A 57,671-nucleotide genomic window follows, 5' to 3' on the forward strand; every position below is an offset into this window, starting at 1 on the left:
TGAAATGCTTACACCAAAATATGCTTCAGCGCATTTACCTAAATTAAAATCTGCCCAGAAGAGGACGGCATAGACCTACATACCACATTATTTGCTAGGTAAATAGGTGGGTTCATGGAGCGCTTACATAGCAATGTCACCTTACCAACATTGAGTGATTGGGTTGATCCAAATATTGGTACGATGCCAAACGTTGGTGATATTCCAAAAGTAATTGCAGGTGTGACGCAACCACAAACATAGATGTTAAAAAAGATGCGGCAGGCCTTTAAAAGATGGTGATAGCATTACGGTGATTAAAGATTTGAAAGTGAAAGGCTCATCGCTAGTTGTTAAAGTTGGCACTAAAGTCAAAAATATTCGCCTAGTTGATGGTGATCATGATATCGATTGCAAGATTGATGGCATTGGCGCGATGAAGCTGAAATCAGAGTTTGTCAAAAAAGTCTAAAATATCAATTTTCTGCTTTAAGTGATCGGGTTAATAATGCATGAGCTGTTGTGCGCATATCTTGATTTTCGTGGAGAATGCTATAAACCGCTTCAACGATTGGCATTGACATATTGTGCTTTTGTGCCAATTTATAGATAGCATTCGCTGAAGCAATTCCTTCAACCACTTGTTTGACTTCGTTGCAAGCCTCATCAATAGTTTTGCCTTGACCAACAAGTACGCCAAAACGGCGATTACGCGATTGATTGTCAGTACAGGTTAATAACAGATCACCAAGCCCACTTAAGCCGTAAAAGGTTTCAAGTTTTCCCCCTAAGGTTAGACCTAACTGGGTCAGTTCATTAAGTCCACGCGTAATTAAGCCCGCACGCGCGTTAGCGCCAAAGCCAAGACCATCTGAGATACCACAAGCAATGGCAAGTGCGTTTTTAACAGCCCCACCGATTTCAGCACCGGTGACATCTGTTGAGGTATAACAGCGAAAATTATCGCTATTAAAAAGCAGTTGAATATGTTTGGCATAATCATTGTTCTTCGAAGCAGCCAAAATAGCAGTAGGTAAGCCTTTGGCAACTTCTTTGGCAAAACTAGGTCCTGTGATTAAACCAAAAGGATTGTCTTTTAGGATAGCTTCAGCCATTTGGTCTAATAGTTGATAACTATGATGGCAAAAACCTTTTGTTGCTGAAATCACGCCTTGTGTGCTTTTTAAATGTGGTTTAACTGCTTCGAGTGTTTTGACAAAACCAATGCTTGGTGTTGCCATTAAGATGTCATCACATTGATGGATAACACTTTGCCAATCATTGATGGCAATTAAATTTGTTGGGAAATCAACATTAGGCAAGTAGCTGTAATTATGTTTATCACGAATCATTTGTGTGTTGTGTGTGTCTTTCCATGAGTGGATATAAACCATGTGTCCAACGCGCGCTAGTTGTAACGCAAGCGCTGTGCCCCATGAACCGGCACCCATGACAAGAATTGTATTATTCATAAAAATAGTAACTCCAGTTGTTTATGCTAATGGTTTGATGCCAAGCAAGCGATCACTTTCTTGATAAGCTTTATCAGCAAATTCGCCCATCCATTGTTTCACATCATTAAATTGCTGACTAAATTCAAGTTTGCCATTGGCTGATTTAAGTTGTTCAACTTGCTTTAAAATCAATTGAGCATAATCATGAATGCTATTTAGACGCTCATGATCAGAGGCAATAATATTGGCATATAAGTCGGCATCCTGACTAAATAGGCGTCCAATAATGTTAAGCTCCATTTTGTAAACAGGGCTTGAGATTGCCATTAATTCTTCCAAGTGGATATTATGTTGTTTTAAGAACATTCCCATACAAAATACCGAGAAATGTTCAATACCTTGGATAAATGTCATTGCTTGGTCATGAGCGCTTGCGGTCATTTTTTTAAGGGTAAACCCTAAGGTGATCAGATCGCTGATAAACCATTGATAATGTTTAGCGTCGCGCCCATCACAGTAAACAATCACCTGTTTATTGCTGCTGGTGACGGTTGGTCCAAAAATCGGGTGAAGTCCAACAACAGCACCACGATGTGCGCTGAGCATTTTGGTCATTGGTGCTGATTTAATACTTGTTAAGTCCGCGAGTATAGTGTCAGAGCTAATATACTCGGAAGCTTTTGCAATGATTTCATCAGTAAGTGCAATCGGTGTACTGATAATCACCATATCTTGATTCTTAAGAAGTGTTTGTGCCTCTTGCCAATCATCTTCACCAAAAAGGGTGATATCATAATGCGCAAGTTGCTTAAGAAAAAAAGCTAAGCATTGCCCCATAGCACCATGACCACCAATAATGCATAGACGACGTGTTGGCTCTTTTGTTATTTCTTTTATTTCTGTCATGATTTTATACCTTTAGCCATAATGTAATGGGTCCATCATTGGTGAGTGATACTTGCATATTGGCGCCAAATTTCCCTTGTTGAATGCGTGCATATTTTTGCGTGATGTCGGCGTAAAACTCAGCAAATTTTGCTTTGGCAATCTGTGGTGGGCATGCTCCAGAAAAGCTTGGGCGTAAGCCGCGATCAGTATCAGCAGCCAATGTGAATTGCGGCACAAGTAACAACGCACCATTGATATCAATAAGGCTCTTGTTAAGCTTGCCATGATCATTTTCAAAAATGCGTTGATTTAAAAGCTTGTGTGCCATCTTGTCATATTCTTTCTGTCCATCTTTCTCTTCGATACAGATAAGCGCCATAATACCTTGGGTAATATGAGCAATTTGATTATTATCAACGGTAACAGAAGCGTGAGTAACACGCTGTATAAGGCTTAGCATATTGCTCTGTATGTTCAATTTCAAAGTGCCATTAGCATATACCACCCGCAAACCATTTTACAGTCTTTCTGCGTTGTAATTTGTGAGGATACAGTGATTTTATGATGGGTCATTATGCTTACGCATCAAGAAAATAGGTTAGCACAAAGAAGCGTGCTAATGGGAGATGACTTTAATTAAATTAACCCAGCTTCTTTGACGATATCACGCTCATGACGAAGCTCATCAAGTGTATTATTAAAAGCCTTTTGACCAAATGCGTCCTGTGTAATGCCTTCGACAACTTTGATCTCACCATTTTTAACAACACAAGGCATAGCAAAGATAAGTCCTTTATCAACACCATATTCACCATTTGATACTTTTGCGATTGAGACTGTTTCACCTGCTGGTGTGTCAAAAATAATCCCTCTGACACTTGTGATAACAGCATTTGCTGCAGAAGCTGCGGAAGATGCGCCACGCGCTTTAATCACAGCAGCACCACGTTGCTGAACCATTGGAATAAAGTCTTCTTCTAACCATTTGCGATCAGTAATGACATCAGTTGCAGGTTTGCCAGCAATCTCAGCATGGGAAAAATCAGGGAACTGTGTTGCTGAATGGTTGCCCCAAATGGTCATTTTTTTGACTTCAGTAACATCAACACCGGCTTTAATTGCAAGTTGCTTACGCGCACGATTCTCATCAAGTGAAATCATGGCAAAGAAGCGATCATTAGGGATATTTGCAGCATTCATCATGGTGATTAATGCATTTGTGTTACAAGGGTTACCAACGGCTAAAACGCGAACATCTTTAGCGGCATGCTTGCTAATAGCTTCACCCATAGGTTTGAAGATCTTACCGTTAACACCTAATAAATCAGAGCGCTCCATACCTGCTTTACGAGGAACCGCACCAATCATCAATACCCAGTTGGCATCTTTAACGGCTTCATTAACATCTGCTGTGCAAGTAACACTTTTTAATAATGGGAATGCGCAATCATCAAGCTCCATTTTAACACCTTGTAGTGTAGGTAATGTTTGCTCTAATTCCAATAAGTTAAGATGTACATCAACATCTTTACCAAACATCTCACCTGACGCGATTCTGAAGATGACAGCATAACCAATATTGCCAGCTGCCCCTGTTACGGTAACGCGTACACTTTTATTTGAACCATTTGACATGAATTATTTCTCCTTATGATTTAGCAAGTAGATATCGTCGTATTTTCACCCGCAAGATAATAACAATTTTGCCTGCGAACGAATAGAGGCACTAGCATTATTTGTGGTATAAATTAAATTTATTTACGCTCTCTACTTTGTTTGTAAAATTCATACACGCGAACGCCAGTTGTCCATAATACTAAAAGTGTGAAAACAATACCGATGATCAGAGCAAATTGGTTAAAGATAATCATCGCAATAAAAAAGATAAAAGCCTCGGCACGCTCCATAAGACCAGGGCTATAATAAAAGCTTTTCTCCGATTGTTTTTCTGAAAAAATGCCAACCAATAGGAAACTGCTGACACAAACAAGCATCGACATCATCATCAATAAACACACAAAAGCCAAAGTTGGATCACGAATAAAAAGGGCGATTACAATAAATGATTCAACCAATCGATCACTGAGAATATCAAGAACGGTACCAAAGTGTGTGCTGTTGTTTTGTAGGCGCGCAACCGAGCCATCAAGGATATCGAGATAACCTGAAATAAGTAGCCACAAAATAGCCATGAAGTTAAACTCAGCGCTTAAAAAACATGCGCTAATAAAGCCTGTAATTAAAGAGGTAATGGTAATCGCATTAGCAGGTAGATGACGTGCGCCGATATGCATAAGTGGCTGAATAAAAATTCTTTGAAACAATGGGCGCAGACTTGATTCGATCATCGTTATTGCTCCTTGTGTGGGTTGGCTTTTAGTCGGCTGCTATTTTTAAGTTTCTTATAAATAATAGGTACTAAAGATAATAATGCCAAAGCACAAATAGGCAATAATATTTGCGGTGAAAAAATAACTTTAAGATTAAGTGTGTGTCCTTGTTCAAGGGCAAAGCCTAAGCCACTTCCTACCCAAGCATAAATAAAGGTGCCAGGGATGATGCCAAGGAGTGTGCCTAGAAAAAAATGGCGTAAGCTTACGCCTAAGACACCCGCGGCAATGTTAATAATAAAAAAGGGGAAGACGGGTAAGAGTCTTAAGAACAATAAATAATTAAACTCATTTTGTTGAAAGCCATCACGCATCTTAGCAATACTGCCTGATGCCTTTTTTTTCAAGCTTTGAGCAAACGCCATACGTACTGCTAAGTAGGTAATTGTCGCACCAATAGTCGCCGCAAGAATTGTCCAAATACCACCAAAGAAAACACCAAAAAGAAATCCGCCTAATAGCGTCATAATCGTCGCTCCTGGGATTGAGAAGGCAACGATAATGATATAGCTGAGCATAAAAATGAGCACACTTAGAAAATAGTATTGTTGGGTAAACGCTTGTAAGTTTTGATAATGCATCGCTAAGGTCTCAAGGGACAGATAACGCTCGCCACCTAACACAAAAAAGAGGATTAAACCAATAATTAAAAGGATAATAGGAAACAAACGTTTTAACGACATCTGCAATCACTTTCCATGTTATTGTCTAAACATGTGTAAAGGATAACAGATAAAGCGTCTATAAAATACTGGAGTTAGTATATGTTTAAGCGTTTAGATTTTCTTAAACACAAGCGTGCCATTGGTGCCGCCAAAGCCAAATGAATTAGACATGGCAATGTCAATTTTCATTGGTTTTGCTTGGTGTGCTGCATAATCTAAGTTACAGCCTTCATCAATATTATCAAGGTTGATTGTCGGTGGTGCGACCTGATCGCGAATAGCGAGTAATGAGAAGATGGCTTCAATTGCACCAGCTGCGCCTAGCATATGTCCGGTCATTGACTTGGTTGAGCTCATGACGATGTTTTTGGCATGATCACCCATAAGCTTTTCAGCTGCTTGACTTTCTTTAACATCACCAGCTGGCGTTGATGTGCCATGCGCATTGATATATTGCACTTGATCAGCATTAACACCTGCATCTTCAAGGGCTAACTGCATACATTCATAGCCACCTTCGCCACTTGGGCTTGTGATGTGAAATGCATCAGCATTCATAGCGTAACCAATAAGCTCACCATAGATCTTGGCACCACGCTTTTTAGCGTGCTCATATTCTTCTAATACAACAGCAGCTGCACCATTAGATAAGACAAAGCCATCGCGGTCTTTATCCCACGGGCGTGATGCACCTTTTGGATCATGATTGCGTTCAGATAACGCGCGTGCTGCCGCAAATCCGCCAATGCCAATAGCAGTATTGGCTTTATCAGCACCACCGGCAATCATCACATCAGCATCACCATAAGCAATCATGCGTGCTGCCATACCGATATTGTGCGCACCCGTTGTGCAAGCAGTGACGACTGCGGTATTGGGGCCTCTTAGATTGTGTTTAATCGAGAAGTTGCCAGAGATGAGATTGATGATTGTGGCAGGAATACAAAAAGGGGATATGCGCCTAGGGCCTTTGTTATCAATAATAACACGCGTGGCCTCAAGCTCACCAAGTCCACCAATACCTGAAGACATCGATACACCGATGCGGCGGCAATTCTCATCAGTTACCGTGATGCCAGCGTCTTGCCATGCTTCTTCAGCAGCCACAAGACCGTATTGCATAAAAGGATCGTATTTTTTGATTTCTTTTTTATCGAAATGCTGTAAGGAGTCGAAGTTTTTAATGGTGCCACCAATAGTGACTTTAAACTCAGAAATAGAAGGTCCGTGCACAAGATCAAACTCAGGTAGTTGTTCAATGCCGCTTTGACCTTTTAAAATCGCATCCCATGTGCTTTTGACATCATTACCAAGCGGGCTTAATGCACCAAGTCCAGTAATGACAACGCGTCTTGCTGATTTCATGATTTCATTATCCAAATGTTTATACCGTTCGCAAACCATTCAAAAGTATCAAAAACTTCTTTCGGATATTAAACACCGCAAAATGATTTACGATCGGCATAGTTATACAAACAAAAAATCAGCATTAACCTTGCGACTAATGCTGATTTTTCATAAATTCATCAGTTACTTTAAAAGCAATGAATGATTAGCTGTTGTGTGCTTCGATGTAAGTGTAAACGTCTTGCACAGTCTTGATTTTTTCAGCTTCTTCATCTGGAATCTCAGTGTCAAACTCTTCTTCTAAAGCCATCACCAATTCAACAGTGTCAAGAGAGTCAGCGCCTAAATCATCGATAAAAGATGCTTCTGCTTTTACATCTTCAGGCTTAACACCTAGTTGCTCAACGATGATAGCGTTTACTTTTTCTTGAATTGCGCTCATTTTGTTTCCTTAAGTTTTTACTTATTAATTAATTATAAAACTGTCTTTAAATCTATGGCATCTGCCAACCGAGTAGACATTGTAGTGAAATGTGCCTTATTTGCAATAAACTTACAACAAAATTCTGCTAAAACTGGCGGTTCTTACTATTTATTGGGCAGATATCTGTGTGAGTCATCGCCTTAATTATTATGTTTACAGTTGTAAGAGTAAGTATTTAAACAATAGTGGCTATGACCATATTCCTGAGCACTTTGATTGTGTAAGCGTTGACTGAGCGTAAGTCGAAGCCTCTATGAAGTGTGATTTTTCCCAAGATTACCACACTTCGGCTGATGCTCAGTGCATCGCTTCGACTTACGCTCAGGGTACGGTGAGCACTTGTGGGTGAATATTTAGTCTTGGTCACAATAGTTTATTGTTAATAATGATTTCTGCGGCACAGCACAAAAAAATCAACCTATAAAGTCTGCTATTTATAATTGAATCAGTATATTGTTGGTCTATACTTTCCTTATCAAGGAAATAATAACAATGGATCTCAAATGCGATGTTGGATGTAAACGAAATATTGATCAGTAACGAGGTCAAGTAACGGGGTCAGGACTAAATTTCATCACCATCTATTGCACTGTTTCTAGAAGAGCACTTATTTGTTACACTTAGCAGCAATGATATTTTGACTTAACATTGTGGTGCATATGAAAAACTTGCCAATTGGTTATTCGAGCCTGTCTGAGATGATAAATGGCAATACTTTTTATGTTGATAAAACCCGTCATATCCATGAGATTGCAGCGAAAGGTAAGTATTACTTCTTATCACGTCCACGGCGTTTTGGCAAAAGCTTAACTATTGATACGTTAAAGCAATTATTCCTAGGTAAGAAAGTACTTTTTAAAGGTTTGTATATCGAAGATAAATGGGACTTTGATAAGACACATCCTGTGATTCATTTTAGCTTTGGGCGCTCTAAGTCGGTGTTTTCTGAAGAGTCTTTGCTGCAATGGATTTTGCGCGAGTTATCAGATACTGCCAAACACTATGGGCTTGAGTTAGACACCAGTAAGCATTATGACCTGCAGTTTGATCAGCTGATTAAATCGTTATTTGAAAAAACAAACAAGCGCGTCGTGCTTTTGGTGGATGAGTATGATAAGCCGATTTTGGATGTGATTACTCAATCAGAGGAAGCGTTACGCAATCGTGAGATTTTAAAAGGACTTTACAGTGTTATCAAAGATAATGATACATATTTGCGCTTTGTGTTTTTAACGGGTGTATCTAAGTTTTCCAAGGTGAGCTTATTTAGTGGTTTAAATAACTTAAAAGATATCTCCTTTCATCATCGTTATGCTGATCTGTGTGGTTATACGCAAGATGAGCTAGAGAGTACATTTACAGAATGCTTAGAGGGTGTTGACCTTGTTAAACTCAAAACATGGTACAACGGTTATAATTTCGGTGGGACTGAAGCACAAAAAGTTTATAATCCGTTTGATATTTTGCTATTTTTTGATAACGCTAATAACTATCAAAGCTATTGGTTTGAAACTGGCACACCGAGTTTTTTGTTAAAAGTGATTGAGCATCAACGTGCAATTATTCCTGATTTAGAAAACTATGAGGCCAACCTAAATATTATCAACAGTATCGATGTCGATAATATTCCGATTGCTGGTCTTATGTTACAAACTGGGTATTTGACGATTAAAGATACTATTGATTATGGTGGTTTACTTTGGTATCGCTTAGGTTATCCAAATCTTGAAGTCAGAACGAGTATCAATCAACATTTCACCAAGTTGGGCACAACAACAGAGCATGCTAATGCTAACCAGTTAGCGATTAATCAGGCGCTGTTAACAGATAACTGGCAACAATTTGAAAAAGCGATAGCGAGTTTTTATAGTAGTATTCCCTATGATTATTATGTCAATACACCATTAAATCGCTATGAAGGTTATTATTGCGCGATTATTTATAGTTATTTTGCTGCACTTGGCTATGACGTTAAACTCGAAGATCACACCTCTGAAGGTCGTATTGATATGTCGATTGTTATTCCTCATAAGAAAGTGATTATTTTTGAGTTTAAGGTCAGTCACGGCGAGAACTTAGCAGCCAAGGCAGTAGAACAAATTGTTAGCAAAAATTATGCATCAAAGTTTACTCATCTGGAGTTGCCGATTTATCAAGTAGGTATTTCATTTGATCACAATAAGCGCACCATTAATGGCTTTGAAGTGCTTGAGCGGTAAAGGGATATAACGTGTAACTCCAAATCACTTGCGATTGATTTAGCTCTGTCTATACTTTTCTTATCAAGGAAATAACAATTATGGATTTCAAGTGCAATGCTGGATGTAAACGAAATATTGATTGTTGATGATGAGCCGATTATTTGTGAGCTGATTGAAAGTATTTTGCAGTCTAAGGGTTATATGACTCATAGTGCATACAATGGTAAAGCGATGCTTGAGTATTTGACTCAGAAAATTCCGAGCTTAATTATTCTGGATTATCAATTGCCTGATCTAACAGGGCACAGCTTATGTCAGAAAGTGCGCCAACAATCGCAAGTCCCGATCTTGATGGTAACAGCACATGATAGCCAAGCTAATCTTATTCGTGGATTTGAGCTTGGAATAGATGACTTTTTAGCAAAGCCATTTGACCCCAAAGAGCTGTTATTGCGTATAGAGGCAATTTTGCGTCGCAGTCGCAAGACACAAATGGCATTGTCTCAATCAACACAAGAAGATCAAATAAACTATCAATTTGATCGTTGGCATTTTGAACCGTCAGCGCTTAATCTGGTCGATAAAAATAATATGAGCAAAAAACTCAATTTGACTGAATATGAAGTGAAGCTATTAAGTCTTTTTTGTGCGAATGCCGAGCGGATCATCACACGTGAGCAAATTCACAAAGCACTGGAGAGTCATGCCGATGATGCGTCATTACAAGCGATTAATGTTTATGTTTATCGCTTACGCAATAAGATCGGTAAAGATCTAATTCAATCCATTCGTTACAAAGGATATAAGTTTTTGGCGGATGTTCAGGTGATTGCCTCGTAAGCTGATCTACCCTAATAACCGTATAGGAATCAGATATTCTTTATAAATCTACTTAACACCAAGTTCAATCAGACGTTCATCCAAGAAAGCATCAGCAGTTTTATATTTTTCAGATAAATAAACATCGGCTTTAGCATGCATAAAGCAAGGTGTTGACATGCGATCAACGCCTTGTGCTTCACCTTCAGGTTTAACGACGCGATGCTTAGTAGCAATATATTCAAAGTTGGTCATCTCTTGCAGCATATCACCAATGTTGATGATGATAGATTGTGGCTTACAAGGCACTTCATACCACTTATCTTCTTTGTGTGAGTACACCTCTAAGCCAGGTGAAGAGGCAACCGGTAAAAGGGTAATTAAATTGATATCCTCATGTGCTGCAGCACGGATGGCACCTGGTTCCTCATCACCTTTGATCGCAGGATAATGCAATATGCGAAATAACGTGCGATCAAATGACAAAGCTTCGACTAATGGCATATGTAGTTTCTTGGATGTTTCTGGATCCATATGATCATCAATCCATTGCAGTAATGTTTTACCTAGTTCAAAAAGTTGATCAAAAAGCTTGCGTGCTTTGTTAGAGACTTCTTGAGGGTAGCGGCCATTTGGAAAATATAAATGGAAATAATGTTTGATATCACGAGCGGTTTCGCCCTTGGCGGTTTCTGAGATATCCATCGGAAAGTAGCCATCTTGGGTTCTCTTATCGTAATAATAATTGTGGGCAGCTTCTGAGTTAATGAACTTGCGCCACTCACTATAAACATCTTCGATAAGCTGCCAGTCAATAGGGTGTGTCTCTAATACCCCAAAGCCTGTTTGCTTCAAAGAATCAGTAAAACGTTTTGGCGCGTTATCTGCATAATAATCAACACTTAAAATTTCCATAAAAACACCTGATTTATTGATTTAAATGACGTTGGCATGCTAAATACTAAAGACATGCCTGTCAAGGTTGAAATGATGGGTATGGATGGGTAATTTAACTGTTTGTTCATTTGTTCATTGGCGATAAAAGCAGTACACTGGCGACTTGAAAAAATTGATCAATTGAAAACAAAGGTAAAAAAGGATAAAAAATGATTCCAACACCTCATATTGAAGCAAAAAACAAAGATGATTTTGCCAAGACCGTCATTATGCCAGGAGACCCATTGCGCGCTAAGCTGATTGCCGAGACATATCTTAAGGATATTAAGCAGGTCAATAGTGTGCGTAATATGTTGGGTTTCACGGGGACTTATAAAGGCAAAAAATTAACGATTATGGCGCATGGTATGGGCATTCCAAGTGCGGGAATATATACGGCAGAACTATTTAATAATTATGATGTTGATCAAATTATTCGTATTGGTTCATGTGGTTCGTATGTGCCTGAGATTAAGGTATATGATGTGCTATTAGTTACCGAAAGCTATTGTGAGTCGGATTATATCGAGATTGTGACTGGTGAGAAAACAAGAGAAGCAACGCCAGATGTGAATTTAACAGCACATATAGCAAAAACAGCAGAGAGCTTGAACTTGCCTGTGACACAAGCAAAAGTACATTGTACCGACGTGTTTTATCGCAAAAACTTTGATGATTATATCAAGATCCATAGTGAGCATGGTTGCAAAGCAGTGGAGATGGAAACTGTCGCGATTTTTGCTAATGCTAAAGCCTATGGTAAAAAAGCAGCCTGTCTTTTAACCGTTTCTGATTCATTGGTGACAAAGGAAGTAACAAGTAGTCAAGAGCGCCAAAATTCATTTACTAAAATGATTGAAATCGCTTTGGCGAGTGCCTAATTCCAGTGATTTACACATAAATTTTCTTTCTCGCATTTTCTAAAAAAATAACTATTCTTACTTGTGCAGGTTCGCATATATGAAAACAAGGAGAATAGTAATGAAGTGTTGTAAGCAATCAGGATCTATTATTGGTTGTCTAGTCATAGGCATTATATTAGTTATCTTAAGTATAGTGTTGATCATTGGTGCCTTTAGTTGGTTTCCTCCGGCGCATAGCCTTTATGATCTTAGTGAATCCGTTATCACAGGTATGTTGGGCTGTGCCAGTTTGATTATTGGTGCCATCTTTATTGTCGTAGGAATCGTCTTAAATAAGTTAGAAAAGGGTGCGATAAATTAAGCACATTTTTACCAAGATCGGGTTAGAAAGAATACGTAAATGAAATCGCTGATGTTAATACATAGCTTTGACCAACCATTGGGCTATCTTGAACAGTACTTGCGAGTTGATTTAAGCGAAAAACGCTGGTGATGCCCCAACGTTTGTTATAACGATACATTAGTGATAATGATAAATAAGGTGAAAAAGCGCTACCTGGGGAATATTCTTGTAATCCAGATAGTGCTGATTCGCTTGCAGAAATACCATAAAAGTAATCCAATATTTTATTTTGTGTCCACTGCACGCCACCGCCTGGTGAAATAATCAATTGATGTTTATCGGACTGTAAAATAAAAGGTTTCGTATATTGCATGTTTGCCATTAACCCATGCGTGCCTGCCGTAAGATCAAGATTCAAACCCAATTGCAATGAGCCATAAGCGCTGTTGAAACGACTTGAGAACCCTCCCATAAACATATAGTTGCGGTCATTTAACTTCTGTAACTGTGGATCAGTTGATTTGCTGGCATCAAATTTTTGTGGATATAAGAAGCCATCAACAGAAAAACTAAACATGCGATTGCCGATTAAGCGATAAGCAATGTATGGTCCAAGGATCGTTAAATCTTCACCTTTATAGGCGATCATCGGAAATGCCAAAATGTTATCATCAGTTGCTTTGTATGGATTGGGCGTGAAGATACTCGCAACCCCAATACTCCAAGGATGTTGAATATTAAAGTGCTTTTGCTTTTGCTTTTGCTTTTGCTTTTGCTCTTTTTGCTCTTTTTGTATTTTACTTGTGTCCTTGCTTAGTAAATCTTTTTGCGTTTCACCATAGTTGCTATTAGCAGAGTTATTAGGGCTATTGGTTAGCAGGGTATCTTTAGCGGCTTGTTGTTCTTGTGTAAAAGCAAACATAGGTAGCAACATTATGCTAAGCGGCATCATTAGAAAGTTATATTTACAAGCCATTTATTGTTCCTCAAGCTATCGTTATTGTTACGATGATTAAGTGTAGTTATATCTTGTGTGGATATGTAGTAGTTTCAACAAAGAATATAATAATAAATAATAATGCATTTATACGTAGTTGATATTTTTTGTGATTCTTCCTTATAGAAGATATTGGCAAAAGAAATGCTATCCTATCGCTGAGTTGTAAATCAGTGACTATTGGGGGAGTATCAATTGAAAAATTGGGGGTGAAAAACTGGGGTAATTCTCAAGTTTCTAACTTGCAGAAACTAATGGGAGTGAGTGTTACTAAAACAATATGATACGAGTTCTTGATATCTATCATTCTTTCACGACTAATTGTGGGGGTTGTGGGTTAGATATTGATGCTTGTGTTATCGCTTTAGTGATGCTCTGGATTAACGTAATTTTATCTAAATTTAATGGGGAAACTAATGAAGTTTAAAAAAATAAATTTTGTAACAGCTGCAGTTATTGGTGTGTCATTGTTTGAAGTCAATGCGCTTTATGCACATGGAGCGCCATCGTATCCGCCATCTCGCCAGTTCCTGTGTGGCGCTGATTCTGGTAGTGGAGTATGTCAAAATACAGGCATAAGCCCAAATATTGGCTATGATTGGCAATCAATGGGGATCGGATCAGCAGGCGGTTATCTAGAGCGTGAAGATTATAAAGAAACGCCATTGGCGGCTCACATTGAAGCAATGCAAGGCGGAATGAATGCAGAGATTTGTTCTGGCAATGGAGTGGCTAACTATGAGTTCTTTAAAGATCTTTCAGACCCTAAATATTTTCATATTTGGGAGGAGAATAAGACTGAGCTTGATGTTGGTATGAATGAGTTTACCTTTCATGCAACAGCGCCTCATATGACAGGCTTTAGCCCGGCAGGACATACTGGTTATATTGATATTTATGTAACCAAAGAAGGGTGGGATAAATCAAAGGCAATTACGTTTAATGATATCACTCAGCAACCTATTTGCCATTATGTGCCTGAAACCGCGGGTGTGGTTGGAAATTACCATAAATATAGTTGTGATATTCCTAATGAATATGCTGGTAAAGATGCCGTATTGTTCACAGTATGGCAAAGATCTGACAGTGCTGAAGCATTTTATGCTTGCTCTAATGTTAATTTTAAAGAAGTAGAAAACTATAGTTGGGATACTTTAAAAAGTGTTTCAGGTCCTGCCTTCTTGCCTAAATATAATGACTTGGAAGTGGGTGATTCTATTGTTTTCACAGGTATTAGTAATAATGGTAATAGCCATACAACGATAAAAATCAATACTCAAAATGATATTAACGATTGGCAATATAATCTAGCACAAAAATATAACCAATTAAGCTACGACACCAAAATAGGTGTCTTATCCGAGGATGGTTTACAAGTAGAAACACCTCGTCAAGAGAGTGGATATCGTGTGTATATCAAAGATACGTTAGATGCTTCAAACTATTCATGGAAAATTGAGCGCAAGCAAGCTGAAGTGCCAGAGATTCCAAAATCTAAGTATTTATTGCCGATTACCAATCTAAGTCAAGAGTATATAATTGCTAATCAGCGTTATGATTTCAAGCAAGGTTATACGCTGAAGTTTAGATTATTTGAAGATAATGGTCATAATAATAATGAGATTATTGCTGAGTTTGAGATTGTTGACAGTAATTTGGCCGTGGTTTCACAGGAAATTGATCGTTTAATAAGTGATCAGGTTGATTATGATTTTGCGATTGGTCAGTTAAATAGTGATGGCAAAAATGCAAGTGCCCATGACGCATTAAACTTTGTCTACCTTGATAGTAAGCGTATCGCTAATACAAATTATAATTATAGTTGGGTCATAGATATTATTCCGCCATCAGAGCCAGAACCTGAGCCATCTCCTGAGCCAGAAGCAACTTATATTTATATGCATGATGATGAATATGGTCCTGAATTATTTGTCGCTGGAGTTGATGTTGTTTCACGCGTGAAAGATGAGGCAACAGGATTATACAAAGTCTATCAGTGTAAAGACGCCACAGTACAAGGTTGGTGTCAACAGTCAGAGACTTCAACGTATCACTATGAACCAGGTAATGGGATTGCATCTGCTGATGCTTGGATTGATACTGGGAAGTTAGCTGAGCGTCCGAGCGTTGATGCTGAATATATACAATGGCCAGAAAATATTGGTAGTTATCAGATGGGGACAACCGTTTCAAGATCAGGTGTCTTATATCAGTGTACGGGGCATCAAGACTGGTGTAACCAAGAAACTTATGATCCGGTTGGTATATATGGATCTAGTACTTGGACGGCTATATAGGTTAGTCTGATATATTGTTTATCATAAGTAATGGGTGCTTATGAAATTAAAATATAATAAATGGCAAGTAATATTGCATTGGTTTTCTGCTGTTATTATTATTTGGGCATTAATAACCGGTTTTTATGTTGCATTATTTGACGTCAGCCAAGAGGTTAAAGCAGCGATCGGTTTTTTTAATGTCTCAATAACAACAGTGCTAATTCCATTTTTCATTTTGCGTGTGATTGTCATGTTATGCTCAAGAAAGGTAGAAGATAGTAACCTTAGCAATCATAACCATAAATTAGCAAAAGCTATGCATTTCTCTTTGTATGTGGTGATAGCTATAGTGTTGCTATCTGGTGTGTTAATGATGGATCGTCAAATCAATGTTTTTGGGGTCTTATTTTTCCCACAACTTATTCATAGTCCTATTGCTTTGAATATATGGTTTGATCTACATAAATATTCATGTATAGCATTATCAATATTAGTACTTTTGCATATCTTGGCAGTTATTAAACACTATGTAAATGGTCATAAAATCTTAAAAAAAATGGTTTAAAAAAACGGTTACTAGCATGAGATCGTTTGTGGTAGTTATCAATATTATTGGGGGATTTATTAAAATGAAATATATTATGGTTTTATGCGCAAGTTTTGGCTTGAGTAATTTAACTTATGCTGCATGTAGCGCACATAATACTGCGCCACAGCAAGTAGAAACACAAGCGAAAGTAGATGCAGAGTAGCCATGCTTATGAGTGTGAAAAGACTTAGGCTAACGCTGTTACTTTCGGCGTGTTTTGGTTTGTTGTCACCGGCTTATTCAAATACACAAAATCACAATATGGCTCATCATACACAGTCAACTGATGCGTTACATCACCATCATCAGGATGCTAATGATGGTATGTGGATGTTTGATATTATGACAATGTATATGAATATGGATGGCTTCCAAAGCGGTGATAGTGGTGCTTCTGAACCAGATGGCATGATGGTGCCTAAACAAATGCATATGTATATGACGATGTTTATGGCAATGTATATGACGCATGACTGGGATATTATGGTGATGAGTTCATACAATGTTAAAACCATGGATATGGATATGCATATGATGGGTGTTGTTGAAGGCTCAACAATGAAATCAGAAGGTTTTGGTGATACAGAAGTTACAGGCGGATATAATCTCATAAATAATGTAATGCAAAAATTGCAAATACGTGGCGGAATAAGCTTACCAACTGGGCGAATTAATTATCAAAGTGGTATGCCTATGATGGATACAACATTATTTGGTTACAATATGCAAATGGGTTCCGGTACGTTTGATCCAATTTTCGGTGTGAATTATGCTCATTATCTACAAAGCTTAACGTTGGGTAGTGAGTTTAATGCAGTATTGCGCCTTTATGACAATTATCGTGATTATCAATTAGGCGATGTTTACAGTGCCAATATCTATGCTAATTATCAATTATCATCAATGCTTGAAGTGGGCTCTAAATTAGAATATCTAATGACGACTAAAACCAGTGGGGTAGCTAATGGTACAAAAGCAAGTTGGGGCATCAGTTATGATCCTGAAAGTACAGGTGGTGAAACCATCAACTTATCAATGATGGCAAAGCTTAAAGGTTATGGTTTGCTGCAAGATAGCGCATTGACTTTAGAGGTGGGTTATCCAGTTTATCAAAACTTAAATGGCACACAGATGAAACAGGCTTGGCAGGCGAGTCTACATTTTAGTTTTAATATTTAATTAGAGAAAGATAAAGTGAAATATATACCCATCACAAAACATTTTACAGCATTTCTGCTATTGAATTTCCTGCGATTTTGAGTGATTGAATTTTGCTAATAGTCCTAGCTATTACCTGCTCTCCAATCACTCAAAATCACCAAAAGCTTCTTCAGCATTAAGTACCGCAAAATGATTTGTGATGGGTATATTATGACGAGAAATTTTATTATTTTTGGTTATATTTCGTTATTTCCCATCCCGCAATCGTATGTTTATAATTTACTCATCAAGCGATTGACTAATGGGCTGTCAATGCAAGTGAAACTATTGATTTGGGGCAACTTATTTATGATAAATTTTGTAAAGTATGTATTTGTTTTATGTTTGGGCTTAACTACGCTTTCTCATGCGAGTCTCGATCCAGGGGTGATGTTGCTAAAGTGGGACAATGATGATCAGGAGATCACGCGGACAATAAAAAACACAGGGAGCACAACTCAATATGTAAAGATAGAGGCTTTTAAAATTATTGATCCATTTGGAGAGGGTAAAGAGATAAAGCTTGAGCTTAAAGATATGGTAAGTGATCTTTTGGTTTCACCATTAAAGATGGTTATTCCACCTAATTATGAAAAGCTGCTTCGGATGAGTTTACCTAAAGGTAGAGATTCTATTACCGCGGATCAATATTACCGCATTCGTATTATTCCTGTTGAGCCGTCGTTAGATAATGGATTTTTCAATGTGCAAGAAGGTGAGGTGAAAACTGGTGTTACTTTGTCTATTGCCTATGGAACCTTGCTAATTGTCACACCGCTGCAGAAAAATATTCGCTATAACACAGTGCATGATGTAAGTGACGATGTTTTAAAGATAGAAAATAAAGGCAATAGCTTTGTTAAAGTTAAAATTCAAGGGACTTGTCGCGATGAGACGATTGAGCATTGTGAAAATGGGAACAAAGTAGAGAACCATATTGTGTACGCTAAACAAAGTAAAAATTTTAGTTTAACTGATTATAACCATAAGGAGACAGAGTATGTGATTACTGAGGGCAATGAGAGAGAATTATATGAAATTTAACAAACAAATAAATGAATTTAATATCAAACTATGTAAATAAATATATTTAGGAGAAATACAATGAAAACAATCACAAAAACACTAGCAGCAAGCGTTTTATTAACAGCATCTATTATTGGTGGGGTAAATGCAGCTTCTACTCAAGGAGAAAGCTTATCGATTCACTTATCTGCGAATGTTCCAGATACTGATGCGGCTTACTACACCGTGAATGTAGCAAACTCTCAATTTCAATTTTCTTATGATTTAGTTGCAGATGATTTCACTGGTGATTCAACGCCAGTTACGATAAATGTAGGCAATGGTGAAATAACTGCGCTTAACGTCAGTGCAGCTGCGCCGCTAGAGATTACGCATAGTACTGATCCAACAAAGAAAATTGGCTATGCGGTCAAACTTGGGACTCAGGCGATTACAACAACAGCGGCAAATATTTTTACTCAACTTGGTAACCCAGATGGTACCTCTATCGTGGATCTGACGATTGATCCTGAAACATATGACGATTCTAAACACGTAGAAGGAAACTATAGTGGTAACTTAAATCTTCTTTTTGATGGAACTTTAAGCTAAGACGTTTGGGTTAATTTGGGTTAATAAGCTATAAGAGGCATAATCGATGATTTATTTGAAATTTATTTGTTTGGGTGGAGTGCTGAGTTTTTGTTTATTAGCTAAGGCTCATGCAAATAAACATATACCAAAAGAATTTATTGATTTTGCCTCACAGCAAGGGGTTGATGTGAATGTTCAAGTTTCAGGTGTTCAGCTTGGGTACCATACAGCATATATGCAAGATAGTAAACTTGAAGGAATTGATCTTAATGAGATTTTCTCTTCTGTAAAGTTAAAAGATACAGCTAAAGCAGTTATTTTAGATCAATGGCGTTCAGGGATTCCTTTTGAAGATGCCATTTACTGTAGCACTGAATATGAAGCTCAAGGCATCTGTAAAGCGGGATCTATTTTAGCAAGAAGTCATTTTTCGACCAAGACATCCCAGTTGGATATTACAATTAATAAGAGCGCGGTATCGTATCAAAATCATCAAGATCAGGGCTATCTTAATCTACATGAAAACACACGTTATGGCAGTATTTTTAACTATGATCTTTACTTTGATGTTTCAAATGAGACATCAAGCTATAACTTAAATTTAGAGAATATCAGTAGTGTTAATAATACTTCTATTCACAGCGGCATCATCGCCTCAGGCAATGAAAATAGCTCAAGTGAAACACTAACGCAGCTTTATGTGCAGCAGGAGTTTCAAGACAATCTGTTAATTGCAGGTTTTATGGGCAGCTATGAGGCGCCTTTTAATGCCGTGACGCAAATGGATTATATCCCATCAGTGGATAGCTTACTTATTGGGCTGTCAAGCTCAAATAATATGAAGAAAAACAAAAATGCGAGCTCTCAAGTGCCGATTTTAATTTATGCACAGAGTAATACCAAAGTAAAAATTTATAAAGAAAACAACCTTTTAAGTGTGCAAAGTTTTGCCGCAGGGACACATGAGGTTGACACCTCCTCTTTTCCTTATGGTATTTATTCAGTGAGAGTTGAGATTTATCAAGGAAACACCTTGATTGAAACCAGAATAAGCACAGTTGTCAAACCAACTTCAGCAGCAGACTTTGGTGACAGGAGCTCACATTACAGACTTTGGCTCGGGATGGCAAAAGAGACAAACTATCAAGAGCAGTTTTTTCCTGATCGCTTTAATAAAGTCTATCTAGGTGGGGCTTATGCATTTATGCCGTTAACCAATACAGTGACAAACCTTTCAGCTTATGTGCTGGGTAGTACGGTAACAGGGGAGGCTGGTGTTGATTATTTGTTCTCAGAGAGTCTCTCATTTAATGCTTCAGGCGCGATTGATAACTATCATGGTTATGGATTTAATATCAATGCACAAATGCAGCCATTTAGTTTGCTTTCGATGAGTTTGTGGTATCAAAATGAAGATAATCAAAGAAATAACTATCAAAATGAGCAAGTTTTTAGTGCCTTTGCAAAAGATTATAATAGCATTGGCATAAGCACTAGCATTCATCTAAATGATATTGGACTTGGTTCTTTATCAGGAAGCTATATGTATAATTTAAAAACAAATGGTTTTCAATCCAACGTGTCACATTATAAAACATGGGTTAGTGCCAGGGACTATCAAATTTATTCAACGATTAACTATGGTTATAGTAAGTACACAGGTGGTCAATATAAAGACTTTTCCATTATGCTCAACTTTAGCTACTTCTTTGATAATGGTTCGAGCATTAACAGTTCTCTTGGGCATCAAAGCTATAATAATACAAATAGTGGCACACTTGGCTATTCACCAAACTTTGACAGTAATTATATTGATGATGTGTCACTTGAGATAGATTATGGTGATGTTAGTGAGTCGCAAGGTATTTCAGTTAACTTGGGCTCTGATAATATCAGTGGCTTTATTGATGCAGCTCATCAATCAACTAACGGAGAATCAACTTCATCAATATATGGCTCACTCTCAGGCAGTTTTGCTTTGGTTGATTTTATCCCTTCTTTCAGTGCGGATCAGTATAATCAGGCGGGTGTTATGATTGATATGGATATGCCAGAGGACGCAAGTGTTGATGCTGAGATTGATGGCAGACGCTATAGTTTAAGTGCAGGGCAGAATCTTATTATGCTGCCGGCGTACCAAGAATACACGCTTCAGCTTTTAGAGGATAGAAATGACAGATCGAATCTCCAATACTCTGAGAAAGAAAAAAGCTTCACTCTCATGCCGGGCAATATTGTTCAGATTGATGAATCTGCGATTGCGACAATACATGTATTAGGTCGTGCATTGGTTGATGGTAAGCCTAAGAAAAATGTGATGGTCAAAAATCACATTAACCAAACAGTAACCGATGAGAAAGGCTATTTTATGGTGTATATAGATAAAAGAAATCCAACCTTGCAAATTAACGGTAGTTGTAAATATGAGTTTCAAGATCCTCAAGTTTTGCAATCAGGACAGTGGATAGGAGTGATTGAATGTTAAAAAAAATGATACTTTCCTTAGGCGTTATTTTTAGCCAATATTCTCTATCTATGGCTGAGGTTGTAATGATAGATGACTACGACACCATCTATAGTAGTTCTTTGATGAATGGTGGAGATTGTCTGAGTAATGGTTCTTGGTGTAGTTATTTTGGAGTAGTAGGTGAAGAGCTAAGTGTTGTTTCTTCAGAGATAAAGGATCCGTTAGGAGTACGTAGATATCATTCTAAATTCAACAATCCTTCATGGACTCATGACAGAGTTATGGAATTTATTGTGGAATTAAAAGACCAAAATACAGGTGTTGTATCAGAATTTACAGTTTTGACCAGGCGTGAAGGGTGGGGGAAAACTGATAGTGGAGTTTCAGGAAGGGTATGGTTTTATACAAATGCAGCAACTTCATATTATAAAGACATTCCACAATCTGGTGATGCGCAATTTGAGTTTTATATACCTAGACCAGCGATGATGCCTCAAGCAGGAACATATAAAGGCAATGCCATTATGAAAACTTGGGAGACTTGGCCTTCTGAGGATAGTAATCCTAACATAGGTAACCCAGGACCATCTATATTGGTGAGATTTGAGATGGTGATACCATTGTCCTTTAATTTTGAAGCGATGTTAACACATCTGCAATTAAAGCCAGAGAGCTCAAAACTAGAGACCTTTGCCACAAATAGCTACATCAAGCATACATCAAACGCACCTGTTCCAGTAGATTATAATGTTACCTTGGCATGTAATAGTCCTTCAAGTGATGATGGCAATGGCAACTGTCAATTAGAGAACACAGATACGAAAAGTCATTGGGCTTATGAGGTTTATATCAATAATGAAAAGATTATCACTAATGCAACAAACACAACAGCACTGCAGCAGCTTCCGAGTAACTATAGTATTCCACTTAATATTATAGCTAAGAGCCCGCCTGACTCTGGGCAGTATGAAGGTCAAATGACATTAAATTTTGATGCTGTATGGTAATAACCTTGGTTTGGTGTCAATGGCCAACAGAAGTGTACCAGAATCGGCCATTAACAGTTTGGAGAGTTAAGCTTCATAAAGTTGTCACATTCAGTCTGAGTATAATACTTTCTATCATAACTCGCAAAAATAGTTCGAGTTTTTAAAAAACCATGTTAGATAATGCCATTTGATGATTTATGGTTATTTTTATCTAGTTGTTATCATGCTTGTGAAATGTATGATTAAGTTGTATCAGATTTGATATGTTGAATGATTTTAAAAATATTAATATAACAAGAAGGAACTTTTATGAAATTAAAGTTTGTAGCAGTGTTTGTAGGGTTTTCGATGATTGGAATGGCTCAGGCGCAAGAAGATGTGATGTATTTTTCTAATCAGACATCTAAAGGGAGTGCGAGTAATGGTCAAAACCTTTCTGCTCCAGCACTTGATAAATCATCTGTAGTAGAGTCTTTTGCTGATGACGCTTCAAATTTTGAGGATATTCCGGTGATCACGGTAGCAGATGATCAGGTGTCAGATTATAATCCCGACGATCCTTTGGAAATAATGGGAACCAGTGTATACGATGGTGGTGGTAATTTATCAAGTGTAACATTTAGTGTGGGTAGCGGGGCATTGTATATCGCTAATGCTGCTGGTCGTGGAAATAATACACATACAGTCACGGTAACAGGGTATGATTATGGCGCTGGTATAGATGAAAGCCAAGGAGGGATAGACGCTGCTTTAAGAGGTGGTGTTCAGTATATGCCAGTACATAACTTTAAGGGTGATACTAGCGTAACGGTTAATGCAATTGATGATGCGGGTAATCGGGCACAGAAGGAAAGTATAGCAATTACCGTTGAGGACTTTCCGGAGTTTATAACGGCATCCTGTGAGCATGACTACGTCCCGGAATTGGATGCCGATGAGTATTTGGTCACTTATAAACTAGACCCAGGTGACAAAGTGTTAGATAACGTGATGTTTTCCAATCTGCATGGAAGTTCAGGAGAGTGGGAGTCCACAACTGAATTTTTTTATGTACAAGGGGTCTATAATCATTATATTAATAAAGGTAAATCTCATGGAAATTCGACGGATATGTTTTATCGCGCTACCTTCAAGGATGGAAGTACTTTAGATAGATATATGACGTGCACGCACATTTAGATAAATATATGACGTGCTCGATCTGACCTCCTGTTACATCCAATCTGAACAATTATAAAACATGAATCACTGTGTTATGACGAGTGATTATTCGTTATCTTTCAAGATTTGATCAATAAGTAATCTTATGTAGACTGCTTATATTACTTATTATCTTTATGATCCTAGTTAGTAAATTGTTTTGCTAATGATGTTGATATTATAAAACAGGAGCAGAGCTTCAATGCAACAATGGTTAAGACAAAGCGGTGTAGCCATCACTTTAAGTGCTATTTTGTTAGTTATATTTATTGCACCACTACAGTTGGAGCATATCTTTTATTACGACCAGCGGCGTGTAATGCAATTATTGCTACTGAGTATTGTGCCTTTATTATTTCTATGGAGAAATTACAGCGTATTTATCTTGCAGATATTGATGCAGAATAAGGTTGTATCCTTATTGTTATCGTTATTTTTGATGATTGGGTTGTTAAGTAGTATTAAGGCATCATTTATGGGGATAGCCTTTGTGCACTATACCCAGTTATGTTTATTGATTCTGCTTAGTTTGACAATTGCTTATAGTGTTGTACATAAACAACAAAATATTAACTACTATATGTGGTTAGGGTGTTTGTTTTTTATAGTAGTCGCTGCTTATATTGGTCATGGCTACGTTGTATTATTCGCTGAGAATATAGGGACTAATATGCTAAACAGTGTTTCAGCATTAACAGTCCATCCGCAATTTTTAAATCCTAGATTTTTAGATCAAATTTTAACAGCTTTAGTGCCACTAAGTAGTGGCTTGCTTTTGATTGTTAAAAATCGTTATCTCAAAATAATCGCGATTACTGCCGTCAGTACAGGGCTTTATTTGATGATTTTAACGGCTTCTCGAGCAAGTTTTGTTATATTGATATCAATGATAGTCATTGGCATCATTTTCTTTCGTCCATTATTTTATCGCTATTGTAAGTATATGTTGCTTTGCTTTGTTTTGGCGTTTTTTGCTTATTATACCATTACGTTTTTGATGGAAGCATCAGTTGGCTTGAATATGGATCGTAGTGATGGTTTTTTAAGCTATAGTGATCGTTGGCCATTGATTCAAGCGGCGATTTTAGCAGGGTTATCTGAGAATATATTTCTAGGTCTAGGGCCCGGTATGTATCCTGCTTTTGTTTACTTTTATAGTGAAACAACAGCTGCTCACCCACATAATATATGGGCATTATTATTAGCTGAGTGGGGCATCATCAATGCGATCATCGTTATGATGCTTGTCATTATGCTTATCGTTAGATTTTTTAACATAGCAAAATTAATTCAAGATAATATCTATGCTATGGTGATCGTTTTTGCTGTAAGCTCTATGTTTATTAAAGGATTAGTTAGTGGCGTGACCATTATGCCTGCTGCACAACTTACTTTTGCGCTCACGATTGGGTTGTTGATCGCTATATTTATATCAAAGGCTAATTTGCTAACCTTTAAATCAACCATTGAGCAGAGAATTTTCAAGTTGCTTTTGGGCGCTATTTGTATGATTGCATCAGCTTATTTGCTGTTATATTCATTACATAGTATGTCTCGATTAACGACAAATGCCTATCATTATGGTACAGCCTGTTATATTAAAAATAAGGACATGACCAGTCTGAGTCCTAATTTGTGGTCAAACGGTTGGTTTATGACGCATAACAAAAGTATTGAAGCGCTTTCTCATTCAGCTGATTTGAAATGTGTTTAGCTGTTTTGTTTTTTTGCTTTAAACTATCAAGGATCATAGCTTACTAAGGCGTTTGATATATGCTGCTTTATGTTATGTTTGATGATTTTTTAACACTTTTGTCTTGGTGGTTTTTTGAGGTATACTCTGGGGAGATTATTTTAGTGTGGTCAGTGGTTTATTTAAATTTGATATATTAGATATTTGTAACCTAAACACGGAGGTTCTTTGATATGAAACTAAGCATGCTGTTTGTTGCATTTTCATTGGTAAGCACGTCATTTGCTGCACCATTTAATGGTGAAGATCTTTATGTGCCAGGTCTGTCGTTGCATCCTGCTGCAAAACATGAGTTGTCAGCTCTTAATAGGAATACAGCACAGTACACGGTGATAAATTATGATTATCATAAAATTCTTCATCAAAGTAATCAGTTGTTGCAAGCGTATTTTCAAAGACAAAAAGTCTATGGTGTAAATAGTGATCACGATGGACATGTCTTTGAGTCGGTATTGAATTTTTTTGAAAACGCCAATATTCCATATATTTTTTCTGGTGCTATCGGTGAGGGGGAGTGCAAACGGTATGATGAGTCGTGCTTAAGGATACAGCAGGACTTGCCATATCGTTTGGACGGATTGGACTGTATGACGTTTGTTCAGGATGTGCTAGCGTTAGTTCAATCAAACAGTTTGACGGCATTTCAAACACACTTACAAGCGATTAATTATGGTGCTTATGATCAAACAAAAACAAAAAGCTATTTAAATCGCAATAACTTTACCAGCAGTGATTTTAACCGTGTCAATCAGCAGTCAGGCTTGATTACGGATGTCACAGCGTATGGGCCGTTTTCTAACTTTATTGATTATTTGCCTGAAAAAGTGATTGATCACAAGACTTGGTTTGAGAATAAAGCGCAACCGCAAAACATTCAATCTAATATAAGAGTGTTGCCTCAATATGAAGACAATGCAGATGAAATCGTTGCACGTTTTACCAACGGTTATGCAGATGATTTTGCCAAGATTGATATTGAGAAATTCTCTTATATTCCAAAAGAAGCTTTAGTACGTAAAGTAGGGTCAGATTATCAGCCTAATGAGGTATTGCTCAATCAACTCATTACGCCATCTGTTGTTGAATTTGTACGTGAAGATAGTAAATGGTTGATTGCAGGAAAGCCAATTAGTGAAGTTATTGGGTCTAATTTGATTGTTTCACATATGGGCATACTGTATAAAGCATCATTTAGTCAACATGAGATTATTTATCAAAATATCCAGTGTGACTATAATCCATCAGGTCAAAAACAATGTATTGTGACTCCTGTAATATGTGATCAAAAGCGCTGTGACAAAGTAATGTTGATGGCAGCAAGTAGTGCTTACCCGAATGGTTTTATTTACTCAAAAAAGAATGGTGCCGAACAATATGCATGTACGCCAGAGAATGAAATTCCGAAAGGTTATCAGTCTTTACGCAATAAAATAAGCAATGAACCTGTGACATGTAATCGAGTATTTTCAATGCCATTAGGAGAGTATTTAGCATCTAAACAATACGGCAAATATCCTTATATGGAGAGTGAGTCCTTGGTTGGTGTAAGTATACAAAAAATCAACATATAGCTACAATGCGCCCATTGTAAAAAGATTTACGATGGGATAGTGCTCAAAACTTAATTAGTGCGTATGGAGCTCGGCATTTTCAAGATCATGCAATTTATCCAGATCAATCTTTTTATGGTCATAATTAGCGACAACACCAGGCCTTAGATTAATATTTTCGATGGGCATAATCTCCACCTGTGCTTTGCTAATCTCAGCATTGAGAACATGACCTCCTGTTTTCTTATCATCAGTAACAAAATGACTGTGAAAGCCAGGTACACCAAAGCCTTTGGTATACTCAGGGGAAAAGAAAGTAACCATTTCTCCGGAAATATCTTTGAGTGTATATCGGTTTTCATGTTGCTTTAACCATATGTCTAACGGCAAATCTTGTGCCTTGCTGTAGTCCTCACTTCGCAATAGAATTTGTTTAAATTGACCTTTGATTAAAATAGCATAGCTTATCTGGTTGCTTTTTACTTTGCTCATGATCATTTCTTGAAGCTTCTCAAGGGAAAGCTTATTTTTAATACTAAAGTTCAGCGAATTATTTGGCTTAAAATCAGTCGCTGTTAGAAAAGAAAAGCCAGATGGTTTGTTCATTTCTTTTAACTGACCATGTGGATCTGCAATATAATAAACACCGTTTATAGCAACAACTTCACCTAAGCCAACACCTGCACCAATTGCAAAGGTATTGTCATGAGCCTTTGTGGTACTTAAATCAACTTTCTCACGGTAATCTCCGGCAAGAAGCGCACTAATCGTACCATATTGATAAAGTGTTGTTTGATTAGCTTGAAGGCTAAGTGGCATATAAGTTAGGCAAAGGGCTGTTGTGGTTGCAAGTGTAAAAAATTTTGTCATATATTTTGATCTCCTAAATTTATGTGTTGAAACTTTACCTATGATAATAAACAATGTGGCAGAGTAAAAATCAAATAAAATCATACTTGGTTGAATAAAAATATAAGGTAAGCTTAAATGGGGGCGTTATTTTGGCTAAGACTACATATTCACCCACAAGTGCTCACCGTACTCTGAGCGTCAGTCGAAGTGTGGTAGCTTGGGAAAATTACAGGCTCATAGAGGCTTCGACTTACGCTCAGCTAGCGCTTACACAATCTAAGTGGGCAGGAATATGGCTGTAGCTGTTATTTTTTGTGATGATTGATATTTAAGATGCTTTAGATATTTCTGTTAGTCTGTTGGATGTTCTATCTGAAAATACTAAATTCTGGGGGAGAATTATGAATAGTACGCATAAAGATATATCACGTATGGGGCGTTGGAATCTATATCAAGTTGAAGTCATTGAACGGTTTTCTTGGGCGGCATTAGCTGGGGTTTTGGTGGCTTACTTAATGGCTTTCTTTGATGTCGATCATAAATATGCTTACTTGCTGTACGCAGGGGCAAGTGGTATGACCTATGCAATTATGGTGATAGGTGGTTTTTTTGCTGATACTTTTGGCGCTAAGCGCATGGTTTATGTTGGCCTGTTGACCAAAGGCATTGGCTTTTTTATTTTGGCAATATCACCTACTTTAAATATGGCGATATTGGCACTTGCAGTGATTGCTGTTGGTATCGGTCTTTTCAAGGCAGCGCCGTCAGTACTGCTTGCACAAGTGACTAAAAAAGGGGATGAAGCTAAAAGTTATACAGCGCTGTATATTTCAATTAATATAGGCGCTTTAGTTGCAAAATTAACGTTAATGCTTGTTGCATTGGCATTTATTGATTACGTTTCGTTGTTTTGGATTAGTACGGCTTCAAGTTTTCTTGTGATTATTACTTTTTATCTTATGAGGCATACTCTGGTTGATATATCAACGATGGGCGGGGCAAAGAAACTTGAAAAAAAACAAATTATCTTTATGGTTGCAGTGATTCCTCTGTTATGTGTTGGGGTGTTAGCTATTTTGTCATTTAAATCCGTGTTGACTATCGTAACAATTTTGACTGCTATTGCGGCAATGCTTTATCTTGTCGTGCTTGCAATAAAAGTACCAAGTGTGTGGGCAGTGATTGCTTTGATGTTTATAATTGCGCCTTTTAATATTGTATATGTGCAGCTATACACAAGCTTTTTGACTGAAGCAAAAGCCAATATAGGTGATGTGTTAGCACAGCTCTTACTGGTGTTAAACCCTTTGACGATTGTTATTGCAGGCTCAGTATTTTTAACGTTATACAAGCGCTTTTTTATCCATGATTTTTATAAAATGGCGATTGGCACAGTATTAATTGGGGCGTCCTGTGCCATTATTTCAAACTGGACAAATGAAGTTGGTTTAATACTAACCTATATTGTTAATGCAATGGGGGAATTACTGGTTAGTGCTATTGGCTTGGGTGTGATTGCTCGATATATGCCTAAAAATCAGATAGGTATTGGGACTGGTATTTTCTTTTTGATGTTAGCGGTTTGGAATATTGTCGGTGGTTATGTCGCCACACTCACTATAGATTATAGTACCCAGACCATCTCAACATTGATAAGTTCAGTAACAATCGCTGTTGCAATAATCATTGTAGTTGGTACTTATATTTGGAATCGAAAAGTAAAAGATTAACAAAGTGCGATAAATATAGTTATGTGTTAGATTATGCATAATAGTAAAACGATATTTTAGTAGTTGGGTGAAGGATGTCAGAACAGGCAAAAAATATTTTAATCATTGATGATGATCAAACATTTCGTGAACTTTTGTCAGAGACATTAGCTGTCAGAGGGTTTACAACCTTTTGCGCAGAAGACACTGAGGCAGCAGACAAGTTACTATCAGAGCATAAGATTAATATTATCTTACTGGATCTAATGATGCCAAAAGAGGATGGCATTTCTTTTTGTAGGCGTTTAAGGAAATCATGCCAAATTCCTGTGATCTTTATTAGTGCGGTAAATGATGAAGTAGAAGAAGTGTTAGCGCTAGAAGTTGGAGGGCTCTATTATGTTCAGAAACCATTTAGCTCAAGATTATTATTGACTAAAATTGATAAAGCACTGACTATATATGACCAATATACAGTTAATCAACAACAAAATACCTTACTAGAATATAAAGATTATGATTTCGGTTCATGGCTCTTTTTGTCAAACCATAGAAAAATAGTCAACAAGAAGACAAAGCACTCAATCAAACTAGGTAATCGAGAAAAGGATTTTTTAATGTTGCTCATTCATGATGATGGACCGGTTTCAAAGGAGAAGGCATTGCAATTGATTTATCAAAAAGAATATAGTTTTGAGGATAACTCTATTAATTCACTGATTTATCGTCTGCGTAAGAAAATTACTGAGTGTATTCAGTCTGATGAAGAGTTTATAGTATCGGCTTATTCCGATGGCTATGTCTTGACAGTGAAACCTGTAGGCATCGCATGACATTGCATAAAACCTCAATGAGGTTTTCGTATTTCAAACTTATTGTTATAGGTGTTTTGGCAGTTCTTTCTATGCTGTTTTCATCTTATTTTCTATATCAATATGCTCAAGGGCAAACACGTGAAACGGTACAAAGAAGCTTGACACTTTTTACCTATCTACGTGAAATGTTAAAACAACCAACGCTTAGTGTTAATGATGATTACCATGATAATAAGCTGATCCTTATTAATAAGATGCAACGCATTAACCCTAATATATCATTTTCAGATCAGCCTAAATATAATGATCAAATAGAGTTAACCAATGAGCCTCAATTACCGTTATCACACATGCAAAATAGAGTACTAGGAGATAGTTACTCGATTTATCTGCCAAATATGGCGCAGTGGTTGAATATTAAAAGTAATCGTTCAGCTTACTTCTTTATTTTGATTATTATTATTTTGCAACTATTGCTATTATGTTTTCTAATCTATTACGCTTATTCTAGCATTAAGTTGCTCAGACCTTGGTTGCGTTTAAATGAGCTATCTAATCAGCTGATGATTGGTGGCACTGGTGATGTTTCCATGGTGACTTCAGGGCCTAAATTGATTAGATTGTCTTCTGGTATGATGGCAAAGATGATTGAAAAATTAAAGCAAAGCAATGATGAAAGAAATATTACACTTAAGGCATTAACACATGATTTGCGAACGCCTTTGGCAAAGTTGCAGCTTTTAGCTGAACGTGTTGAGAATGAAAAATTAGAACAGAGTATAAGTCATGAAGTTGGCGCATTAAATGACTATTTAACTCATATACTTAATTATATGCAGCGTAGCTTTTCTTTGGAAAAAGTAACCGATATAAATCTGGATAATTTACTAAGTCAGCTTGTTGATGAATACAAAAATGTTCATGCTAAAGTAACCCTGATAAAGATGCCATCCTATTCATCTCAAATGATTAAAGGACAGCCTAAATTATTAGCAAGTGCTTTTAAGAATATTATTAATAATGCATTAAAATATGCAGGTGACTGTGATATTGCTATTAGGAGTAATAAATCGCAAACTATTGTCGAGTTTATCGATCATGGAGATCAGTTGAGCGATGAAACCCTTCGATTGATGGCAACACCATTTTTTAGAGCAGATCCTGCGCGAACTGCTAAAGTTAAAGGCTCTGGACTGGGTTTGAGTATTACCAAGGCTATTTTGTTTAACCACAATGCAAAAGTTCAATTTACCAGAGCCAACAAAGATATCGGCTTATGTGTTCGAGTTGTTTTTCAATAACTCAAGCTACAAAATATTCACTCACAAGTACTCACTGTACCCTGAGCATCAGTCGAAGTGGGTGAAAGCAGAAACAACCTATGTATAAAGGCTTCGACTGACGCTCAGCCAACACGAATACACATAAGGCTTTGACTTACGCTCAGCCAATGTTTGGATAATCAAAGTGGGTTGGATGTGGTCATAGCCATGATTCATTATGCTGATATAGCTTAGTTGTTAGAGCAATTGATTCGTAACCAATAGTTTATACCGCTCATAAATCACTTTACATTATTTTTGCCATTGAATTTCTAGTGCTTTTGGGTGATTGAGTTTTGCTAATAGTCTTAGCTATTACCTGCAACCCGATCACTCAAAAGTATCAAAAACTTCTTCGACATAAATATCGCATAATGATTTACGAGCGGTATAGCAGTTCGATTCTGCTTGTCGGCACCATTTTTATTTTTTCTGCTTTTTTCTGCAAAAACTTCTTGAGCATCTTGCTGTAAATGATTATGTTATAGCGTATTAATACATTGTTGATTATGAATAGTATTTTTATGGTGAATATCAAACAAGCGCAGCAATCTGATATTGATGCGCTTTTTCATGCATTATCATTGCTAGAAAGTAGCAATGAGGTTGCGAAACTTTTCGAGGATTTATGTACACCTGCTGAAATCTCAGCAATGGCAGATCGTTGGCGCGCGGTTCAGGAGATCAAAAATGATAAATCCTATCGCCAGATTTATGCTGAAACTGGTGTCAGTGTAACCACTGTGGCAAGAATTGCGCGTTGTATCACCCATGGTACTGGTGGATATAATTTGATGTATGACAAAGTAGAAAAAGTAGAAAGTGCAAAAGAGAGAAGTAGGTGAAAGAGGTCGTAACCATATGTATCAGTGTTGGCTGAGCGTTAGTCGAAGCCTTTATACATCGGGGTTAATACCATATAACCCTTCGACTTACGTTCAGGGTACGTGAGCACTTTTGTAGGTAGAAACTTGTCATTATGACTATTGAAAAAGAGAAAAATTAAAATAAAAGGTCAGTTGAATGAGTGATAGACAAAATAAACGATTGCGCATTGCAGTACAAAAGAAAGGGCGGTTAAATACAGAATCAATGGCGCTTTTTGAGAAAGTCGGCATTAAAGTACAATTGTCAAAAAGCGGGCTTTATTGTCATGCGATTGATGCGCCGGTTGATTTTCTCTTTGTGCGTGATGATGATATCCCAACTTTAGTGAATGATGGCTTTTGCGATGTTGGTATTATTGGACAGAACGTGTTGGATGAGTTTTGTTTGACATTGAATGAGAAAAAGCAAAGCAATAATATTACGATAGATAAAGCGCTTGGCTTTGGGGCTTGTCGCTTATCAATTGCTATTGCCAACAGCAAAGTATATGACGATATCAATAGCCTAAAAGCAATGAAAGTTGCGACCTCATATCCTGAGCTATTAATGGCGTTTTCACGTGAAAATAACCTCGATTTATCGATTTTAAATATTTCAGGCTCGGTGGAAATTGCACCTAATCTTGGTATGGCTGATGCGATATGTGATCTGGTATCAACAGGACGCACATTGGAGGAGAATAATCTCAAAGAAGTCGTTGAAATCATGCAATCACAGGCATTGTTAATTCGTAATAGCCATACACTTGCACCAGAGCTTGAAGCATTCTATCTGCGTTTGATCGATCGAATGAATGGGGTGATGCAAGCCAAAGAAAGTAAATATGTGATGTTTCATGCGCCTAAGTCATCACTTAATGCCATCAATGATATTCTGCCAGGTCACGAAGGGCAGACGATTATCCCTATCGCAGGGGTTCATGATAAGGTGGCTGTGCATATTGTGACGACGGAAGGTGTGTTTTGGAATACATTGGAGCGTTTAAAGCAGGCAGGTGCCAGTGCGATTTTAGTGTTGCCAATAGAAAAAATGCTAGCGTGAGAATGTGAGAATGAAAGATGATTAGAACTTATCAAGTCAATATCGATGATAAACCTACTTGGCAATCTCTTCTTAAGCGTGCGCCACAAGTTAATAGTAATGACTTAAATAAACAAGTTGAAGTGATTATTAATGAAGTAAAACGCAATAAAGACCAAGCACTATTTGACTACACTGCGCGCTTTGATCGTTGTGAGCTTGATAGTTTATATATAACAGAAGCTGAAATAAAAGAAGCGTATGCGCTAGTTAGCAATAAAGACATTGAGTTAATCAAAACTATTATTGCCAGAGTGAAAAATTACCATGAGATCAATAAGCCTAAAAATACTATAGTTGATAGTAATGACGGTGTGTGTTGTCATAAAGTTTTTAGCGCTATTGAGAGCGTTGGCTTATATGTGCCTGGCGGAAGTGCACCTTTGATCTCAACACTTATTATGCTAGCAATTCCAGCAAAAGTAGCAGGATGTAGGCAAGTAAATGTCTGCACACCAGTGAATGCACAAGGCAAAATTCACCCATTATTATTAGTCGCCGCTGATCTATGTGGTGTTGATGTCATCTATAAAATAGGTGGGGCTCAAGCCATTGCTGCGATGGCTTATGGCACAGAATCCGTCATTAAAGTCAATAAGATCTATGGTCCAGGTAATAGTTGGGTAACTAAAGCGAAGATGCTTGTTGCGGATGATATTGACGGGGCTGCAATTGATATGCCAGCGGGTCCTTCTGAAGTCTTGGTAATTGCTGAGAGGCAAGCAAATGCTCAGTTTGTCGCAGCAGATTTACTAGCGCAAGCCGAGCATGGCGCTGATTCTCAAGCAATACTTATAACAACCAGTAATGCGTTAGCCAATGAGGTAAGTGCTGCCATTAACCAACAATTAAATACATTAACGCGTCACGACATCATTAAAGAAGCATTAGTCCATAGTCGCATTTTAGTGGTTAAGACCTTAGAAGATGCTTTTATACTTGCTAATGACTATGCGCCTGAGCATTTGATTTTACAGGTACAAGACCATGAGAAGTATATTGATCAAATTCACAATGCCGGTGCGGTATTTATGGGGCAATGGGCAGCTGAAGCATTAGGTGATTATGTCACTGGATCAAACCATGTGTTGCCAACGTATGGCTATGCTAAGTCATTTAGCGGTTTATCAACGATTGATTTTATGAAAGCAATGAGTGTGCAATATGTCGATGAAAAAGGATTGTTAGCTATCGGTGATTTAGCGACACAATTGGCTGATATTGAGGGTTTAACAGCGCATAAACTAGCCGTTGATCTGCGTCTTAAGGCACTTGAAGATACAACGGAGGCGACATGTTTGAGAAGTTGATTCGCCAGGATTTAGCTGCATTTAATGCGTATTCTTCTGCGCGATCGTTAAATCTTAAAGGTGATATATTGCTTAATGCCAATGAATTACCCTATGATTTATCTGAACAAGGTTTTAATCGCTATCCTGAACCGCAACCACAAGAGTTGGTGCATGCTTTGGCAGCACTTTATCATGTTAATCAAGAGGAAATATTGGTAACACGCGGCAGTGATGAAGGCATTGATTTGTTAGTCCGGTTATTTTGCGCCTATCAACAAGATGCGATTATGGCGTTTAAACCAACCTTTGGTATGTATCAGGTGAGTGCTCGGTTACAAGGGGTGGAGTATTTTGAATATGCACTTGATCCCGCGAATGAATTCGCACTCAATATTAATGATTTATTAAAAGCGATAAATAAAAAGCCAAATGTTAAGGTATTATTTATCTGTTCACCGAATAATCCAACTGGAAATGTAATCTCGCTAGAAGATATCGAAAGCTTATGTCTTACATTAGCCGGTAAAAGCATGATTGTTGTTGATGAAGCCTATATTGAATTTAGTGGCGAGCAAAGTGCGACAAGCTTAATTAAGCAATATGATAATTTAGTCGTTCTTAGAACCTTATCCAAAGCATATGGTTTGGCGGCAGAGCGCGTTGGCTCTGTTATCACTAATGTCCGTTTGGTGAGCTTGATCAAAAAGGTGATTGCACCTTATCCCATCGCACTGTCAGTAGCGCAAAATGCAGTAGCTGCATTGCAACCTGCGCGTTTAGCATTAGTTAAAAACAAAATACATGAAGCGATTAGCGAGCGGACACGTTTATTTCAGTATCTACAAGCATCAAGCTTGGTTCATAAAGTATATCCCTCACAAGCTAACTTTTTATTAGTACAGTTTAAAGTGGATGTATTCAACCAATTATGTCAGGCAGGCATTATCGTCAGATCAATGGCAAAGGTATTTAATGATGAAATGATGTTGCGTATTAGCATAGGGACTGTTGAGGAAGTCAATAAGCTTATTACAGTATTACTGAAGTTACGCACTTTAGAAAAACTATGATTTTATAAACACCCCGTCAGCCTTTGGCTGCCACCCCTCTTGCAAAGAGGGGAATTGGGCAACGGTGATTTTAATTCCCCTCTTTGCAAGAGGGGTGCCGAGTTTACGAAGCGGGGTGTTGAAATAGCAAAAGTTCGTAAGTCCAGAGTATTAGAGAATATAAAAACAGGAGCTATGGGTGCTAACAATGAAACAGCATAAATATTTATTTATAGATCGTGATGGCACAATCATTATCGAGCCAGAAGATAAACAAATTGATCATATTGATAAGCTTGATTTTTTACCGGGTGTATTTGATGCACTTATTACTTTACAACAGGCGGGATTCAAGCTCGTTATGGTTAGTAATCAAGATGGTTTAGGTACTTCTTCTTTTCCAGAAGGCGACTTTAACGCACCACATGAGTTGATGTTAAGAGTACTTAAATCGCAAGGGATTATTTTTGAAGATATTCTAATCTGTCCGCATTTTGATAACGATCATTGCGATTGTCGCAAGCCAAAAGTGGGGTTGCTCATGTCCTATTTGCGTGATCAGCGTATTGATCGCGATCACAGTTATGTCATTGGGGATAGGTTAACTGATCTTCAGTTGGCGGATAATCTAGGGGTTAAGGGCATCCAAATTGCAAATGAGCAATATCCTGATTGGTTAACGATTAAAAACCATATTCTTTGCACGCCAAGAGTGGCAACGATTACGCGTAAAACACAAGAAACCGACATCACCGTGTCAGTCAATTTGGATCAAGCGGGCAAAATAAATATCCATAGTGGTATTGATTTTCTGGATCATATGCTTGAGCAAGTGGCAAAACACTCAGGTATTAGCATCGACATTCACGCGCAAGGGGATTTGCACATTGATGATCATCATACCGTTGAGGATATTGCGATTACTTTGGGACAAGCATTATCTCAAGCCTTGGCTGATAAATTAGGTATACAACGTTATGGTTTCTTACTCCCCATGGATGAAGCAAGTGCCCAGATTGCTTTAGATTTAAGTGGGCGATTTTATTGTTTATTTGAAGCAGATTTTAATCGTGATAAAGTTGGTGATCTATCGGTTGAGCTCGTTAGTCATTTCTTTTACTCACTGGCAGAGAGTCTTAAGGCCACCTTGCATATTAAGCTTAAAGGGCACAACACGCATCATATGATTGAGGCAGCCTTTAAAGCCTTAGGTAAAGTCTTAAAGCAAGCGGTAGCAAAGACTTCGTTAGATATGCCAAGTACCAAGGGGGTGCTATGATTGCAATTATTGATTGTTGTGGCAGTAACTTTTCCTCAATCCAATATGCGTTTGAGCGCTTGGGACAAACGGTTGTGTTAACGCATAATCATGAGGTTATTCAAACAGCGGATTATGTGATCTTGCCAGGTGTTGGACATGCTAAAACGGCGATGGAGGCATTAAAGTCACATCAATTAGACCAACTGATCCCGACACTTACACAACCCGTATTAGGTATTTGTTTAGGAATGCAGTTGCTGCATGAGTTCTCAGAAGAGGGCATGGTTGAATGTTTGAAAATCATCCCAGGTAGCGTTAAAAGGTTTCAATCAAGTGATGCCTTGATTCCACATATGGGTTGGAATCGGTTATTGATTGATGATATAGCGCATAACACCAATGCCTTGTTTTCTGGGATTGAGCCTGATGATTATGTCTATTATGTGCATAGCTTCTATGCTGAGCCTACAGCGTTTACCGTGGCATATAATGACTATATTAATCACTTTAGTGCGATGGTTAATAAAGATAATTTTTATGGTATGCAGTTTCATCCAGAGAAATCAGGCAAGGTGGGCGAGCGACTGTTGAAAAATTTTATTACGAAAATTGGCTAAGACTAAATATTCACCCACAAGTGCTCACCGCACCCTGAGCGTAAGTCGAAGCGATGCACTGAGCATCAATCGAAGTGGGTAATAACACTTCATAGAGGCTTCGACTTACGCTCAGCCAACGCTTACACAATTAAAGTGGGTAGGAATATGGTCATAGCCCGAAAATTTAAGGGTTAAAAAGTTGAAAAGCTAAAAAGTTTTGGATATTAGTTATCAGTAGTCTAAAATGATACTAGGTAGTACCTAGTGTTATAAGGAGCATATTATGGCAACATCACTAAAAATTTCAGACGATTTAAAAGGGCGCATTCAGCAGCTTGCACGAGTGCAAGATAGAACGCCACATTGGATTATGATGCGGGCAATTAATGAGTATGTTTCAAAAGAAGAAAAGAAAGAACAATTTAAGCAGGAAGCATTGGCTTCATGGCAATCTTTTAAAGAAACTGGATTGCATATTACTGGAGATGAGGCCGTTCGCTGGTTGCAAACTTGGGGAACTGACAGTGAGGAGCCTGCACCTAAATGTCACAAATAAAAATTACAGAAGTTGCTTTACAAGGAATTCAGCGTTGCCAATCTTTTCTTGAGTCTAGAAATACTCTGGCAAGTCAACGCGCAGCAAATGAAATCGCCAAGTATATTCAATTACTTAAAGAAACCCCAGAAATTGGCAGACCATTGTCGGATCATCTTCGGGAGTTGATTATTCCATTTGGTGATTCTGGCTATGCGGTTTTATACAGATATGAAGCAGTGACGGATATTTGTCATGTTTTGGCATTTAAACATCAGAAAGAAGTAGGTTATTAAAAGAGGAAATAAATGAACATTATCCCAGCAATAGACTTAATCAATGGTCAGTGTGTACGCTTACAAAAAGGTGATTTTAATGCCATTACCCAATACACGGTTACACCTGAAGACATGGCAATGAATTACCAACAAAGTGGTGCTAATTATTTGCATGTTGTCGATTTGGATGGCGCAAAGCAAGGTCGGCTTAAGCAGCTTGATGTGATCAAACGTATTCGCAATAGTACGACATCAATCATGCAGGTTGGTGGTGGTATTAAGAATGAAGAAACAATTGATAACTTATTATCAATCGGTGTTGATCGTGTGGTGCTAGGTAGTATTGCCATCAAAGATTATGAGCAAACAGTACGCCTTTTTAAGCGCTTTGGTGCGGATAAAATTGTATTAGCACTTGATGTTAATATCGTTAATGGCACACCGATGGTGGCAACGCATGGCTGGGTTAATACCAGTGATCAAAGTCTATATGATGTCATTGACTATTATCTGGCATATGGTTTAGCGCATGTGCTATGTACCGACATTAGCAAAGATGGCATGTTGCAAGGCGCTAACACACAACTTTATCAAGAGTTAGTTGCTAAATATCCAAATATTTCATTTCAAGCATCAGGTGGTATTGGTGCCTTGGCTGATTTGCACAATCTCAAAAAAACCAAGGTGCAAAGTGTGATTGTCGGACGCGCACTTTATGAAAATAAATTTAGCTTAAATGAGGCGCTAACATGCTAACAAAAAGAATTATTCCATGTCTGGATGTATTAAATGATCAAGTAGTGAAGGGTGTGAAGTTCCAGAATCATCGCATTGTCGGTGATATTGTTACACTAGCCAAGCACTATAGTGAGCAAGGTGCCGATGAGTTGGTGTTTTATGATATTGCTGCAAGTACACGTCAGCAAGGTGTGTCACCTAAGTGGGTAACCGATATTGCCAAAGCGATTAATATCCCATTTTGTGTCGCAGGAGGTATTCGTAGTGTTGATCAAGCGCGTACTATCTTAAATGCAGGAGCGGATAAAGTATCGATTAATTCACCTGCACTAGAGCGTCCAGAGCTTATTGATGAATTAGTCGATGCTTTTGGTCAGCAATGTGTTGTTGTTGGTGTTGATAGTAATGAGATGGATGGTGAGTATGTGGTCTGTCAATATACAGGCGATGTTGAAAAAACGCTAAAAACCACACGTAGCACAAAAGATTGGGTAACAGAGATCGCTAAACGAGGTGCCGGTGAAATTGTTGTGAACTGCATGCAACAAGATGGGGTTAAAAATGGCTATGATATTGCGCATTTAGCAGCAATTTCACAAATGGTTAATATCCCTGTAATCGCTTCAGGAGGTGCCGGAGAGATGATGCATTTCAATGAAGTATTTCAAAAAACACGGGTATCAGGCGCACTTGCGGCAAGCGTTTTTCACAGTGGTAGTATTGAAATTCGTGAGCTTAAAGCCTATCTCAAAACACATGGTCAAACCATTAGAATGTCGAATTAAGGATAAATGTGGATAAACTTATTTTAAACAAAATTGACTGGCAGAAAATGAATCACTTGGTGCCTGTTGTTGTGCAATGTCGCACCTCTGGCAAAGTACTGATGCTTGGATTTATGAATGAAGAGGCCTTATCACAGACGATGATTACCGGCTTTGTAACCTTTTACAGTCGCAGCAAACAAAGGCTTTGGCAAAAGGGTGAAACAAGTGGCAATGTTTTGAAGCTCATTGATATCGCTGTAGATTGCGATGGTGATAGTCTTGTTGCTTTAGTTGATGCTGTGGGCCCAACATGTCATAAGGGTACCGAGAGCTGCTTTGATAAGGCCTATGATCATCCATATGGCGTATTGACTCGTTTAGAAAATACCATCAAGCAACGCAAAAAGGATAAACCACAAAATAGTTATGTCACGAGCCTTTTTGCTAGTGGCGTATCACGCATTGCGCAAAAAGTGGGTGAAGAAGGTGTTGAAACCGTAATTGCCGCGATGAAAAATGATCTAGAGGAGTTGAAAAATGAAAGTGCTGATTTGATCTTTCATTTGTTGGTATTGCTAAGAGAAAAAGAGTTATCTTTGCAGGATGTGATCAGTGTTTTGCAAGTAAGAGAAAGCAAGTCGTAGGGGCGTATTGTATACACTCATGTTACCCATAATCATTAAGGTAATGTGGGGGATGTGTTGCATACGCCTATGTTATCCATAATTATCGAGGTAATGTAGGGATATATTGCATACGCCCATGTTATCCATAATCATCGAGGTAATGTAGGGGCGTATTGCATACGCCCACCATAAAAAACCAGAAAAACAAAACCATTAAGTTTAAGTTAAGTTTAAAAGCCTACACTACCAAACAGCTGATCGAAGATGTTTTTCCTCTCCTCAACTGTTTTCATATTTCGATCAGCAATATTTCAACATTCCGACATTCCAAAATTTCATTATTAATCTTAAAACGTCCTTTATTTATTTGTTTTTTGATCTATAGTTTGCCTTGAGCGGGCAAATATTTGGGGCGATGATATGTCGGATTATCAGCAAAATACAGCGTTATTAGCGCTAATACAAGCAGCCAGTTTATATCAGGTGGCATTAGATCCTAAAACGATTTTTCATCAGTTTGCCGTGGATGGTGTATTTGAGCATACGGCATTGATGCGAGCACTTAAAGCCAATGACTTTTATGCCAAAGAGATAAGCTGCGATATCGCGAGTATTAAGTCATCTACTCTACCTGCGATTATTGTTGGCAAAGATGATTGTTTTGTTTTGGTCGGTGTTAATGATCAGAAAGAGTATCTTGTGATTTTAGCTAATAGCAATGAGCTGATAAGTTTACCATCAGCTGAATTTAGTCAATTATTTAATGGTAAAGTCATTTATCTTAATCCCAAAAATAATACTGCAAAAGATAAAGCATTTAATATTAAATGGTTTATTCCAGCGCTATGGAAATATAAACATGTCTTTCGTGATGTGCTTATCGCATCATTTTTCTTGCAGTTATTTGCTCTGGTAACACCACTATTTTTTCAGGTGGTAATGGATAAAGTGGTTGTGCATCAAGCTTTAACTACATTGGAGATATTGGCCATTGGCTTTGTGGCAGTGAGTATTTTTGAGGTAATCTTAGGTGCGATTCGTACTTATTTGTTTGCGCATACCACAAGTCGCGTTGATGTTGAGCTTGGCACGAAACTATATCAGCATTTATTAAGTCTGCCTCTTGCCTATTTTGAAGCGCGGCAAGTGGGATTAAGTGTCGCACGTGTCAAAGAGCTTGATAGTATTCGTGAGTTTTTAACCAGTAGTGCATTGACCTTGATAATTGATCTTGGCTTTACTTTTATCTTTTTCGCGGTCATGTGGTTTTATTCAGCCAAATTGACATTAATCGTATTAGCAACCATTCCTTTTTATGTTGTGTTGTCACTTTTGATTACCCCAATACTAAAAGCGCGCCTTGATCAAGTATTTAAAGAAGGCGCTAAAAACCAAGCGTTCTTGACTGAGTCATTAACCGGAATCCAAACCGTTAAATCATCAGCGATTGAGCCACAAATGCAACATAAATGGGAAGATAATCTAGCAAATTATGTGCGCACTAACTTTCGCGCGCGCAACTTAAGTAATATCACTTCGCAAATTGCACAATTTATTAGCAAGATCACGACACTTTTGATTATTTTCCTAGGGGTTAACTTAGTGATTTCAGGAGACTTAACTATTGGTCAATTGATCGCTTTTAATATGCTCGCTGGACGTGTTACCAGTCCTATTTTAAAAGTGGTGCAATTGTGGCAAGATTTTCAGCAAGCGCGCATTTCATTGAAACGTTTGGGTGATATTTTAAATACCACAGCGGAAGGATCTACCGTAAGTAACAATCAGCAATTAGCTCAATTATCTGGCGATATTGAATTTAAGCATCTTACGTTTCATTATGGCATCAATACTCCTGCGGTATTAAAAGAGATTAGCTTCAACGTTCAAGCCAATCAATCCGTTGGTATTGTCGGTCGTTCAGGCTCAGGTAAAAGTACATTGGCAAAACTCTTACAAAAGCTTTATCTACCGCAATCAGGCAGTATTTTACTCGATGGTGCTGATATATCAGCATTAAGTGCTGTATGGTTAAGGCAACAGATCGGTGTGGTATCACAAGAGAGCTTCTTATTTAATCGCAGCATTCGTGAGAACATTGCGCTGACTTGCCCTGGCGCTTCTTTAGATGTCGTAATCAATGCGGCTAAATTATCAGGGGCAGATGAGTTTATTGTCAAATTAAAACATGGTTATGACACGATCGTAGAGGAGCAAGGTGCTAATTTCTCTGGAGGGCAAAAACAACGTATTGCCATCGCTAGAGCATTGATCAATGAGCCTAAAATACTTATTTTTGATGAGGCAACATCGGCTTTAGATTATGAATCAGAACGCATGATTCAACAAAATATGCGCGAAATCACCCATAATCGTACGGTATTTATTATTGCCCATAGACTATCAACGGTGATGCATTGCGATAAGATTATCTATCTTGAAGCAGGTAAAGTGGTTGAAGAGGGGAGCCATGATGAACTGTTAGCATTAGATGGTCATTATGCCAAGCTTTATCATGCACAATTTGCAAGTACAAGGGGATAATTATGAGAAACTTATATCGCAAAATTGCCCAACTGTATCAGCGATTGGTGCAATGGCAAGACAGGCGCAATCAGCAAAAGGATGCGTTAAGTTTTCTCCCCTTAGCACTTGAAATTGAAGAGAGGCCACCGCACCCGTTAGCGCGCATTATGATGTGGCTTTTGGTTGTGTTGATTGTCATTGCCGTACTATGGGCATGCTTTGGCAAAATGGATGTTGTTGTCAGTGCTCAAGGCAAGGTCGTGCCCGAAGCACAAGTTAAATCAATTCAACCGCTAGAGAAAGGGGTGATCAAAACGATTTTGGTGAAAGATGGTCAACTGGTGACAAAAGGGCAAGTATTGATTGAGTTAGATCAGCGCGTTACTCAGGCGGATATTGACAATATTACGCAACAGCGCAAGGTGGCGTACTTTATGTTGAAAGAGTACCAAAGCCTTTATCAGTTATTACAGTTAGCAGCAAACGATAGATTAGCAAAAAAGGATATTGATGAGCTGTTGTTTACACAAGGATTAACGCCAACAGAAAGAGATGCTTTGATTGAGCTGATATGGAGAAAATGGCAAGCCTATAGTGCGGATATTGATTATCTTTTAGCTGAGATCAATGCCGCCAAAGCGGAGAAAACAGCACTTGAAATGCAATTGGAAATGCTTAATAAAACACTGCCGATTATTACCGAGCAAAATAATATGTACCAAACACTGCATCAAAATGACTATGGCTCAAAAGCTGATATGTTACAAAGTCAAAAAGTGATGATTGAGACAGAGCAAGCATTAGCACAACACAAGGCAACAGTAGCGCAATTAACTGCAAATATAGGGAGTAAAACCAGTGCCCTTATGCGTGCTGAAGCGGATTATTTAGCGCAAGTGTTAGAGCAGATCGAATTAAATCAAAAGGACTTTAAGAGTCTAAGCAATGAGCTTAATAAATTCCAACTAATGCAGCAGGCACAAAGTCTAAGCGCGCCACTGTCAGGTTTTGTCCAGAGCTTGTCTGTGCATACCATTGGTGCGGTGGTGACGCCCGCTCAAGTATTAATGCAGATTATCCCTAAAGAGAGTCCACTAGAAGTCAATGCCATGATCTCAAATAAAGATATTGGCTATGTACATGAAGGGCAAAAGGTGCAAGTTAAGATCGATACGTATCCTTTTACTGAATACGGATTATTAATCGGTGAGATCGTTGAGATAAGTGACGATGCGATTGACGATCAACAGTTGGGATTGGTCTTTAAAGTTGTTGTGAAACTTGATAGCACGACATTACACAAGCAAGGAAAAGAGTTTAACATTCGCTCAGGCATGACGGTGACCGTTGAGGTGAAAACCGGTGAAAGACGAATTATTGAATATTTTTTAAGTCCGTTAACCAAGGCGTTTAAAGAGAGTTTGCATGAACGGTGATATTGAGTAAGGGTATGAAAAGTTTGATGGTGAGAATTCTCTGCAATAGCTTCAGTCTGATAAGGAGTTTTGATTAGCAACTTAAGACTTGTTAAGCAGAATTTTTCAAAAAATCAAGAATGAAATTTGATCTTTTAAAATAATGGTCTAGGCTTAATCCGAGGCAACTCTATTTTATCCCCCCGCGCTTGATTTTGATCATATGGATTGATTGTACTAAAAGCCGATTTTTGAAGGCTTGGTTTGAATGATTTGGTGATGTCTGATTTTGAGAGGATGTGTTATGTGTAGACAAAAAAATTATCAAAAGATGATGTTTAGGATATTGTCGATTGCTTTATATTTTATACTAGTTATCAGTATCACATTGCTTTTTATTGTTTTAAATACAGTTTTTGGATTACAATTTCGAGCTCTCACGTTGGTCAACTTTTTTGAATCACAGGTAATTTTCCTTTTTTTGTTTTTAAGTTGTATTTTTGTGGTTTTCGTGGTTAAGTTAAGTTTTCTAAGGTCTTTGGTTTGTATCTTATTCTATTTGTTTTATGTGGCAATTATTTATGCTATTTCTTGGCTTTTAGAAGAAAGTTTTGCTGGGCTTGTGCTGTTGTACCTAAATGTACAATTAATTCTTGCTTTTTTCTTATTTATTTTTGGGGTTTTATTTAGAGTAAGTAGATTGGATGAAACATTCATGACACTATGTGTTTCGTCAATAATGTCATTACTTTATTTATGGATTTTTTTATTCCTTTTGTTTGTATCATCAGCAATAACAGAGGATTTTCTTGCAAGTAAATGGGAGGTGATTGTATTAACTTTTGTATTAATAGAAATATGGTGGTGTTTTACAGGGGAGATCTTTGGAAAAGTTTTTCAGATTAATATGACACTTAGGTTTTGCGTACTGAGGGCGTTGAGCTCTTTAATATTATCAATTTTAATTTTGTTATTATTTATAGTTTTTATTGTGTAATCAAAAGTTTAAGGAGTTTCTTATGAATGATAAGTGCAACAAAGAGTATTCATTTACAATTTACTCTGATGGAGTTGGAGGGTATGAGGGATATCACACCTGGATTAAGGTTTCTGATGGTACGTCTGCTGGTACACATGTTTTTAGCTATGGCCCATTAGATGCTAATTCTATAGATTTAGTATTAGGTAGTGTTTATCCCGGAGATTTTAATCCTCATGAGGCGGCAGCTAGAGAAAACCTATCATCTAGTTACTTTGGGTTTGTGTCTCAAGAAAGATATATCAAAATGCTTGATGAGGGCTATCACTTAATTGCTTACCCTCCAGATTATCAACTATATCAAAATGGAGGAGATAACTGTGTTGAAGTAACTTCTAAAATTCTTGAGGCAGGAGGGATTAATGTTCTTAAAGGAATATTAACACCTTCTGGAGCGATAAATGTAATCAATATATTAAATACTACTCCAAATGGGGAGTATTTATTTTATCCAGAATACGATCAAGAAAATGAAGAATGTGAGGGTGAGGAAGATAAAATTGATGATGAGGTTAATAATGACTTCAACACCGCAGCCAATGTGGCACCGAGACACATGGATCCACTGATTTTTGACTTGGACGGCGATGGTGTTGAAACCATAGCTTCGGATGGCAGTGTGCTATTTGATCACAATGGAGATGGGGTGAAATATGCCTCAGGTTGGGTTGGTGCCGATGATGCTTTACTGGTACGTGATTTGGATCAAAATGGACAAATTGATAATGGATTAGAGTTATTTGGGGACAATACCATTAAAGCAAATGGAGAGAAAGCCACAGATGGTTTTGATGCGCTATCAGACTTGGATGATAATAACGATAGTGTTTTTGATCATAATGATACAGCATTTGATGAGCTTAGATTGTGGCAAGATAGCAATCAAGATGGTGTGGTGCAAGAAGGCGAGCTTAAAAGCCTAGATGATGTAGGTGTTTTAAGTGTTGATTTAAATGCTACCGATGATGGCAGTGGCACAACAGGTGGTGTGATTGCCAAGAAATCAACGTATAACACAATCAATGGTGAGAGCTTTGTCGTCGCGGCTTTAGATTTTAATGCCAATTTATTTTATCGTGAATATCATGATGACTTTAATCATCAATTTGTTGATGAGCTTGAAGCGATAGATTTAGCTTTTAATATTAGGGGTTCAGGTGCGGTGAGAGATTTGAACCAAGCGGCAGTCTTGAACCCTGAAATTGTTGATGTTATCCAAAACATCACGCAAACCAATAGTTATCAATAACGTATTGGTTTATATCAAGCGCTTGTCAGTGCATGGGCACAATCAGCTGAAGAATTTACTTCAGCCATTACAACTCTGGAAGGGTTGATATTCATAGAACTATCCCGTGCCTGAGCAAAGTCTATCTTGTACTCTGAGTAAATTTCATCCCGTTCCCTGAGCGAAGTCGAAGGGGGAAATAAAAGTGCACATGGACTTTGACTGACGCTCAGTCCACGGTTATGGAATATAGTTATGAGTGCGCCAAACAAAGCTAAGGCAATCAAGCTGGACAATCCAGCCCAGATAAAGGTTAGCCACCAGTCTGGAACCAAACTACACATAATGCAAGGCAACGAACATTATGAAGCTGTAGTAAGGGCGGTCTATCAGCCACAACGCAAGTGAAGGTATTGAGCCCCGTAATATACATCGTCGCACCTGATCAAGGTTTTCATTCGCCTGAAATCAGCACTGCGCAATACGTAAAGGCGAGTATGCGTGGAGGTGTCGGGGTCTGAGTCCGTAGCGGGTAGATGAACTGATTGTTTTGGAACTTGGGAGAACCTTGCTATTTCTGAATGCTTATCTTGGAGCCTAAAAAGCTAGAGATAAGTTTAGCAAGGTAGTCGGACTAGCTCATAGTAGAGGTGTAAATAGGGTAATGCCTATTGAGGTTTAAGACCACTCGAAGGGGTTAGCAGTTTAACGAAGAGGATAATTTGAATGATGCTAAACGCAGAGTTGAATAAAACATTGTTGAAGCTATCTTCTATAGCCGAATGTGCGCGAGGAAATCGAGCCTTTGAGTTTACGAGCCTAGCTCATTTACTTGATGCAGAATTTCTCACCTATTGCTACCACGGTCTTGATAGAAACAAGGCGATAGGGATAGATAAAGTAAGTTGGCAAGAATATGGCAAGCATTTGCCTGACAAGATTGAGAGCTTGGTGATACGCCTAAAGAATAAGTCATTTAAACCATTGCCTGCAAGAAGAGTATACATTCCCAAAGGAAACGGAGAAAGCCGCCCCTTGGGTATCTCGGCAATCGAGAATAAGATTGTAGAGACTGGTGTTATGCTGATATTGCAGAGTATATATGAGCAGGATTTTCTAGACTGTTCGTATGGTTTTAGACCGGAAAGGAATACACATCAGGCGCTTAATGATGTCGATAAGGCAATTATGACACGACCGATAAACCACCTAGTTGAGGCAGATATTAAAGGATTCTTTGACAATGTGTCGCACGATAAGCTAATGGGCTTTGTAAAGATACGAGTAAAAGATTTTAGTTTGCTACACCTAATAGAGCGGTTTTTAAAAGCGGGTTACGTTGATAATGGCGTATTAATAGATACGGAAAAGGGTACACCCCAAGGAAGTATCTTAAGCCCAATGCTAGCGAATATATTTTTGCATTATGTGTTAGATAAATGGTTTGAAGATACGGTGAAGAGTCATACCAAAGGATTCTGCAAACTTGTAAGGTATGCGGATGATTTTGTGTGCTTGGTGCAGTATCAGGAGGATGCACGCAGAATTGAGCGGGCACTCTCAAACAGGTTTAACAAGTATGATCTACAGCTTCACCCAGAAAAGAGTCGAAATATTAGCTTTGGCAGGTACGAGAGGCTCAATGCGTCAAATACAGGTCGAAGAGCCAATACTTTCGATTTCCTAGGTTTTACTCATTATTGTGATAAGACAAGAAAGGGTTACTTTAAACTGGGGCGGAAAACAAGTGCTAAGAAGTTTAGAGCGAAGTGTAAAGATTTAAACACTTGGTTCAAGGCTATTAGGAACTTGCTGCCGACGAGGCAGTGGTGGAAAACACTCAAAGCTAAGCTAAGAGGGCATTTTGAATACTATGGCGTGAGCGGGAATTTTCCTGCAATCGCAAAATATTACTCAATTGCCAAAAGATTGGCAAAGAAATGGTTAAATCGAAGAAGCCAGAAGCGGAAACTAAGTTGGGAGAAGTTCAACAAATATATTGAACGTTACCCACTACCGCAGCCACGAATAACACATGATTTTTATACTTTAACAGGTTCAGTGAGTTAAATTGAAGAGCCGTATGTGGGAAATCTACAAGTACGGTTCTGTGAGGGGCATCCTGCTTTCTCACATTATGTTTGAAATTTAGAATATAAAAGGAGAAACAGAGATGTCTACTCGACACAATATTTTTGCTTGCAGCATGAGGATGATTAAGCAGAAAATTTAAAAAAATCAAGAATGAAATTTGATCTTTGAAAATAATGGTCTAGGCTTAATCCGAGGCAACTCTATTTTATCCCCCGCGCTTGATTTTGATCATATGGATTGATTGTACTAAAAGCCGATTTTTGAAGGCTTGGAAAAATAAACTATTAATGATGCTGTTTTAGAGCTCATAGGTAAGTGTATTTAACCAAAGAAAGACGGTAGGCAATGGGTTATGTCGGCAGATACAAGTAATAAAAAGCATAAGCATTTTAAAGTGATAATAATCACCTTTTATGGCTTCTTGCTATTGTTTTGTGCTGTGACATATATATCAGATAAATTGGCGACAGGGGTTTTTGCCAGTGCGTCCATTGATTTATCCAAACCTTCTGAAGTGACATTAGATTATTTTATTTGGTTTCCTGGGAGATATGAAATTGATATTCGTTTTCAAAAAGAAAGCCAAGAATCATTAAAACTCATTGATGGTCATATCCCTGATTATTCAGATGAGTGCAATAATTGCCAAAAATTTAAACTTGAGTGGTGCATATATCAGCAACTGAAAGTGGTTAATTGTGGAATAAAAACGTTGTTAAATGAGCCGTCTGGTGGGAAATATTCAAGAAGTTATATTTCTAAATCAGTGGCTAGGATCATTCTGCCATTTGGATCTCAAAGAATGGAGGTTAAATACTTGGGGGGGCTTGAGGATTTAAATAAGTTATCGCCTGAAATGCATCTAGCGGCAGGTGGTTTTAAAAGACCTGTATCAAATTTAGCAGGTTTACTAATGTGGGGTAATGTGTTTGTAATGATATTTATCTGGCCGTTTTTATTATTAAGCTTAATTGTTAATAACATTGTTTGGTTATATAAAAAGTCTAAAAATAAAAACATAGAGAAAGTTAAGGAGATTAGCGATGAGTGAGAAAATTAGAGCTAAAGATGCATGTATATTGAGTGAACAGTCTCGTGAGATTGCTGATTTAGACTCAAATTTAGAGTCAAATGATACGAATTCATTAGCATTTTTACTATTTATCTTTTTTGCTTTCTTGGAGGCCGCTTTTGTTGTTATCTATGCTGCATATTATGATTCTCTGTCTATATTAGTTTTTTATTTGACACTTTTTATGATAGCGATTGGTTGCTTAGTATTGTGGAATAAAAAAAATCAGTCGAAATCTACAAATTTAATTGTTTTTATTTTATATGTTTTATATTCGCTATTTATTCTCCATTTGCCAACTATTGTGGGTGGAAATTTATCATATTCATTTGATTGGTTTATAGCAGTTTATTTATTCTGGTACCCTATTCACATGCTTGTCTTTAAATTATACCAATTGCGGAAAAAAAATAGATCATGCATTGAGGTTCTCTTTTATTTTCGCATGTCAGCCATTAGTTTTTGGGCGGCATACTTTGCTTACTTTTTTTGTATGTTAATGATGTTTGGTTGTTGTCCTGAGAAGAATGACTTGGGTTGGTCTTTAATTATAGTTCCAGTTATAACAATTGAGTTTGGTGTGATTTTTTTGTCATGGCTAGTTTTTATAGATTGGGAAAGGGCAGTAATATTAAAGTTTTTAATATTACATGTTTTAGTTACTCTATTATTTTTAGGAGTATTAGGTTTGCTATTGTTTTTAATGTTTAACTTTTAGGAGGTATGAGATATGAGCAAATGTTATAAAGTTTATATATATTCAGATGGTGCATTAAGTGGAGATATTTTAGGCTATCACACATGGGTTAAGATAATTAATTGCCAAACAGGCGATAGTTATACCTATAGCTATGGTGCTGAAGACTCAGGGAGTTTTAGAGATGGAGAGCCTGCTGATAGGGAAGCAAGGGTACCTAAATATAGTGGTTATATTACTGAAGCACAATTTAATGCAATGCGAGAGAAAGGTAATGACTTAGCTAAAAACTCTCCGCCATACAGGCTGCTTCAAGACGGTGGAGATAACTGCGTGAGTGTAACATCCTTAATATTAGAGGCGGCAGGTATTAATCTACTAAAAGGATTGTTATCGCCTAGTCAAGTAATTAATGTGATAGATATTTTAAACTCCATTATAGGGGGAGATGATGCATTATTAGATCGAGAAAAATATTGGGAGTATATGTTTAAAAGAATTATGGGTATGATACCGCCAGAAGATAGAAAATTCTCGTCACTTTTAGTTTCTAAGCTGGCTGATCTTGCAACTGATCACTACTTTAAGCAGCTTGATAGCTTAAACAATAATGAGGAAGCTACTGTTATTAATCCCAATGAAATATACAATGTTATAGATAAAATTTTAGCTGGTGATTTCAATATCAATGATTTTATTGACAGTCTTGTAAATACAGGCTTCAACACCGCAGCCAATGTGGTACCGCGACGCTGGGATCCTCTGATTTTTGATTTAGATGGCGATGGCATTGAAACCGTAGCTGCTGATGGTAGTGTGCTATTTGATCACAATGGAGATGGGGTGAAATATGCCTCAGGTTGGGCTGGTGCTGATGATGCGTTACTGGTACGTGATTTAGATCAAAATGGACAGATTGATAATGGATTAGAGTTATTTGGGGACAATACCATTAAAGCAAATGGAGAGAAAGCCACAGATGGTTTTGATGCGCTATCAGACTTGGATAATAATAACGATGGTATTTTTGATCATAATGATACAGCATTTGATGAGCTTAGATTGTGGCAAGATAGCAATCAAGATGGTGTTGTGCAAGAAGGTGAGCTTAAAAGCTTAGATGATGCAGGCATTTTAAGTATTGATTTAAATGCGACTAATGATGGCGGTGGCGCAACAGGTGGCGTGATCGCTAAGAAATCAACTTACAACACAGTCAATGGTGAGAGCTTTGTCGTCGCAGCTTTAGATTTTAATGCCAATTTATTTTATCGTGAATATCACGATGACTTTAATCATCAATTTGCTGAAGAGTTGGAAGCCATGGACTTGGCGTTTAATATGCAAGGTTCAGGTGCTGTAAGGGACTTGAATCAAGCGGCATTACTCAATCTAGACATTGCTAATGTTGTGCAAAGCATTACACAAACCAATAGTTATCAACAGCGCAAAGGTTTATATCAAGCGCTTGTTAGTGCATGGGCACAATCAGCTGAAGGATTTACTTCAGCCATTACAACTCTGGAAGGGTTAGTGCTCGAGTCCGGCGCACAAATCAGCTTTGAGATTAGAGATGAAACGCGTCAGCGTTTAGAGAAAATTGCAGTGCTTGAGGCATTTAATTTTAGTCATATGTTCGATTATGCCATCACTGAGAATGATGAAAACTCAGAAATTAGAATCTCCATTGGTAATTGGTCAAATGTGATGAAGTTTAACAGCAATAAAGATTTAATGTTAAATGATGCAATGTTTGCGGGTTTTCCACAGCAAGCGCCATTGATTAATAGTGCATATGATAAATTATTGTTGTCTGTTGAGAATAATATTTTTAAAACGTATGATTATCAACAGTTGCTTGATATGGTTGAATTTTATATTGATGATCAAGAGCAAGTAGCGATAAGCTTCGAGGCTGTTGATCAGTATTTTATTACAAATGCTGAAAGAAGTGCGATAGATGCAATAAGTGTTCTAGCAAAAATTAAGTTTATGGGTAGTCACCTTCTCATGGATCTAGGTTGGAATGTTTCACAAACTCTTTCTGATGTTGTTGCAAGTGTTAGTGATGAAGAGAAACAAAAACTACAAAATGAGCCATTGGTAGTAAATAGAGAGACTTTTTCTGGTGCTGTATTAGTAGAAGGAAGTAATATAGAATCGCTCACAGAAGATAATAGATTAGTGTTGGCAGATGATACATCCAATACAATTTATGTAGATAATGACGCGATAGTGTTTGCTGGTGCAGGCGATGATATTTTATACGATAAAGGTGGTAATGCCAAAATTTATGGTGAATCAGGGAATGATCAGCTATATGCGCTGGGAAGCCATGCAATTTTATCTGGCGGAAAGGGTGATGATGTTATATATGCTGGAGGATATAACTCTCTCTATATATATAACTTAGGTGATGGCAATGATCATATTTATGGGCAAGGAAGTGATAATAGCACACTAAAATTAGGTGAAGGTATAGATTTCAATCATCTTGATGTTACAGTAGAAAGTGAGCAAGTAATCATATCGATAATAGATGATAAACAGCAGTCATATATTACATACCATAATCACCTGCACCCTAAAACAGATGACTTTATACATGGGGTAAACATTGCGTTAAATAGTGGGGCAATGATTAGGCCATTTGGGCGTGATAAAAGAGTTGCGATTACGGGGGCTGTCGGCAATGATCATATTATAGGTACGAGATATGCTGATACTATTTCTGGGTCCAATGGTGATGACTATATTAATGGGGGTGATGGAGATGATCATTTGTCTGGAGAGTTTGGGAATGACGTATTGGTAGGAGGATATGGTAAGGATTATCTAAAGGGTGGGTATGGTAATGATCAATACATTATAAACTTTGAATACGGGCAAGATATCATTGAAGCGCACCTATTGAGTGATCATAATTCTAGTAATTTTGATATGGTTGTTTTTGCCGATGGAATAACTGCGGAAGATGTGAGATTTAGTAAGCGTAACGATGACCTAATAATTACATCTAAATTAGGTTTGGAAGGCAGTATTAAGGTTAGTATGTTTTACAACGAGGGCTCTAGTAGAATGGTTTCTCCTGTAACGGCATTTATGTTTAGTGATGGCACCGTTTTAACTAGAGATAGTGAGGTTCTTGACTCTGGTAAAATCATGGGTACAGAATATGCAGATCAACTATACGGTAATAATTCAAGCGAAAATATCTTTGGATATTTGGGTAATGATCAGTTATGGGGTGGTAATGGTGATGATTACCTATATGGTGGCGATGGCGCAGATGTTTTATATGGAGATAATGGAGATGATGTTTTAGTTGGCGGCTTGGGACATGATCGACTATCAGGCGGACTTGGGCATGATCAGTATATTTTTTCCATAGATCATGGGTATGATGTTATTGAGAGTGAGTACAAAACTGTATACAGAGTCTTAGAGGATGATATTGTTGTATTCGAACAGGGCATAGATTTACAAGATACCTACTTTACTAAAAATAGGCATGATTTAATTGTTTCTTACGGTGCGAGTGATGCACAAATCATCATAGAGAAATTCTATGCTCCATTAGATTCACCATATCAATCTGCAGTGAATAAGTTTGTGTTTTTTGATGGCACCATAATAGATCGGACGCATTATTTACTCAGTCCATCAAGGATAAAAGGTACAGACGGTGATGATACTTTAATGGGCGCTTTTGAGCATGAGGATATTTTTGGTTATTCGGGTGATGATATCTTAATGGGGTTGGATGGCAATGATATGCTAGATGGTGGAATAGGTAATGATCGATTAATAGCAGGAGCAGGCGATGATACTTTAATCGGTGGCAAAGGTAATGACTATCTGTATGGTGAAACAGGGCATAATCGTTATGTTTTTTCGGCAATGGATGGAGAGGATAAAGTTAAAAAAATGGATTTTTTACAAGAAACCACTGAAAACAGTTCAACGTTAGTATTTAATGAAGGTATTCAACTAAGTGATTTTGACCAGATCAATTTAACGTCATTTTCACAAATTTTTGGGAGTCAGGGCACATCCTATATAAACACTCACATTATAGATTTGATATTTTCTTCTCAGGAGAAAGGACTTAATATTACCCTGGTGGGTTATGGCATGATCAAAGATTACGATGTGAATAATCAAAAATATTCTTCGCCGACATATCTTGAATTCAACAACGGCTCCGAGCGTTGGCAACTAATGCCGCATAAAGCGATTAGCATGGAGATCAATGGTGAAGACAAGTCATTTCATAACAGTGTAACTTTAACGCATTTTGATGAAGTAGCGCAAATGACACATATCAAAGGGATAGGCAGAAGTGAGTATTTACAAGGCACAGCAGGTAACGATATTTTAGATGGTGGGGGCTATCATGATTATTTAGCCGGAGGGTTAGGTGCTGATCGTTATGTATTATCAAACCTTTCTTTCAATGATGATGTTATCATCGCTGATGAAACAAATACAGAAGATGCTATTTTGCTTAAAGATGTGAGTATGGATGAGCTTTATTTTCTAAGGGACAACGATGATCTTTATGTAAAGGCAATTCCTAATCACTTCAATCAAGCAATGTTATATCAGGCGGATGATTTATTTTATCGCAGCAGCATGAAGCTCAGTGGTTATTTTAAAGGCTTGAGCGTTGCAACCATTATTGATAGCGAGGGTAATACCCATTCGATCGCAGAGTTATTAAAGGATGAAAGTAAATATAGTGCCATTAATGATAATTTAAATCGCATAGGTAGCAAAGATGATGACTATATCGAAAGCTATGCTGGCGATGATGTCATTCATGCCAAAGCCGGTAATAACTGGGTTGATGCGGGTCAAGGCAATAATACGATTACAGCCGGAAATGGTAATGATCGAATAGCTGTTGGTGAGGGCGATAACTCAATTAGGGCAGGGCATGGTGAGAATGATATAGAGACTGGCGATGGTAATAATGATATTCGGACAGGAAGTGACAATGATACTATCTATGTGGGTGAGGGTGATAATGTTATTAAAGCAGGTCATGGCGAAAATAGTATTCAAGCTGGCAGTGGTAATAACCAAATCTATGGCGGTGCGAATTATGATTATGTATATGTTGGGGATGGTAATAATCTAATTAAACTTGGAAATGGTGATAATGAGCTAGATACTGGTGATGGTGATAATGTGGTTTATGCAGGCTCAGGTGACGATTCAGTTAATCTAGGGGACGGTAACAATACCGTGAAGTTAGGTCGCGGAGATAATCAAATCTACGCTTATAATGGTGATAATATCGTTATAACAGGGGCAGGTGATGATTACATTGAGTTAGGCGATGGTAATAATGTCGTTCGAGCTGGACATGGTGATAATGAGATCGATGTGGGCGATGGCGATAACCAAATTTACACCGGTAACGGTGATGATATTATCTATACCTATGATGGAGATAATGTCATTAAAGCAAGTCATGGTGACAATGAGATCTATGTAGGTAATGGTGATAATATGATTACCTCAGGCAATGGTGATGATCTTATCGAGGTTCAAACTGGTCAAAATACTATTCGCTCAGGAGCTGGTGATGATGTGATTACTGTTGAGGCTAGCGCTAGTCATAAGATCCCTGACATACTTTATCCCGGTCAAGTCATAGATGAGCCTCTATTAACTTCAGATGATTTGCAAGCATCAATGAGCAATAAGATATATGCAGGCGCTGGAGATGATAGCGTTTATAGTGGCGATGGGAGTGATTTGATCTATGCAGGTAAAGGTGATGATGTCATTTATGCAGGAGGCGGCAATGATAAACTGTACGCACAATTGGGTGATAATAGCTTATATGGTGAATCTGGAGACGATACCTTATATGCAGGTAATGATGGTCAAGATCAGCTTTTTGGTGGTCAAGGTGATGATACACTTCGTGCTAAAAATGGTGATGATTTGCTTGAAGGCCAAGAAGGAGATGATACCCTTATCGCCCATGGTGATAACAACACCTTAAGTGGTGGTGATGGCAGTGATTATTATCAAGTCAACTTCAAGAATGCCAATAATACAGTTATTAATAACTATGACAGTGACGGCAGTTCTGACTTTATGAAACTTAATGGCGTTAAAACCACAGATCTAAGGTTTTATCGTGAAGTAAGTAACTTAATGATTAAGAATTTGGCAGATAAAGATAAACCGAAAGAGATTGTAGTTCAAGATTGGTTTGAATCTGAAGATCATCAAATTGATGAGATTGGGGTTGGTAAATTTGTACTAAGCAACAAACAAATTGATGTGATCATCCAAACATTGGCAAGCTTTAATGTTGAAACTGGTGTCGGTGAAGATCTGTTAAACAAAGATCAACAAGATGAAATCAAAAGTACACTAGCCAATGCTTGGATGCCAAAATCAGCTTAGTTATTGGCAATAATCTTTAATAACCACTTCTTATTTCTATTTAATAATTCATATTCGCTTAATGGCTGTTGGTAAGGCACACCCATATATTGCAAGCTATGCTGGGCAATACTGGCAAAAACAGGTGCTGCGGAGACACCTCCGAATTGATAAAAATGGCTACCTTTAGGATTGTTGATCCAAACAACAATCGAAAGTCTTGGGTTTTTAACGGGTGCCACACCGGCAAAAATGGCGTTATATTGATTAACAAATTTACCATTGGCAACGCGATGTGAAGTACCCGTTTTACCAGCTACATCAAACCCTGGAATGTTAGCAAGTACACCTGTACCATGGATGCTGACGACTGTTTGCAGCATGGCCAA

Annotated in this window: 49 protein-coding genes, 1 tRNA gene and 1 pseudogene (1 of these 51 running past the window's edge); 39 read left to right on the forward strand and 12 right to left on the reverse strand. The window is 37.8% G+C overall.

All coding sequences use genetic code 11. The annotated features are described in order from the left end of the window. The first annotated feature begins 114 nt into the window (after positions 1-114). Both IE867_RS14810 and IE867_RS06210 read left to right on the forward strand, forming a co-directional pair. Positions 115-243 (forward strand): hypothetical protein, encoded by a 129-nt coding sequence (locus tag IE867_RS14810; RefSeq protein ID WP_263971898.1) that lies wholly within the window; start codon positions 115-117, stop codon positions 241-243. 16 nt (positions 244-259) lie between these two features. Next, positions 260-451: pseudogene (locus IE867_RS06210) on the forward strand (zinc ribbon domain-containing protein YjdM); the annotation flags it as partial. 4 nt (positions 452-455) lie between these two features. Here the strand turns inward: IE867_RS06210 and IE867_RS06215 are convergent. The 8 genes from IE867_RS06215 to acpP all read right to left on the reverse strand — a co-directional run bounded on the left by IE867_RS06215 (position 456) and on the right by acpP (position 7,165). Further along, on the reverse strand, positions 456-1,451 hold the full coding sequence (locus tag IE867_RS06215) for an NAD(P)H-dependent glycerol-3-phosphate dehydrogenase (RefSeq protein ID WP_192483908.1): 996 nt from the start codon (positions 1,449-1,451) through the stop codon (positions 456-458). A gap of 21 nt (positions 1,452-1,472) precedes the next feature. Then, complete coding sequence (tyrA, locus tag IE867_RS06220) at positions 1,473-2,339, reverse strand: bifunctional chorismate mutase/prephenate dehydrogenase (protein WP_192483909.1); 867 nt, start codon at positions 2,337-2,339, stop codon at positions 1,473-1,475. Positions 2,340-2,343: 4 nt separating this feature from the next. After that, entirely contained in the window at positions 2,344-2,781 is a 438-nt protein-coding gene (gene dtd / locus IE867_RS06225; RefSeq protein ID WP_192483910.1) for a D-aminoacyl-tRNA deacylase, read from the reverse strand. A 176-nt stretch (positions 2,782-2,957) separates the two neighbouring features. Further along, on the reverse strand, positions 2,958-3,956 hold the full coding sequence (locus tag IE867_RS06230) for a malate dehydrogenase (protein WP_192483911.1): 999 nt from the start codon (positions 3,954-3,956) through the stop codon (positions 2,958-2,960). Positions 3,957-4,075: 119 nt separating this feature from the next. Continuing rightward, entirely contained in the window at positions 4,076-4,669 is a 594-nt protein-coding gene (locus tag IE867_RS06235; RefSeq protein ID WP_192483912.1) for a CDP-alcohol phosphatidyltransferase family protein, read from the reverse strand. Positions 4,670-4,671: 2 nt separating this feature from the next. After that, the gene (locus IE867_RS06240; protein ID WP_192483913.1) at positions 4,672-5,394 is read right to left on the reverse strand and encodes a TVP38/TMEM64 family protein; all 723 of its coding nucleotides are present in this window, start codon (positions 5,392-5,394) and stop codon (positions 4,672-4,674) included. A gap of 93 nt (positions 5,395-5,487) precedes the next feature. Beyond that, positions 5,488-6,741, reverse strand: coding sequence for a beta-ketoacyl-ACP synthase II (gene fabF / locus IE867_RS06245; RefSeq protein ID WP_192483914.1), 1,254 nt, complete (start codon positions 6,739-6,741; stop codon positions 5,488-5,490). Between the two features lie 187 nt (positions 6,742-6,928). Further along, positions 6,929-7,165: an acyl carrier protein gene (acpP, locus tag IE867_RS06250; RefSeq protein ID WP_192483915.1), complete on the reverse strand. Its 237-nt coding sequence runs from the start codon at positions 7,163-7,165 to the stop codon at positions 6,929-6,931. A 701-nt stretch (positions 7,166-7,866) separates the two neighbouring features. On the opposite strand from acpP, the gene IE867_RS06255 reads away from it, so the two are divergent. Next, positions 7,867-9,426, forward strand: a complete 1,560-nt coding sequence (locus tag IE867_RS06255; protein WP_192483916.1) for an ATP-binding protein — start codon at positions 7,867-7,869, stop codon at positions 9,424-9,426. A 96-nt stretch (positions 9,427-9,522) separates the two neighbouring features. Next, positions 9,523-10,248 carry a response regulator transcription factor gene (locus tag IE867_RS06260; protein WP_192483917.1) on the forward strand — a complete coding sequence of 242 codons (726 nt, stop codon included), beginning with the start codon at positions 9,523-9,525 and terminating at the stop codon, positions 10,246-10,248. Positions 10,249-10,296: 48 nt separating this feature from the next. On the opposite strand, the gene IE867_RS06265 is transcribed toward IE867_RS06260, so the two are convergent. Then, a complete protein-coding gene (locus tag IE867_RS06265; RefSeq protein WP_192483918.1) occupies positions 10,297-11,142 on the reverse strand; it encodes an isopenicillin N synthase family oxygenase in 846 nt (281 codons plus the stop codon). A gap of 191 nt (positions 11,143-11,333) precedes the next feature. Here IE867_RS06265 and deoD point away from each other — a divergent pair, with 191 nt between their 5' ends. Beyond that, a complete protein-coding gene (deoD, locus tag IE867_RS06270) occupies positions 11,334-12,044 on the forward strand; it encodes a purine-nucleoside phosphorylase (RefSeq protein ID WP_192483919.1) in 711 nt (236 codons plus the stop codon). Between the two features lie 100 nt (positions 12,045-12,144). Beyond that, positions 12,145-12,387, forward strand: coding sequence for a hypothetical protein (locus IE867_RS06275; RefSeq protein ID WP_192483920.1), 243 nt, complete (start codon positions 12,145-12,147; stop codon positions 12,385-12,387). 22 nt (positions 12,388-12,409) lie between these two features. Here the strand turns inward: IE867_RS06275 and IE867_RS06280 are convergent, their stop codons facing one another. Next, complete coding sequence (locus IE867_RS06280) at positions 12,410-13,345, reverse strand: MipA/OmpV family protein (protein WP_192483921.1); 936 nt, start codon at positions 13,343-13,345, stop codon at positions 12,410-12,412. A 437-nt stretch (positions 13,346-13,782) separates the two neighbouring features. On the opposite strand from IE867_RS06280, the gene IE867_RS06285 reads away from it, so the two are divergent. From IE867_RS06285 to IE867_RS06330, 11 genes are all read left to right on the forward strand, one after another. After that, entirely contained in the window at positions 13,783-15,663 is a 1,881-nt protein-coding gene (locus IE867_RS06285) for a lytic polysaccharide monooxygenase (RefSeq protein WP_192483922.1), read from the forward strand. A gap of 40 nt (positions 15,664-15,703) precedes the next feature. Continuing rightward, entirely contained in the window at positions 15,704-16,210 is a 507-nt protein-coding gene (locus IE867_RS06290; protein ID WP_192483923.1) for a cytochrome b, read from the forward strand. A gap of 64 nt (positions 16,211-16,274) precedes the next feature. After that, complete coding sequence (locus tag IE867_RS14815; RefSeq protein ID WP_263971899.1) at positions 16,275-16,397, forward strand: hypothetical protein; 123 nt, start codon at positions 16,275-16,277, stop codon at positions 16,395-16,397. A gap of 8 nt (positions 16,398-16,405) precedes the next feature. Beyond that, positions 16,406-17,413 carry a transporter family protein gene (locus IE867_RS06295; RefSeq protein WP_192483924.1) on the forward strand — a complete coding sequence of 336 codons (1,008 nt, stop codon included), beginning with the start codon at positions 16,406-16,408 and terminating at the stop codon, positions 17,411-17,413. 330 nt (positions 17,414-17,743) lie between these two features. After that, entirely contained in the window at positions 17,744-18,478 is a 735-nt protein-coding gene (locus IE867_RS06300) for a fimbrial biogenesis chaperone (RefSeq protein ID WP_192483925.1), read from the forward strand. 60 nt (positions 18,479-18,538) lie between these two features. Continuing rightward, the gene (locus IE867_RS06305) at positions 18,539-19,051 is read left to right on the forward strand and encodes a hypothetical protein (RefSeq protein ID WP_192483926.1); all 513 of its coding nucleotides are present in this window, start codon (positions 18,539-18,541) and stop codon (positions 19,049-19,051) included. Positions 19,052-19,097: 46 nt separating this feature from the next. Continuing rightward, positions 19,098-21,518 (forward strand): TcfC E-set like domain-containing protein, encoded by a 2,421-nt coding sequence (locus tag IE867_RS06310; protein ID WP_192483927.1) that lies wholly within the window; start codon positions 19,098-19,100, stop codon positions 21,516-21,518. After that, positions 21,512-22,507, forward strand: a complete 996-nt coding sequence (locus tag IE867_RS06315; protein ID WP_192483928.1) for a hypothetical protein — start codon at positions 21,512-21,514, stop codon at positions 22,505-22,507. Before IE867_RS06310 ends, IE867_RS06315 begins: the two co-directional genes overlap by 7 nt. Positions 22,508-22,837: 330 nt before the next feature. Next, entirely contained in the window at positions 22,838-23,668 is an 831-nt protein-coding gene (locus tag IE867_RS06320) for a hypothetical protein (RefSeq protein ID WP_192483929.1), read from the forward strand. Between the two features lie 223 nt (positions 23,669-23,891). After that, complete coding sequence (locus IE867_RS06325; RefSeq protein ID WP_192483930.1) at positions 23,892-25,403, forward strand: O-antigen ligase family protein; 1,512 nt, start codon at positions 23,892-23,894, stop codon at positions 25,401-25,403. A 212-nt stretch (positions 25,404-25,615) separates the two neighbouring features. Further along, positions 25,616-27,013: an N-acetylmuramoyl-L-alanine amidase-like domain-containing protein gene (locus IE867_RS06330; RefSeq protein WP_192483931.1), complete on the forward strand. Its 1,398-nt coding sequence runs from the start codon at positions 25,616-25,618 to the stop codon at positions 27,011-27,013. A 54-nt stretch (positions 27,014-27,067) separates the two neighbouring features. Here the strand turns inward: IE867_RS06330 and IE867_RS06335 are convergent, their stop codons facing one another. After that, on the reverse strand, positions 27,068-27,862 hold the full coding sequence (locus IE867_RS06335) for an acetolactate decarboxylase (protein WP_192483932.1): 795 nt from the start codon (positions 27,860-27,862) through the stop codon (positions 27,068-27,070). Between the two features lie 383 nt (positions 27,863-28,245). On the opposite strand from IE867_RS06335, the gene IE867_RS06340 reads away from it, so the two are divergent. The 22 genes from IE867_RS06340 (at position 28,246) to IE867_RS06445 (ending at position 57,303) form a co-directional block, all read left to right on the forward strand. After that, the gene (locus IE867_RS06340) at positions 28,246-29,574 is read left to right on the forward strand and encodes a POT-type proton-dependent oligopeptide transporter (protein WP_192483933.1); all 1,329 of its coding nucleotides are present in this window, start codon (positions 28,246-28,248) and stop codon (positions 29,572-29,574) included. Between the two features lie 74 nt (positions 29,575-29,648). Next, the gene (locus tag IE867_RS06345; RefSeq protein ID WP_192483934.1) at positions 29,649-30,386 is read left to right on the forward strand and encodes a response regulator transcription factor; all 738 of its coding nucleotides are present in this window, start codon (positions 29,649-29,651) and stop codon (positions 30,384-30,386) included. Further along, on the forward strand, positions 30,383-31,669 hold the full coding sequence (locus IE867_RS06350; protein ID WP_192483935.1) for a sensor histidine kinase: 1,287 nt from the start codon (positions 30,383-30,385) through the stop codon (positions 31,667-31,669). The genes IE867_RS06345 and IE867_RS06350 overlap by 4 nt, the downstream gene beginning before the upstream one ends. Before the next feature lie 201 nt (positions 31,670-31,870). Next, positions 31,871-32,110, forward strand: a tRNA-Thr gene (locus IE867_RS06355). Positions 32,111-32,199: 89 nt separating this feature from the next. Next, a complete protein-coding gene (locus IE867_RS06360) occupies positions 32,200-32,535 on the forward strand; it encodes a YerC/YecD family TrpR-related protein (RefSeq protein ID WP_225629980.1) in 336 nt (111 codons plus the stop codon). A 178-nt stretch (positions 32,536-32,713) separates the two neighbouring features. Next, positions 32,714-33,619 (forward strand): ATP phosphoribosyltransferase, encoded by a 906-nt coding sequence (gene hisG, locus IE867_RS06365; protein WP_192483936.1) that lies wholly within the window; start codon positions 32,714-32,716, stop codon positions 33,617-33,619. Between the two features lie 17 nt (positions 33,620-33,636). Continuing rightward, complete coding sequence (gene hisD, locus IE867_RS06370) at positions 33,637-34,968, forward strand: histidinol dehydrogenase (RefSeq protein WP_192483937.1); 1,332 nt, start codon at positions 33,637-33,639, stop codon at positions 34,966-34,968. Continuing rightward, the gene (gene hisC / locus IE867_RS06375; protein WP_192483938.1) at positions 34,953-36,020 is read left to right on the forward strand and encodes a histidinol-phosphate transaminase; all 1,068 of its coding nucleotides are present in this window, start codon (positions 34,953-34,955) and stop codon (positions 36,018-36,020) included. The genes hisD and hisC overlap by 16 nt, the downstream gene beginning before the upstream one ends. 187 nt (positions 36,021-36,207) lie before the next feature. Further along, the gene (hisB, locus tag IE867_RS06380) at positions 36,208-37,278 is read left to right on the forward strand and encodes a bifunctional histidinol-phosphatase/imidazoleglycerol-phosphate dehydratase HisB (RefSeq protein ID WP_192483939.1); all 1,071 of its coding nucleotides are present in this window, start codon (positions 36,208-36,210) and stop codon (positions 37,276-37,278) included. Next, complete coding sequence (gene hisH / locus IE867_RS06385) at positions 37,275-37,877, forward strand: imidazole glycerol phosphate synthase subunit HisH (RefSeq protein WP_192483940.1); 603 nt, start codon at positions 37,275-37,277, stop codon at positions 37,875-37,877. The genes hisB and hisH overlap by 4 nt, the downstream gene beginning before the upstream one ends. Positions 37,878-38,142: 265 nt before the next feature. Then, a complete protein-coding gene (locus IE867_RS06390) occupies positions 38,143-38,415 on the forward strand; it encodes a CopG family ribbon-helix-helix protein (protein WP_192483941.1) in 273 nt (90 codons plus the stop codon). Next, positions 38,403-38,690, forward strand: a complete 288-nt coding sequence (locus IE867_RS06395) for a type II toxin-antitoxin system RelE/ParE family toxin (RefSeq protein WP_192483942.1) — start codon at positions 38,403-38,405, stop codon at positions 38,688-38,690. Before IE867_RS06390 ends, IE867_RS06395 begins: the two co-directional genes overlap by 13 nt. A 12-nt stretch (positions 38,691-38,702) precedes the next feature. Then, positions 38,703-39,428 (forward strand): 1-(5-phosphoribosyl)-5-[(5-phosphoribosylamino)methylideneamino]imidazole-4-carboxamide isomerase, encoded by a 726-nt coding sequence (gene hisA / locus IE867_RS06400; protein WP_192483943.1) that lies wholly within the window; start codon positions 38,703-38,705, stop codon positions 39,426-39,428. After that, a complete protein-coding gene (gene hisF, locus IE867_RS06405; protein ID WP_192483944.1) occupies positions 39,422-40,195 on the forward strand; it encodes an imidazole glycerol phosphate synthase subunit HisF in 774 nt (257 codons plus the stop codon). Before hisA ends, hisF begins: the two co-directional genes overlap by 7 nt. A gap of 8 nt (positions 40,196-40,203) precedes the next feature. After that, on the forward strand, positions 40,204-40,821 hold the full coding sequence (hisIE, locus tag IE867_RS06410) for a bifunctional phosphoribosyl-AMP cyclohydrolase/phosphoribosyl-ATP diphosphatase HisIE (protein ID WP_192483945.1): 618 nt from the start codon (positions 40,204-40,206) through the stop codon (positions 40,819-40,821). A 402-nt stretch (positions 40,822-41,223) separates the two neighbouring features. Further along, positions 41,224-43,347 carry a type I secretion system permease/ATPase gene (locus IE867_RS06415; RefSeq protein ID WP_192483946.1) on the forward strand — a complete coding sequence of 708 codons (2,124 nt, stop codon included), beginning with the start codon at positions 41,224-41,226 and terminating at the stop codon, positions 43,345-43,347. A 2-nt stretch (positions 43,348-43,349) separates the two neighbouring features. Then, on the forward strand, positions 43,350-44,765 hold the full coding sequence (locus IE867_RS06420; RefSeq protein WP_192483947.1) for an HlyD family type I secretion periplasmic adaptor subunit: 1,416 nt from the start codon (positions 43,350-43,352) through the stop codon (positions 44,763-44,765). A gap of 998 nt (positions 44,766-45,763) precedes the next feature. Beyond that, entirely contained in the window at positions 45,764-47,032 is a 1,269-nt protein-coding gene (locus tag IE867_RS06425) for a hypothetical protein (RefSeq protein ID WP_192483948.1), read from the forward strand. A 705-nt stretch (positions 47,033-47,737) separates the two neighbouring features. Continuing rightward, positions 47,738-49,081: a group II intron reverse transcriptase/maturase gene (ltrA, locus tag IE867_RS06430; RefSeq protein WP_192483949.1), complete on the forward strand. Its 1,344-nt coding sequence runs from the start codon at positions 47,738-47,740 to the stop codon at positions 49,079-49,081. Between the two features lie 376 nt (positions 49,082-49,457). Continuing rightward, on the forward strand, positions 49,458-50,156 hold the full coding sequence (locus tag IE867_RS06435; RefSeq protein ID WP_192483950.1) for a hypothetical protein: 699 nt from the start codon (positions 49,458-49,460) through the stop codon (positions 50,154-50,156). After that, the gene (locus tag IE867_RS06440) at positions 50,149-50,895 is read left to right on the forward strand and encodes a hypothetical protein (RefSeq protein WP_192483951.1); all 747 of its coding nucleotides are present in this window, start codon (positions 50,149-50,151) and stop codon (positions 50,893-50,895) included. The genes IE867_RS06435 and IE867_RS06440 overlap by 8 nt, the downstream gene beginning before the upstream one ends. Before the next feature lie 12 nt (positions 50,896-50,907). Next, a complete protein-coding gene (locus tag IE867_RS06445) occupies positions 50,908-57,303 on the forward strand; it encodes a calcium-binding protein (RefSeq protein ID WP_192483952.1) in 6,396 nt (2,131 codons plus the stop codon). Here the strand turns inward: IE867_RS06445 and IE867_RS06450 are convergent. Next, a protein-coding gene (locus IE867_RS06450) for a peptidoglycan D,D-transpeptidase FtsI family protein (RefSeq protein WP_192483953.1) crosses the window boundary here: on the reverse strand, positions 57,300-57,671 show its 3' portion. It continues 1,440 nt past the right edge of the window; 372 of the gene's 1,812 nt are visible here — the last part of the coding sequence; its start codon lies off the right edge, out of view — the gene reads right to left on this strand; it ends in the stop codon at positions 57,300-57,302. The genes IE867_RS06445 and IE867_RS06450 overlap by 4 nt on opposite strands.

The sequence above is a fragment of the Cysteiniphilum marinum genome, from assembly GCF_014857925.1.
Classification (GTDB): Bacteria; Pseudomonadota; Gammaproteobacteria; order Francisellales; family Francisellaceae; genus Caedibacter; species Caedibacter marinus.

What these genes read in the sequence shown, in the direction of transcription:
- IE867_RS14810 (WP_263971898.1), top strand. Translation starts at nt 115, where the DNA reads ATGGAGCGCTTACATAGCAATGTCACCTTACCAACATTGAGTGATTGG.
- IE867_RS06215 (WP_192483908.1), bottom strand. Translation starts at nt 1,451, where the DNA reads ATGAATAATACAATTCTTGTCATGGGTGCCGGTTCATGGGGCACAGCG.
- tyrA (WP_192483909.1), bottom strand. Translation starts at nt 2,339, where the DNA reads ATGACAGAAATAAAAGAAATAACAAAAGAGCCAACACGTCGTCTATGC.
- dtd (WP_192483910.1), bottom strand. Translation starts at nt 2,781, where the DNA reads ATGCTAAGCCTTATACAGCGTGTTACTCACGCTTCTGTTACCGTTGAT.
- IE867_RS06230 (WP_192483911.1), bottom strand. Translation starts at nt 3,956, where the DNA reads ATGTCAAATGGTTCAAATAAAAGTGTACGCGTTACCGTAACAGGGGCA.
- IE867_RS06235 (WP_192483912.1), bottom strand. Translation starts at nt 4,669, where the DNA reads ATGATCGAATCAAGTCTGCGCCCATTGTTTCAAAGAATTTTTATTCAG.
- IE867_RS06240 (WP_192483913.1), bottom strand. Translation starts at nt 5,394, where the DNA reads ATGTCGTTAAAACGTTTGTTTCCTATTATCCTTTTAATTATTGGTTTA.
- fabF (WP_192483914.1), bottom strand. Translation starts at nt 6,741, where the DNA reads ATGAAATCAGCAAGACGCGTTGTCATTACTGGACTTGGTGCATTAAGC.
- acpP (WP_192483915.1), bottom strand. Translation starts at nt 7,165, where the DNA reads ATGAGCGCAATTCAAGAAAAAGTAAACGCTATCATCGTTGAGCAACTA.
- IE867_RS06255 (WP_192483916.1), top strand. Translation starts at nt 7,867, where the DNA reads ATGAAAAACTTGCCAATTGGTTATTCGAGCCTGTCTGAGATGATAAAT.
- IE867_RS06260 (WP_192483917.1), top strand. Translation starts at nt 9,523, where the DNA reads ATGCTGGATGTAAACGAAATATTGATTGTTGATGATGAGCCGATTATT.
- IE867_RS06265 (WP_192483918.1), bottom strand. Translation starts at nt 11,142, where the DNA reads ATGGAAATTTTAAGTGTTGATTATTATGCAGATAACGCGCCAAAACGT.
- deoD (WP_192483919.1), top strand. Translation starts at nt 11,334, where the DNA reads ATGATTCCAACACCTCATATTGAAGCAAAAAACAAAGATGATTTTGCC.
- IE867_RS06275 (WP_192483920.1), top strand. Translation starts at nt 12,145, where the DNA reads ATGAAGTGTTGTAAGCAATCAGGATCTATTATTGGTTGTCTAGTCATA.
- IE867_RS06280 (WP_192483921.1), bottom strand. Translation starts at nt 13,345, where the DNA reads ATGGCTTGTAAATATAACTTTCTAATGATGCCGCTTAGCATAATGTTG.
- IE867_RS06285 (WP_192483922.1), top strand. Translation starts at nt 13,783, where the DNA reads ATGAAGTTTAAAAAAATAAATTTTGTAACAGCTGCAGTTATTGGTGTG.
- IE867_RS06290 (WP_192483923.1), top strand. Translation starts at nt 15,704, where the DNA reads ATGAAATTAAAATATAATAAATGGCAAGTAATATTGCATTGGTTTTCT.
- IE867_RS14815 (WP_263971899.1), top strand. Translation starts at nt 16,275, where the DNA reads ATGAAATATATTATGGTTTTATGCGCAAGTTTTGGCTTGAGTAATTTA.
- IE867_RS06295 (WP_192483924.1), top strand. Translation starts at nt 16,406, where the DNA reads ATGAGTGTGAAAAGACTTAGGCTAACGCTGTTACTTTCGGCGTGTTTT.
- IE867_RS06300 (WP_192483925.1), top strand. Translation starts at nt 17,744, where the DNA reads ATGATAAATTTTGTAAAGTATGTATTTGTTTTATGTTTGGGCTTAACT.
- IE867_RS06305 (WP_192483926.1), top strand. Translation starts at nt 18,539, where the DNA reads ATGAAAACAATCACAAAAACACTAGCAGCAAGCGTTTTATTAACAGCA.
- IE867_RS06310 (WP_192483927.1), top strand. Translation starts at nt 19,098, where the DNA reads ATGATTTATTTGAAATTTATTTGTTTGGGTGGAGTGCTGAGTTTTTGT.
- IE867_RS06315 (WP_192483928.1), top strand. Translation starts at nt 21,512, where the DNA reads ATGTTAAAAAAAATGATACTTTCCTTAGGCGTTATTTTTAGCCAATAT.
- IE867_RS06320 (WP_192483929.1), top strand. Translation starts at nt 22,838, where the DNA reads ATGATTGGAATGGCTCAGGCGCAAGAAGATGTGATGTATTTTTCTAAT.
- IE867_RS06325 (WP_192483930.1), top strand. Translation starts at nt 23,892, where the DNA reads ATGCAACAATGGTTAAGACAAAGCGGTGTAGCCATCACTTTAAGTGCT.
- IE867_RS06330 (WP_192483931.1), top strand. Translation starts at nt 25,616, where the DNA reads ATGAAACTAAGCATGCTGTTTGTTGCATTTTCATTGGTAAGCACGTCA.
- IE867_RS06335 (WP_192483932.1), bottom strand. Translation starts at nt 27,862, where the DNA reads ATGACAAAATTTTTTACACTTGCAACCACAACAGCCCTTTGCCTAACT.
- IE867_RS06340 (WP_192483933.1), top strand. Translation starts at nt 28,246, where the DNA reads ATGAATAGTACGCATAAAGATATATCACGTATGGGGCGTTGGAATCTA.
- IE867_RS06345 (WP_192483934.1), top strand. Translation starts at nt 29,649, where the DNA reads ATGTCAGAACAGGCAAAAAATATTTTAATCATTGATGATGATCAAACA.
- IE867_RS06350 (WP_192483935.1), top strand. Translation starts at nt 30,383, where the DNA reads ATGACATTGCATAAAACCTCAATGAGGTTTTCGTATTTCAAACTTATT.
- IE867_RS06360 (WP_225629980.1), top strand. Translation starts at nt 32,200, where the DNA reads ATGAATAGTATTTTTATGGTGAATATCAAACAAGCGCAGCAATCTGAT.
- hisG (WP_192483936.1), top strand. Translation starts at nt 32,714, where the DNA reads ATGAGTGATAGACAAAATAAACGATTGCGCATTGCAGTACAAAAGAAA.
- hisD (WP_192483937.1), top strand. Translation starts at nt 33,637, where the DNA reads ATGATTAGAACTTATCAAGTCAATATCGATGATAAACCTACTTGGCAA.
- hisC (WP_192483938.1), top strand. Translation starts at nt 34,953, where the DNA reads ATGTTTGAGAAGTTGATTCGCCAGGATTTAGCTGCATTTAATGCGTAT.
- hisB (WP_192483939.1), top strand. Translation starts at nt 36,208, where the DNA reads ATGAAACAGCATAAATATTTATTTATAGATCGTGATGGCACAATCATT.
- hisH (WP_192483940.1), top strand. Translation starts at nt 37,275, where the DNA reads ATGATTGCAATTATTGATTGTTGTGGCAGTAACTTTTCCTCAATCCAA.
- IE867_RS06390 (WP_192483941.1), top strand. Translation starts at nt 38,143, where the DNA reads ATGGCAACATCACTAAAAATTTCAGACGATTTAAAAGGGCGCATTCAG.
- IE867_RS06395 (WP_192483942.1), top strand. Translation starts at nt 38,403, where the DNA reads ATGTCACAAATAAAAATTACAGAAGTTGCTTTACAAGGAATTCAGCGT.
- hisA (WP_192483943.1), top strand. Translation starts at nt 38,703, where the DNA reads ATGAACATTATCCCAGCAATAGACTTAATCAATGGTCAGTGTGTACGC.
- hisF (WP_192483944.1), top strand. Translation starts at nt 39,422, where the DNA reads ATGCTAACAAAAAGAATTATTCCATGTCTGGATGTATTAAATGATCAA.
- IE867_RS06415 (WP_192483946.1), top strand. Translation starts at nt 41,224, where the DNA reads ATGTCGGATTATCAGCAAAATACAGCGTTATTAGCGCTAATACAAGCA.
- IE867_RS06420 (WP_192483947.1), top strand. Translation starts at nt 43,350, where the DNA reads ATGAGAAACTTATATCGCAAAATTGCCCAACTGTATCAGCGATTGGTG.
- IE867_RS06425 (WP_192483948.1), top strand. Translation starts at nt 45,764, where the DNA reads ATGAATGATAAGTGCAACAAAGAGTATTCATTTACAATTTACTCTGAT.
- ltrA (WP_192483949.1), top strand. Translation starts at nt 47,738, where the DNA reads ATGATGCTAAACGCAGAGTTGAATAAAACATTGTTGAAGCTATCTTCT.
- IE867_RS06435 (WP_192483950.1), top strand. Translation starts at nt 49,458, where the DNA reads ATGTCGGCAGATACAAGTAATAAAAAGCATAAGCATTTTAAAGTGATA.
- IE867_RS06440 (WP_192483951.1), top strand. Translation starts at nt 50,149, where the DNA reads ATGAGTGAGAAAATTAGAGCTAAAGATGCATGTATATTGAGTGAACAG.
- IE867_RS06445 (WP_192483952.1), top strand. Translation starts at nt 50,908, where the DNA reads ATGAGCAAATGTTATAAAGTTTATATATATTCAGATGGTGCATTAAGT.